Genomic DNA, 48179 nt, shown 5'->3' with positions numbered 1-48179 from the left:
CTTCATATCCGCGGACTTAGTTACTTGCGTTTCTTTAGCTGCCAATGTTCGTGGCAAAGCAATTCCGCTTTGGGCTCGTAGCGGTCATTCGCGGCAGTTGGTACGAACGACCACTCTGCGGACTTTGCGGCCATTGGCCCGCTTTCACCGGAGGACCGCAAACAGTGCAAACCGGACATTAAATAGGAAGGTCTCAAAATTTTGGCTACGCAAAGTTGCCCACGGTCTAAAGCGATGGCCTGCTCTGGGTGCGCCCAACCCAATTCGCGATTACGGCCGCTTCTAGCGCGTTGGTCGAACTGAGCCGCCCAATTTTAGTGGTCCAAATTGAAAGTTAGTGCATGATTGGCCTTTGATCTATCAGGACGAAGACTTCCGGGGCGGATTTTCACACGACGAAACTTTGACAAATAGATGAATCGCAATAATTTCATGTGAGTTGTTGGTTCTCTGCCGTTTTCCACTGACAACCGTCGTTGAACATGAGGCGGTCAAACTTTTATGCGAGTAAAGCAAGCGCTATTCGTGGGTTAAATCACTCAAAAAAGTGAAACGTTGATTTAGACCTAAAAACGACGACAGAGATTACTGAGGATGATCGCAAGGATCATCCAAAGTTTAGTGTCCTATCGACTAGTTGTTCGGTGTGATTAAACGGCGCCCCGAGAGGCCGATGTATCCAAAAGTATAAGAGGCCATTCGGAATAGGTCGTAGTGTGTTCAGTTCTGCACTGTATCAAAACCTTTAGAAACGCGCAGTTTCAAAACTTTAATACTTTTTACCCGGAGAAGGAGATAAACATGATTAAACCTCACCAAGTTGCCACGCCATTGGCTGCTTTCTTTTGTACTTTCGCGATCTCCGCGACGGCTCAGGATTTCGATCCGACGTCTTTGTCGACCTATGGCAGCAAGCCCAACATCATTATGATCGTTTCTGACGATACTGGGTATTGGGACCTTGGTGCCTATCATGGGGGCGCCGCGCGCGGCATGGACACGCCCAATCTTGATCAAATGGCCAAGCAAGGGATGATGTTCACAGATTTCTACGCTCAATCCTCTTGCACGCCGGGGCGTGCCGCGATGCAGACCGGGCGTTTCCCGAACCGCTCGGGCATGACGACGGTTGCTTTTCAGGGTCAGGGTGGTGGACTACCGGCGGCAGAATGGACGATTGCGTCTGTTTTGAAGCAGGCTGATTACAACACTTACTTCATGGGAAAATGGCACCTCGGGGAAGCAGATTATGCCATGCCGACAGCCCATGGCTACGACAAGATGGAAAACACATTTCTCTATCACCTGAATGCGTACACCTATGCGCTGGACGACTGGAATGTGCAGATGTCCGATGATCAGAGAGCATTTTACAAAGAGAACACCACCGGCGTTTTTGAAGGCGTGGCCGGAGATCCTGCCAAGGAAGTGCTGACTATCGAAGACATGACGACTGCTGATTTGGCCGCGCTGGACAAGGTTGGTGCGGAAAAAGCGGTGGCAGAACTGGAGCGTCTTGCTGGCCTGGACCAGCCATTCTTCATGTCTATCAACTGGGCTGCGAACCACCAGCCTAACCTGCCGTCGCCTGATTTTGTGGGCAAGTCGGCGGTAAAGAACAAGTATGGCGACAAGGTGGTAGAGCTTGATTTCCACACCGGTCAGATCCTCGACAAGGTGGAAGATCTCGGAATTGGGGAAAATACCCTGATCATTTACACTGTTGATAATGGCGCATGGCAGGATGTGCATCCTGATGCCGGCATGACACCGTTTCGTGGCACCAAAGGGACTGACCGTGAAGGGGCATACCGCGTACCTTTCTTCGCAAAGTGGACCGGTAAGATCGAGCCGAACACGAAGTCGAGCGACATCACCGGCGGCACCGATCTGATGGCCACCTTTGCCAACCTCGCCGGCGTTCCGTTGCCGACCGAAGACCGGGAAGGGCAGCCGACGATTTTTGACAGCATTGATATGGCTCCGGTCCTGTTTGGAGAGGCCGACCCACAGCGCAACACCTGGGCGTATTTTACCGAGAATGAACTCACTCCAGGCGCGGTGCGCGTCAATGAATGGAAGGCCGTCTTCAACATGCGCGGCGACAACGGTGCGCGTGCCGGATCCGAAGCTCCTGCTGCCGAATTGGGATGGCGTGGGGCCGAAATGTACGTTGCTACCGTTCCGCAGGTGTTCAACCTTTGGGAAGACCCTATGGAGCGCTACGACATCTTCATGACCACCGGGCGTGAGAACACTTGGACGATGCCGACACTGATGGGCGAGGTTGAGCGGGTTGTGAGAACCTACATCGACTATCCCCCACGTCCGGTGCAGAGCGAATCCTACTCCGGCCCAATTACGCTCAGCGAGTACCACCGCTTCACGACGGTGCGTGACCAGTTGAAAAAGGACGGCTTCAATTTGAGCCTGCCAACCGGCAACTGACGCAAATGGTCGGGGCGTCGTTATGCGGCGCCTCGACACATCGAAAATGTGAAACGGAGTAAGTGCTTCTTCACAGTTTCTCTAGGCTGGAGTGAGTTTTTTTGGATGCTATTGGCGAATGCCACGGACTTTCGCTCAGCGCCCGCAATCCCCTTAACTTGTGATTCTAAAAGGTGATCTACATGTCAAAGCACTGGTTGATCAAAGCAGCCTTTGGATCCGCTTGTCTGGTAATCGCCAGCACACAAGCCTTCTCTGACCCCCTGAAGTCTTGGAACGGCGGTGCGACGAAATCTGAGATAATCAACTTCGTGAAGACTGTATCGGATGAGAGGTGCTGTCAGACTAATTCGAACTAGTCTCAGTTTGCCGCGGAAATCGCGAACTTATCCGGAACAAAGTTGACGCCTCTCGCTAAGAGCGGCGGCGCGGGTCAGCTTGAAGGTGTCTCGACTGGCTAACGATCTTTCCTAGTTGAAGTGATTGGAGACGGAGGAGTGAACGGCGACGAGCTTCTGCAAACTTCGCATCCGCCTTAACCGCTGCATCGTATGTCGCGAACGGCTGTTTTGTCCGCAAAGCAGACATTCACTGAATTCTACCGAATGGCCGCATCGAGCCTCACTTTGACCGGTGCTGCGCGATGCCCGAATGACGGCGATGCGCAGTTTACTGACTTTACAAAGTCGACCCAGTGCTCTGAATCTGATATTCACAAATCGTCGGAAATTGGCGATGTGAGCCCTTATGCGAAGTTTGCAGAAATTCGCCTCCGTCCATTCCTCCGTTTACAACCACTTCAACTAGGGGCGATCCCTTCCCAGCCGAGACACCTTCAAGTTGTCACGGCACCGCCGCTCTTGCCGAGTGGCGCGAACTTGGCGCGTTACAAGCGACATCTCTGTTGGCCTAGCTGAGACTTGTTCGAACCGGCCTCACAGTATCCATCGATATGCTTATTGATCCTTGTCAAGATTGGCGCGGGCAAGAAGTGGTACTGTCAATGGTAATTCAGGGGGGGCTCATGGAAGAGTTGATTGAAATCGGAAGATCATTCGTCCAGGCCATGCGTGAGCGCAGGGGCCTTGCAAGTGTTGATGAAATGTATGCCGAAAACGCACAGTCGATAGAGGCAGTCGTGCCTCCGGTTCGACAATTCCGCGTTTCAAAGGGGCGAGAAGCCATCAAGGGAAAAAGAGAGGATTGGTTGGCATCGCATGAAATCCAAGAACTAGAAGTGGATGGCCCCTACGTCCACCCACCCAACCGCTTTGGAGTCCGCTTCAGAGCCGAAGTCGTTCAGAAGGCCACGGGTGAGCGTATGACCCTGCGCGAGATCGCGGTGTATTCGGTCGCGGAAGGCAAGATTGTGCTGGAAGAGTTTTTCATGTTGCCGAAGTAAGAAGAGCGAATAACAACATCGGCTATTTGCTGGTTCAATCAATGCGCACGGCTTTCGGGCGAAGTGAAATTCCGGGCGGAGGTCGGGAATGCAACACAGAACAGTGGCATATTATGTAGGAGTTGATGCTGACGACGCGTCGATTTTGGAATGCGCTGAAACTGCCCATATCCAGAACGACCACTTGAATTGCGTATTGATCGCGGCCTTACCTAACCTGCCTTACCTGAAGTATGGATCAAACAGGTTCGTTGAGGCGGGTCTGCCCTCAAACTGGTTGGACGTTCTTCACGCGAAAAATGCCGCCCTGAAGTCTCGCGCCATTGAAGTTGAAACGCTTCTTGCTGGGCAGGGCGTATCTGCAAATGTAACTGGCTTCATGGGACTTGGAGCAGAGTTACAGAAACTTGTAGCAGAACAAGCCAAATGCTCTGATATCGCTTTTCTAGACGCTGATTTGCGAAAAGACCCCGATTTATTTCACAAGATCACGTGCGGAGTATTGTTTCATTCGCCGGTTGCTCTGATGATAAATGGAGATCCGTTTGCCCAACGCGACTGCGTTTTTTTGGCATGGAATGACAGCTTGCCTGCGTCCAGGGCGACGCATTTAGCTTTACCCATTCTTCTGGCGGCCAAGGAAGTTGTAATTGGATGTTTTGATTTGCCGTCGCCTGAGGACGTAGAAGGTAGTGTGCATGGAACTGACCTAGCTGAATGGCTCGGCCATCACGGTTGCAACGTGACCGTGTCGCAGTTCCAGTGCGGGGGAAATTCAGTTGCACATTGCATTCAAGAACGAGCAAGAGAAGCGGGGGCCGATCTCATTGTTATGGGCGCTTATGGGCATTCCCATTTGCGAGAGTCAGTTTTTGGGGGCACGACGCAAGCAATGTTGGAGCAGACAAGTTTCCCAGTGCTTTTCGGACACTGATGAAGTGAGCCGATAACTGTGACTTTCTGGGAGTCATAGCAATCAAAGTTCATCGGTAAATAATTGAGAGACTTTTTTAAGAGTTTGCTTGAGGTTGAAGCGTGTTTGCCTGCCCGTTTTCGCCAAGGAACTCTATCACAATTAACGTGAGTTCATCCCAGTCAGTAAACTCCCTTGCCCCTTCTCGTGGATCGATTTTTCGACCGAGCAAGACGACGTGCTGAAGAATCTCCCTCTCAAAATACCCGTAGTTTTCGGGCCTCACCGCGCCTGCGATCAAAGCCGTCGCATTTGGTTCAAAACCTGTTCGAAGAAGCATTTCGTCAAGATAGTCGCGTGCTTCTTCTCGACCTGACGCGAAAGCAGCTTTTAGACCGACGGAAAGCACGAGGGACTTTCGCTTCATTAAGGCATCTCTATTTGAAGCGACAAATGCTTCGAATGACTTGGGGTGCTTACGCTCGTGGACAGGGGCCAGGAGAATAACCTTGACCACATCGTCAAGTGAAACGTGGCTGTGCATTTCATCGGTATTGATCAGCTTTGCGTCGAAACCGGCATTCTTCGCGAGATCGGTGATGAAGCGCGCAATCTTTGCTGTTTGGCCTTCGACCGTGGTGAAGGCGATGAGTAAGGTCATTCCGATCCTCCCAAAAATCGGTCTGAATAGATTGCTTATTATGAATAAGTGACGTGCGTTGCCCTTGATCTCTATCAAAGGCGTTTCATAGGGGCATATCTGGATCGTTGCGGTATGCTCATGCTGTCCACGCGGAGCATGTTTTTAAGGAAGTTCGTGACGGCATCCATCTCCAAGAAAACCTGCCTTTTCGGCCGGCAGCCTTGAAGCTAGCCAACCCCTGGCGGTCTAGCTTTCTACCTTAAGCAAAAGGCCAAGACAGCGACGAAGATTGAAATACTGATCAACCACACTGCGAGTTTCACTTGTTGGCGTGCGGGCAGGTTTCTGAGCAGTCTAATCATAGTCAAACCTTTCAGACAAAATCCGGTGTGACGCGGTGCCCCGCTCAATCAGATGATCTTCGACGGTGTCCATCATGGCAGGGGGGCCGCAGAGAACAAAAAGCCAGCTTTCAAATTGATCAGAAGACAAATTGCGGTCCAACAGATGACCGTCGATCAAGCCTGTCTCTCCGGACCAATCCTCTGGCGGCTCGGATAGAACAAATACTGTTTCTTCTTTGGACAACTCCTGGCGAAAAGCAATCTGCTCCTCCACCCGGTTGCCATAGATAAGCTTGAGATCGTACTGTGTTCCACTCAACCGTACCTGACGCACAATGCTCAACATGGGCGCGATCCCGACACCACCTGCGATCAGAACAATGCCTTTCTCAGTTCGGTGGCTGATCGACAGATTTCCGTGCGGGGCATCCAGATAGGCCGTGGTTTGCGGAGCGATCTGTCCGAGGCCGCATGTGAAATCCCCAAGTTCCTTTATCACGAATGAAACTTCGGGGCCTTCGGCTGGTGCCGAACTAATCGAGAATGGGTTCTCATGCAGCGAAAAAACACTGTTGCCGACGTTTAGCCAAGCAAATTGCCCTGCTTCGAAGTTTAGTCCGTTGTGACCATCTGGCACGACGCGCAACTCCCATTGCTTCGGTGTTAGTCGAGACACAGACGTGACGCGCCACGGTCTTTTCCTCTGACGTAAAGGGCGAACGAGATAGACATACAGCAAAGTTCCAACTGCAATACTGGTTAGGGCAAGCCAGAGATAGGTTAGTAGCGGATGCCCACCGTAGCGCCCAGCATAGACCGTGTGATGCAAAAGCAGGCATGCGATCACCAAGGCTCCCAGCCCGTGTAAGAGGCGCCATGTTTCGTATTTGTAATCAAGGGATTTGCGGGCAATTGCCGAGACGACCAGAATGAACAGTAAAAAATATGCGCCGATACCCGATAACAGCGCAGAAATGTCAGTTGAAATCGTAAGTTGGTTTGTTTCATCCCACGGGCGGCGTCCGCCAGAAGGCGTACCCTGATACAGAAGCGGGTGTATCAGCGTTAAGCCGAGTGCTGTACGCGCCATCAACTGATGCACCCGCATGGTCACATCCATACCTAAGCCGGAAGAGATGAACCTGAACCGCCCGGACAGCAGGAACTCGACTAAGATTATTGAAAACGCAAGCATCCCAAGCCCAGACGCGAGCTCTTGATGAAATGATCGCGGTGGCCATCCCAAAGACCAAGAAAAACCCAAGGGAGCCAAGATCAGCAAAACGTAAATCAACGCCAGATAAGGCCATTTCATACGGTTTTGCTCCGCTGTGTTAAAGGTGGGCAATTCGGGCTCATTTAGAATAAACGCTAAGCTGACCTGGGGTTCCGATCAAGACTACTAAGGTTGGTGGTAACTCCAGCACGACGTGGCAAGTTTGTTGGACAACGGTTCCCGTTTCTGTTCGTTCAGCCGCTGCGTTCGGTCTGGCTGATGCTGAGGTTGCATGCTTGCGCAAGATCAAGGTCCTTGACCGCTTTTCCTGTCATAATGTTGCGCGCGTGAAATCAGACCAAAGGAGGAGGCTCAAAAATGCTAGAAGACAAAAAGTCCCCGCAACTTTTCACTGGAACGCATCCGCTCTCCGACAACTTTCGGCGTGAAATGGAAACTCTGATGTCGCGTTTTTTCGGGGGAGGACCACCTTTCCTACCAATGGAAACGGCTGCGCAACGCACGGGTTTTCCGTCTCTTGACATGACAGGTGCGATTTCACCGGCAATCGATGTCCAAGAAACGGATTCTGCGATTGCCTTGACGGCTGAATTGCCAGGGCTCGGAGAGGATGATGTGGAAATTGAAATCAAGGATCGCAGGCTAATCCTACGCGGTCAGAAGAAGATTGCGCATGATGAAACGGGCGATCTGCGTGTCAGCGAAAGAAGCTATGGCAGTTTTTCCAGAGGCATGTCGCTGCCAGACACTGTGGAAATCGACAAGATTTCCGCAACATTCGACAAAGGCGTTCTACATATCGAAATGCCGAAGACTGAGCCTCAGTATCCAAGCCGTAAGATCAAGGTATCGTCGAAATAGACGGTCTGTTGGCTCGATACGGGGCTTGAAAATGCCAAAGCAGAGGGCCGATCATGGATCGGCCTTCTTTGAGCTGCGGCCTGATAGATGTTTTTTGATTGAATCCGGGCGGACATCGCAAGTGTTTGTATAAATGCGTTTTATGTACATTCGCACCAAGCCATGGGTTTGGTGTTGCAGCGTGGTAGAATGCCCTCACGCGTTTGGAAAGGGGGTCATAATGCGAAATCCAGAAGCGAGTAGCATTACATCCTCCGGGAATGGTGGTGAAGGTAAGGTGCGGGCATTTCTGGAGAGCCTGACAGGTCCATCGCGCGGAAACGTGAACTGGCTTGTCGATAAAACCCTAACTGTTTCAGTTGACGATGAAAGGGTGCTAAGCCTTCGTCCTAGGGATGACCTGCCTCCCCATGATAACGATATTGCCACCCTACAATGGGCTGACGAAGGTTACACAGTAACCGCGTCAGCAGGGCGCAATGTATGGGTAAACGGGCAAAATGCTTCATCAGTGTCTTTGAGGCACGGCGACATGATCGAGTTCGGCGAAAAGGGCCCTATGTCTCGATACAGGTTGTGCGATCACTCATTTCCCGCACACCACACAGTCGAAGATATTCTCAGTGACGCATATGCTTACACCCGAACGAGCCGTCGACCCTTCGCCAAAAAGATGTCTGGTGCCCTGCGCGATAGTGGGCGGCGGCTTGCGTCTCAGACCACGATACTTTTCAGGATCACAGTACTTGCAACGCTTCTTGTGATCGCGGGGTTTGGTTACCTACTTTACCAAAACGACCGGCGCTTGGCGGATAGTATCGGACAGGAGTCCCGCAAGATCGAAGCGGTCGCGGTTATGCTCGCTCAGACGCGAGAAGATGCACTTACGCCTGATGACTTGGCTTCGTTGCGTGACGCTTTTGAGAACCAGGTTTTGTCGACTGAGCAGCGTCTTGGAACCTTGGAGCAACGGGCGGGGGCACCCACGCGGGTGATAGCTGCCTCCACTCGATCTGTAGCTTTCCTTCAGGGAGCTTATGGATTGCGCCACGTGGAAAGCGGGAAGATATTACGGCACGTTTTGGGACCGAACGGAGAAAACCTGAAAACCCCGTTTGGCCAGCCTTGGATCGAACCGGACGGGACCGGCGAACCTGCAGAATTTCAGTTCACCGGAACCGCGTTTTTGATTGCTGGGGTGCCGTTGATGGCCACCAACCGCCATGTCGCTTTGCCCTGGACCTCGGGGAGTCGAGAAAAAGCGCTGAACGACGCTGGTCTCAAGCCTGAAATGTTGAGGCTGCTGGCTTATTTGCCTGATCAGACGGAACCAATAGAGGCGCGTTTGGTCCGGTTCAGCGAAGCGGCAGACTTGGCGATTTTGGCAGTAGAGCCTAGCCGCGTTCACGACCTCGGCATTCCGTTGGCGGATGCCACGTCGCGCGTAGGTGAAGAGCTTTATCTGTTGGGGTATCCAACGGGTTTGAGGGCATTGATCGCGCAGGCTGGTCCGGGCTTTTTAGAGGAACTGGAAGCAGAAGGGACGTTGAATTTTTGGTCGATAGCGTCCCGGCTTTCAGCACAAAGCAAGATACACCCGCTAGCAAGCCGGGGGATAGTTGCGCGGACAAGCGGGAGCGCTATAGTTTATGACGCCGAGACCACGGCCGGTGGGAGTGGAGGGCCAGCATTGAATCGGCGGGGCGAGGTCGTTGCCGTAAATGCTGCGATCCTGCCCGAGTTTGGCGGTTCAAACATCGGCGTCCCGGTCTCACATCTCAGAGCTCTGCTAGGAGAGGTCGAAAGCCAGTGATCATTCGCTCGTTCGGAAGCGCGAGTTTTGAACAAAGAACACTGTGGCCAGTGGAACAATCATCGAGATCACGGCCACGGAGATCAGCAAGTACCCAAGTTGGCTGTAGTCTGCGGTAGACGTGACTTCACCGGTCTCTGGATTTGTGACGGCGCGAGTGACGACGTATGTTTGGTTGAGGTATTTGGTGCTAAGGCTGCTGGCCGACAAAGCCATGTTTGTGAACGATGCCATCACCGCGAAGAAGGTCGCTTTCAACTGAACAGGGGCATTGCGTGCGATCCAAGCCAACATCGGGACCATGGCGATCTGTCCAAGCGGCGACTCAACAGCAGTATCAAGAATGGCAATGAACCTTGCGTCGACAACTCCGCCGGTATGCGCCGCCGTCCATTCGTGCACACCGTAGTAGAGGGCAAGGTTAGGCAGGGCGAGAACGCCCGCCGCAATCGTTAGCAACACCACCACATGCGCAATCGAGCGGGTGGCCATAAATGGTCGAAGGACGATTAACCCGAGCAGGGCCAGCATCGAAGTTAACAAAGCCAGAATTGCCAGGAATTGCTCATCGAACCCCAGTTCATCGATTTCAAACCAAGTCAGGCCTGGTCCCGGCAGAGGAACGGCACGAAATACAAAAATGACTGTCGCTGTCCCGATCAAGGCTTGGGCTTGGGCTGGTTCCAACTCCTTCAGCAGACGCGACATGAGGTAAAGGATCACCGTCAGGGAAACCGCAAAAACGGTCTCTTGCGCGAATTCGAAATCTGCGGTTCCCAGCACGATGCTGAGCACAACGAATGCAAGGCCGCCGAGCAATATGGACCATTTGACTTCGGTGGCTTCATCCGGCGTATGTGGCGGGTGGCCGCACTTAATAAGCTGACGCTGGATAAAGCTGTGAAGAACGACTCCACTAACGGACAACACCGGGATGGTCAGAGCTATCAGATATACTTGGCCATAAAGCGCAAGGCGTTCGGATTCTTGCAGTTCTTCGGTTCCAGAGAATATCCAGATGTTTACAGCCGCAACCGCCGCAAACCCGGAAATGATCGAAACTCTGCCCAAGGCCTGCATCGTTGTGTGCTGTGCACGAGTTTCTTCCGGCAAAAATGGTGCGCCGCTCTGGTCAACCTTTGGCACCGCCTCAACCGTCATGGCGTCGGCAACAACGTCCTGAATTGCATAGCCCGAAGGCGCCAAGAGCAAGGCAACAACATACCAGTCTTCCAGCGGCATGAAACTGGACATCAGCGCAGGTGCGGTCACGAGCCCGTACATGGCGAGCAAAGACAACGTGATCAAGGACGCGCCGAACAAGATCAGCAGGGACTTCCAGCGCCAAAACAGGTCCACGACATGACCAAGCGGCGTTTTGAGTATCCACGGGATACCAGCCCAAAATGCTAGCCCTGCAACGAAAGAGGCGGATAAATCGAGGTAGTCTTTTAGGAAAAAAGCACCGACGACCGAGGTCAGGCCGGACACGCCGGCCGCAAAATAGACCATCAATGGCGGCAGATAGGACCATTGCAGCTGCTGAACCAGATCCACAAACGTTCTATGCCACCAGGCTGAAAGTTTTGATCCTATGGAAGTTTGGTCAGTCGTCATATGCCGTGGCAGTTCGTTGAGGCCTTTGGGTCGTTTTGTCTAGTTAGAGAAATCCAGATCCGAAAAGCAATGCACTGGTGATCACCCCAAGGATCGGTACCACAATAGGAACTCGGAAATGCTTGGCGGCCTCGTCCGGCTGCATCTTCAGCTGGATCAGCGAAATGTTGACGAGCACAAAGACGCCCAGAACGATCTGAGACGTGCGCTCTGCCAGGGTACCAATCGGTATAGTTTGGGTCAGCAGAACGATGATTGCGACGACCAGCAAAGTAGCAACTACTGGTGTCTGCGTTGATTTAGGGACTATCGCCAGAACCTTCGGCAAATGGTCACGGTCAGCTAGTCCGTAGATCACCCGCGAGGCCATAATCATCTGAATCAGTACTCCATTGACTGTCGCCACAATCGCGACTGCGGAAAAGCCCTTTTTGATGACCTCGGGCGCGTTTGAAAACACGAGCGCGAGGGGTGCTGCGGACGTCGAAAGAACATCGATCGGCACAACAAGTAGAACCGTCATTGAGGTTCCTAGATACAACACGGTCGCCAGAACGAGCGTTAGCAAAATCGCTTTTGGGATGGTGCGCACGGGGTCTTTAACCTCTTCCGCGACATTAGCCATGTCCTCGAAGCCAACAAATGCAAAGAAAGCGAGAAGTGATGCTGCGAAAATGCCTCTCCACGCGTCGAGTTCCAGCGGCGGAAGCATCGAACTGATCCCGTATCCCTGCGGATCCTGGATCGACATGCCCCAGCCAATCACAAAGAGAAGACCTGCGATCTCAATGATCGTGATGACAGCCGCAATAAAGACAGACTCAGTGATCCCCCAAAGCGCGATTAGACCCATGATCAAAACAACACTGATAGTCAAAATAGGGATCGCAAAACCGGTCAAAGCGTGAAGGTATGATGCTGCGCCAATTGCAACGGCAGAAGCGGAGATAACGCCCGAGGCTGCCACCGCAAGCCCAACGAAAACCGCCATCCAGTTTTTCCGAAATCCCGCCTCAACATAGGCTGCTTCACCTGCGCTGACAGGAAATCGAGTTGTGAGTTCTGCATACGAAAGCGCGGTGAGTGATACGACGAGCGCGGCTACAACGAACGACAACGCCGCAAACGGTCCGGCAATGTCTGCTGTTGCGCCGACTAAAACGTAAATGCCCGCTCCGACCGTTACTCCAAGGCCATAAAGCGTGAGCAACGGGGTCGTAAGGGCCCGTCTGAGTTTCTGTTCGTTTGGATCAACAGAGTTCATAAGCGATTTCCACAAACTGCCCATTCAGAACGTCGTCAGAGGCGTCCGTCTCGTTTTTGTCCGCGATTGGCGCAGCGGCTTAATCCGATGGTCAAAGCTGCATCGAATGCCTTGTGTCTCAACGCCTGGGCGCATTGGGCGCCAATCAAGTAACACGGGGGCTCGCCACCACTCCTGCCGAGCCCCCTTGGGTGGAACTTCCACTCCTTAAGAATTCCGTTCACCTTTGTGTTTGCTTGGGGACAGACCGGTGAACGTAGAACACGCTAAAACATTCGTATTTCACTATGTGATTCTTGTTGGTGCTTTGATCTATGTCAATCAACTCGCGGTTGGCGGTCTGCGAGGCTGAATCCCAACCAACTGTCGTTTGCCTTCGGACTTAAAGGCAAAGCAAACATGTGAGGCGGTTTGAGATTTAGGGTAGAAAGCTATTCTTGATGCTCTGGAACCTGTTACCAACCTTGGGCTCGACTGGTTGCATCGCGTGTCGCATCACCTCTGGCGAATTCGTTGGCATTTGAACGCTTTGGAAGGAGTGCCGCCAGGGCGCAAGGGGGAGTGAGGTCAATGACGAAGTGGCGTAGTTGGAGGCCGCCGGGATTGGACTTGGCGCGTGCTCAAGCGCCATTCGACCGAAAAACCAATCTTTGTGCTGAAGCGTTCAACATGAGCGAGGTCAAAGAAGTTTCTTAAGGATGCGGTTTAAATAGATCTGCATCCGGGGCAGTAAATTGGAGGAGCATATGCAGATTGTTCGCGGAATTTTACTGGCACTGTTCGTCACGGGACCCGTTCTGGCGCAGGACGTCAGCGTCGATGAGGGGCGTGATTTGTACCGGACGTATTGCTGGCAATGTCACGGTTTCGAAGCGACCGGAGACGGGCCAATGGCGGAAATGCTGGCTATTCGAACACCTGACCTCACCAAATTGGCAGGCGAAAACGACGGTGTGTTTCCGATAGATCGTATAGCTGAACAGATTGATGGTCGTTCACAATTGCTCGCCCATGGTGGCGAAATGCCAATCTTTGGCGCAGTGTTTGAGACAGACCAACAAATCGCGGTGGCTTTGCCCAATGGGCAACGAATAATGGTAGGTTTGCCGTTGGCGAATTTGCTCGCCTTTCTTGAATCGATCCAGTCTGAATAGTCATGGACCAATTGGTTCATCCGTGTCAGCCGTTCGTCTGATTGACATGAGAGTCAGCGGCGGCCCCAACACCTCGAAGGCAACTGTACTGGCTAGGGTAAAGGCCATGATCGACGCGGCCCAATCCGGAAATTGCTCTCCGGCGACAAGAGCCATTCCGACCGCAACACCGGCCTGTGGTAACAAAGCGGGGCCGAACCAACCGGTCTGACGGCGAGGCAGGCCGCCAAGTCTCGCTCCGCAGTAACCTCCGACAAGGCGGGCCACGGCGCGCAAGAATAGGAAAAGAGCACCAGCCCAGCCCATCAAGCCGAAGGCTTCAATATCCAGCGTGGCGCCAGCCAGTAGGAAGAACAAAATCATGAACGGCCACTGAATGTGCTCGATCTCATGAAAAGCACGGTCGTGATGGCGGGCAAGATTCCCAATAACTGCGCCCGCAACCATGCCTGCTACCAAGAATGAAACCTCCAGCCAAAGCGCGAGGCCCGCTGTCAGAAAGACGATACCCATTGCTTCTGCCTGCATTGGCTCTCCCGGCTTCAAGCGACCGGTGAGGTAAGCGGATGGCACGCCTAGCGCGGAACCCAACAAAATAGCCCCTCCGAAATCCCACATCGCTGTGGTCGTGATGGTGGCCCAACCGTCCGAATGACCGGCCAGAACCAATGCGACGCTGAAAGCGATCAGACCCCAAGCGTCATCAATTGCGACTATGCCCTTTAATGTCTCGGTGAAGCTGTTGGACACCCCAGATTGTTTGATCACGTCTGTCATGGCGGCCGGAGCAGTAGCCGTAGAAATTGCCGCCAGCACCAACGCCAACCCGAAGGGTACGCCAATTGCGGTCAATCCAGCAGACACAATAACAAGGGTTGCAACCACGATTGAAATCGAAATCGTCAGAATGGCTCTGCCATGCCGAACCAAGTTCTCGCGGGTTAAAGAACCTCCAAGAAGAAACGCGACCATCGTTAAAGCCACAATGGAAATCTCGTCGAACCGCATTGCAACGTCGAGTGGGATCAAACCCATTCCGGCGTTCCCGGCGATCAGACCGAGGAAAAGTAAGGTAGTAACACGAGGAAGATGCGTGGCCCGGCCTAATTGATCGGCTGCCAATCCGGCAAGGAAGAGGACACCAAGGCTAATGAGAAAGCCGGCAATGTGCATAGAAATCCAAGCGTTAGGTTCTTGTCTAAACTACTCTAATTCCAACTCTGCCACTTAGGAACCGTTGTCGGAGAGAATGCGATTGTCCCGTCGCAGCTTAGGCCGAAAATCCGCAAAATATGGGATATTGATCTGTATTAAGGCGAAAGCGCGCCGCAGGTGGCACAGTAACACATACAGGAAATGAGGAGGAACTTTCGATGTCGAGAAAGAAAACTAGCACAAACAGCCCGACCTCACTGTTGGATGTTTTTAAGCAAATGCAGCCACCCATGTCTGGCAATCCGGCCTTCGGAGCCCAGATCGAACAATTTTGGGACGCGCAGGAAAAATTTCTCGAAGAAACAGAGGCCTTTGCACAGCATTGGTTCGAACGGCGTCATGAGGCGGTCCGGACGGCTCTACAAGCTGCACGCAATGTGTCGTCCGCGAACCCGTCCGATCCATCGAAAGCCTTTCAGAGCATGGCGGAATGGCAGCGCCATTCAGCTGAGCGGTTGGTTGCTGACGCGCAGGAATGGTTCGAAACTGTGTCCCGTTGTGCATCTTATGTCGCAGAAACAGAAGCTGAAGCTGTTGAGAAAACAGTTGGTGATGTTGCAGCCGCTACAAAGAGCGCGGGGAAATCTTCAAAGTCTGAGCCTGTGTAGGTTTCCTGCTGCCGAAATACCAAACTGAAATCATCTGCGCAGTAGATAGGAGGTCAAATGTACAAGAATATCCTGATCCCGGTTGCTCTGGACAAAGAACATGACACTCAAGCGTCGTTTAAGGCTGCGCGCCAATTGGCTGATGCCGACGCTGTTTTCACCGTTGTGCACGTCCAAGAACCTATTCCGGCATATGTGGGTTCTCAGATTCCAAGTGAAGTGCTTGCACATACGCGGCATGAGATATTGGAGAACCTACAAAAGACTGCCTCTGAAATTTCAGACGCGAAGGTACAGCTCATCTCCGGACATGCGGGTAGGGCAATTGTCGACTTCGCAAACCAGAGCGACGCCGATTGCATCGTCTTAGCTTCGCATAAGCCCGGATTCGAGGACATATTTCTAGGTTCCACTGCGAACAGAGTCGTGCATCATGCCAAGTGTTCGGTTCACGTAATTCGGTGATCCAAAGCTAGCGATGCGAGATCTCTATGGGGTCTTGTCAGAAGAACTTGGGTAGAGCGCTGCAGGGCGGTTGCGTGTCTTTTGCCATTAGCAGACCTGCCTCTTTCAAGTACTTTAAAACCAGTCTCGAAATCATCCGCCTTGCGGTGATGTTGTACATCCGTTTCACGCTCATTCTGACGTCAGCAAAGCACATCAAACTGCAATTGGTGCAAGTACCGCGAATCCACACTTCGTCCGCAACGTAGACGTTTCAGCAAGTTGCAGCCAACGTCCGAGTTGCGGGCTAAGCCGCCGTTCGCTGCTGCGCGGCACGTTTCGTTTGAACGAACGACGAATTTACGGACAAAACCACCGTTCAGTTTTTAGGTGGTTCGTAGGGATCAGGCGTTCCCGGTGGGATTGGAGGGTATTCCTCGAACGTTGCAGTGTGTTCCTGCAATTGAGGCAACGCCTTTTCGACCGCCCAAGTGTGTGGAAAGAGTACGCTTTCACGCTCGTGTGGATCATTAAGAAGGTTGTAGACCCTTGGTGTGTCGAAAGACTCCGTTGCACCAAAAGCCGTCGTATTCTCTTTGAAAAGAACTTTCCAATCCTTCCATTTTACGCCGAATATCTGCTCGCCCATGTAGACGATCACGCCTTCTCGGTTTGAGTTTGGTTGGTCACCAAGAAAGAACTTTGACTGGTCGACACCATCAAAGGCCCTGTCATCAGGCACCTTGCCCCCTGCGAAAGCCGCAAGTGTCGGATAGAGATCCATTGAGTGGACAACATCGTTGCTTTCAGAACCGGTAGGGATCTTTCCCGGCCACTTGATTGCAAAGGGTACACGCATACTTCCTTCGAGGCTGGTGAACAGAGTACCGCGCCAAGGCCCGGCCGTACCATGTACCGCAGGAACTGGCGAGACGTTTGCGTTCCCAACCGGAAGAGCTTCGGGGCCGTTGTCAGCAGTAAATATCACCACGGTGTCGTCGGAAACGCCTGCCGCCTCAATCGCATCAACAATACGTCCGATATAGCTATCTGTTTGAAGCAGAATGTCGGCCCAGACGCCGTTTCCAGTGGCGCCTTCGAACTCCTCGGACGCGATGTTTGGATAGTGGGTCTGAGTATAAGCAAGATAGATGAAAAACGGCGCGTCTTCGGCACTCTTCGCTTCGATAAACTCGATGGCCTTCTTTGTCAGGTCGCCATCTATTTTGCCGCGATAGTCCAGATCGTAGTCTTGAGCGATGGTTGCTGGCTCGCCTGCAACACCCTGCATCACAACTGACTCTTCCATGTTGGCATCGGCAAAACCCGGAAGCGTGCGCCAGACTGTAACGTCAGTGGTCTCAACGCCGTAAAACTCATCGAAGCCTTGATTCGTTGGATAGCGCCCTTCGGTCCATCCAAGGTGCCACTTACCGTACATGGCCGTGTTGTATCCTACCTCCTTCAGCATCTCGGCCATCGTGATTTCCCATTGGGTCAGACCGTAAACGCCACCTCCCAGTGGGACCGTGTGGTTGCCGCTTCGGATACCGTATCGTCCTGTCATGGTCGCTGCTCGGGACGGCGTGCACTGGCTTTCCACGTTGAAGTTCGTGAGTCGTAGTCCCTCCGCAGCGAGGGCGTCCATCTCGGGAGTCACTGTACCACGGATTATGCCGCCTCCATTAAACCCAGGTTCGCCCCAACCAAAATTATCAAGAAATATGAATACGATGTTGGGTTTGTCTTGAGCTGAAGCGCCCGTGGCAAATAGAAGATACAAGGACAGCAGGAATGTTCGCGATAACCACTTCATAACAACGTCTCCAATCAAGATCACGGACTCAAGACTGACGAACCAAGTCACCAGTCGTCAATAACGTCGTCTCGTTGCGGTGTTTTCGCACAGCGGATGAGCGTCAAATTTACGGACGAAGCTGCGGTCCGGGATTAGTCAAACCTCCCCCGGGATCACTTATGCTCAACTAAGAAAACCTTTGTTTTCCTTGACGAACCACCGGCTCAGATGTTGCCATGGTTTGGCATTCAGTTCGGCTGGGAGGTTCAAATGAAGTTTTTTCTGAAGACATCGACAGCAATAGTTTCCGCAGCATTCATAGCAAGCTCTTCAGATGCTCAAGACGCCGCACAAGGCGGGCAAGTTGGCGAGATGACCATATCAGTTGATGATATGCGTGAACCAGCGCCTGCTGATTTTTCGCCTTATGCAGGTCGAGATTTTCCTACACGCCCGCTGTGGGGTGACACTCACCTGCACACGTCAAACTCGCTCGATGCCCGCGGATTTGGTGTCATTCTGAGCCCAGACGATGCCTATAGGTTTGCACGTGGTGAGGAAGTCACGACATCGCATGGCCTCCGCGTGCAGTTATCACGTCCCCTCGACTGGCTTGTCGTATCTGATCACTCGGATGCCATGGGGGCTATGAATGAGATCGTTGCGGGGAACTCCACACTGATGCGTGACCCAACCCTTCGAGACTGGAACGAACGCCTCAACGCCGGCGGGGACGTCGCTCTGGGCGCAACCATGGAAGTTATTGAAACATTTGCAGGTATCACCGGGGATGCTCTTCCCGAGGCTGTTTCAGATCGCAGGTTTGTACAATCCGTGTGGGACGAGTTCACGCAAACTGCGGATCATCACAACGCGCCCGGCACATTCACTGCGTTCATCGGATACGAGTGGACGTCCACCGAAGCTGGAAACAACCTCCATCGTAACGTGATCTACCGGGATGATGCCATTCGCGCTCGGCAAATGCTGCCCTTCACAACCGCGGAAACCTTCAATCCAGAACGGCTATGGGACTGGATGGAAACATATGAGCAAGAGACTGGCGGTCGTGTACTGGCCCTTGCCCACAACGGCAACGTTTCCAACGGCCTGATGTTTCCGGTTGAGACAAACCCTGAAACGGGTGAACCGTTGACGGCGGATTACGCAGAGCGGCGTGCCAAGTGGGAGCCGATGTATGAGATCACCCAAATCAAAGGTGACGGAGAAACGCACCCGTTTTTAAGCCCAAACGATGAATTCGCAGACTATGAAACTTGGGATAAATCCAACCTCGGCCCAACGCCCAAGGAAGACTGGATGCTCCAATACGAGTATGCCCGTGAGGCCTTGAAGAACGGTCTTAAACTAGAGGATCAGCTGGGTACTAATCCGTATAAATTTGGCGTGGTGGGCTCTACCGACAGCCATACGGCTTTGGCAACAGCGGAAGAAGACAATTTCTTTGGCAAACACTCTGGCGTCGAACCAGAACCCGGCCGTTGGCAACATGTCGTTGGCGAGTTCGATGCCTTGAGGATTCTCGGGTGGGAAATGGCAGCCTCTGGCTACGCAGCAGTTTGGGCTGAAGACAACACACGCGAAGCCATATTCGACGCCATGGAACGGAAAGAAGTTTACGGGACAACCGGAAGTCGCATTGCGCTCCGTTTCTTTGGCGCCTGGGACTTTACGGAAGAAGATGCAAGATCCCGTTTGCCCGCCGAAATAGGATATGAAAAAGGCGTTCCGATGGGTGGAGACCTCTCACAAGCACCTGAGAGCGCAGACGCCCCAACTTTCCTCATCGCTGCCCTGAAAGACCCATTTTCCGGCAATCTCGATCGTATCCAGATTGTGAAAGGTTGGTTAAATGCCAGCGGTGAAACTGAAGAGCGGGTTTATGACGTGGCTTGGTCAGGAGACCGAGAACCTGATGCGGATGGAATTCTACCATCGGTGGGGAATACCGTGGATGTCGCTACAGGCACATTTACCAACTCCATAGGGTCTCCAGAGCTGATCACCGTTTGGACAGACCCTGAGTTCGATCCTTCAGCGCGGGCTTTCTACTATGCCCGTGTCTTGGAAATTCCCACGCCGAGGTGGACTATCTACGACTCCGTTCGGTTCGGAGACGAACTTCCCGCGGAGGTTCCGACTTCAACGCAGGAACGCGCGTACACTTCGCCAATTTGGTATACGCCCGAGAACTGAAATATACCTAATCCAATGTCGTAGCGGAAAAGCCCGGCAGTTCCTGTCGCAGCAACACTGGGTTAATGCGTTCATGCGAATGTCCGCTTAGGGCTCTAAGCAGACGTTCGTCGAAATTTCGTGAAGGACCGCATCGCGGGACAAAGCAACCGTTCGCTGCTGTTTAAGCCAAACTACGGCTCCGCGGCCTTTTCGGCCTGGCATTGCTGTTAGCCAGCAGAATGAACAAACAGCAGCGAAATCGACCCCACAAGGATCAGGCTCAGCGCCCATATTACGTCCAGATTGAACCACCCTTTCGAAAGGAATCTCGAGTTCCAAACTTGTTTTGCAGAAATTCCCTGTAAATTTCCGGTTATCAGGGAAATCCCGCCTAAAGCGACCCCGCCAAAATGCGCCACTGAGACTAGGGCCGGAATTGCGCCCTGAGTGTACGGTCTGCTCTGTCTCTGATTGAAAGCGCATGCGCCAACTCGCGGGAATTGCGGTACAATTCCGGGTCAGAAAACACAACTGAAGTGAGACAGGTATGAGTGGCGGTGCTGTCAGACTAATTCGAACCAGTCTCAGCTAGGCCAGTGACGCTGTCCTTTATCCCGCACCAAGTTGACGCCACTCGCTAAGAGCGGCGGCGCGGGTCAGCTTGAAGGTGTCTCGACTGGCTAGCGATCTTTCCTGGTTGAAGTGGTTGTAGACAGAGGAATGGACGGCGGCGAATTTCTGTAGACTTCGCATGTGCCTGAAACGCTGCATCGCACGTTCTCTTCGTCGGAACGGCAAATGCGAATTCTCGACGCGGTTGTTGAGCCAACGGCCCGTTTGTTGTTTTTCGAGAGCACCCAAATCTCTGAGCGCCGCCTTGTAAGATGCGAAACGGTCCGTGACGATCTCTTCGGCGCAACCGTGCCGCTTCACCAATTTCCTGAGGAATTTCAGTGCTGCAGCCTTGTTTCGACGTTTGGTGACAACGGCTTCCAGCACCTCGCCCTCGTGATCAACTGCACGCCAGAGATAGCGGCGTTTGCCATTCACCTTCACAAAGACTTCGTCCACGTGCCACTTCCATTTCAAGAACGCGCACAGCTGCTGCACCCGCTTCCGCCTGATCTCAGCAGCAAACATCGGGCCGAACCTATTCCACCAGTATCGGACAGTTTCGTGGCTCACGTCGATGCCTCGCTCGTGCAGTAAATCTTCGACATTCCGAAGCGAGAGTGGAAACCGAATATACAGCATCACCGCAAGGCGGATAATCTCAGGGCTGGTTTTGAAGTATTTGAATGAGGCAGGTCTGGCCATGAACAAAAGCTACGCAACCGCCCTACCCCTCTCAAGCAAAGTTCTTCTGACAAGACCCAACACGGTTTCTGTGGAGTGAAATCCACTGGTTTTATTTGCGCGGCGCTACGGGAGTAGCAATCTTATTGAATTCGGGGCATAATTTGGCATTGAGTTTTTTTGCTCTCAGGAAGCACCGCTTAGACACCGCTCAGGGCCAATGTGAATTACTTGAGTAATATTGGCCTAGTGGGATGGCAAAACATACCGTCGATCACATGTTTGGTCAGATTTGGAGGGCTAAAAACAATGGCAACCAAAGCCGAATTTTGTATGGCAGCAGCATAAGCCAGAGCTGCCACGGACGCACTAAAGAAAATGGCGCGTGATCCTTTAGGTGCGTTTGACCCTGGGTTGGCCACAACGGTTGCCAAGGCAGTGATCAAGAACCTGAATAAATGAGAGGAAAAGGCCGGCTACATGGATTGTAAAACACTCCTCATCCTCAATCGAAAATCTGCGGCCCGACCTGACGTACGTTCGGCTGTCAGACCTCTGGAAAAGGAGCTTGGTCTGGAGATTGCTATCCCATGGTCAGGTAAACAGTTGCGAAAAACGATACACAAGCACTTGGCCAAGGGGGTGACGCGCTTTGTTGCAGGAGGTGGTGACGGGACACTCAACGCGGTTACAAGCGCCCTATTGCGATGCGATGCGGGACCAACCATTGTTTTGGGGCTTATGCCTTTGGGCACTGCTAACGACTTTGCCAGGTCTTATGGTGATGACGGATCGGATCTTTCTGCATCATTGGTGCAGGCCGCAACCGGAAGAGCCCGGTCGATAGATATTGGTTCCATCAACGGTCGCCCATTCGTGAATGTCGCCAGTGGCGGTTTTGGGGCCATGATTACCGCGACAACTCCCAAAGAAGTTAAGAGGCGGCTAGGAGGGTTAGCCTACACCCTTACCGGATTGGCGCGAGTTTCTGAGCTGAAACCAACGCAGGCCATGATTGCTTTGGATGGGTCAGAGCATAACTGGGCGTCGGTTTCTGCGCTGGTAATTGGCAACAACCGCTTTGCCGGTGGTGGGTTCGAAGTAACTCCAGAGGCTGACATGTTCGACGGGTTGCTCGATCTGGGTGTTTTGACCACGGACGAGTGGCCACCTGCAAACCTGTCTTTTGGGCATTTCCCCGACCTGAGTGACCCGATTGCGGGGCTCGTAAAACGTAGCCGTTTCAAACATGCGGTGTTGGAAACAGAAACACCGTTCCACTTAAACCTTGACGGTGAACCGATGGTGGACACGAGGTTCGAAATTTCGGTTCTACCAGGTAGACTAAGCTTTGCGCTACCTTCAACTGGGTCTTGATCTCTAAAGAATTGGAGCGAACAGGCGGGCAATCGGGGCGCCAATCCGGATATGCGGGGGCTGTTCAGCAAGCAATTTGTCTAGCCTAAACGACCGTTCGAAATCCTTTTCCAGCATCGCGGCTGTAGCCCCGGCGGCGCGTGTATCGAAGAAAACGGCCATTGCTTCAAAATTCAGCCGGAATGAGCGGTTATCCATGTTCGTTGTCCCTATCGCGGCCAAAGTATCATCAACAACCAATACTTTTTGATGCATGAAACCGGAACTATATCTCAAGACCTGTACTCCGGCCTCGCGGATTTCATCAAAAAAGGCAAAAGCGGCAAGCCAAGGAATCTTATGGTCAATGACGTCCGGAACCAGGATGCGGACATCCACTCCTTGCAACGCAGCGTGTTTTAAAGCTGTGAGCACATCGGTATCGGGTACGAAGTACGGCGAAGCGATCCAAATCCGACGTTTGGCATTCGCGATTGCCGTGAAAAAGAACAAGGCACCGGTTTCCATTTCGTCCCCGGGACCGGTTGGGACGATTAATCCGGACATGTTCTCTTCCATGTGACCAGCTTCCCAGTTCATCTCCGAAATCAGGATTTCTTCAGTTGCCCAATGCCAATCCTCTACAAACACCAGTTGCAACTGCGAGGCGATCGGGCCACGGATTTCGACATGTGTGTCGCGCCAATCACCGAATTTTGGGTCGCGCCCCATATATTCGTCTCCAACATTCAATCCGCCGGTAAAGCCGACCGTTCCGTCGACGATCACCGTCTTGCGGTGATTGCGTAAATTGAGTTGAAATCGGTTTTTAGCTCCGCGCATCTGCGCGGGTTCAACTACTTGCACACCGGCTGAACGGAGATCATTAAGATAGGAGTTTGGAAGTTTAACGCTCCCAACTGGATCGCACATGAACCGAACTGCAACTGCACGTTTTGCTGCGGTGATCAGATGGTCCCGCAGTTTCCGACCCAGATCATCATCATGAACAATATAAAACTGCACCAGAATGTAATCTTGGGCTGCGTCAATAGCGGCAAAGATTGCATCGAACGTTTCCTGCCCGTTTAATAGGATTCGCATGTTGTTGCCCCGGACCACGGGGAGTTCAGATATCCTTTCCAACGCTTCGGACGGAAACTCTGTAGGCACGTCGGGCGCATTGACCTCGCGAAACGTCTTGATTCCGTCAATTACCTCCTCGCTATCGCGGCGCGCAGTTAAGTATCGGTCGAACTTGTGATGTCCCAAAAAAAGGTAAAGCGGAACGCCAAGATACGGGGCAGTAATCAGAAAAACGACCCAACCCACTGCACCCTGAGAGGTTCGCGCCGATGAGATCGCCCTCCATGCAAACCAAATGGCAGTGGCTTCGAGGGCTATCAGGAGCAAGACCAGAATTGTGGACACCATGTGGGCCTCTTTGGTTCACGGTTGCTGAAAGGGCGTTCCAACACCCGGTGGAGATCCACCAGATTAACCGATACTCGCAGGAAAGGATCGCCTAGGGCAAGCGCGTAGAAACGCAGTTCTTGTTGAGCTCGGGTTGCAATTCGATAGAGAATTCTCATTCGTATGCCGCTTTGACAAATTAGGAGCAATTTATCCCGATACTCCAGAAAAAGCTGGAAGATTCTCCCAGAGTTTCCGATGCTGTCCTCCTGCAAACTTCGGGTGTCGTTTGAGAAGTTTCCGACCTACATGATCCAAAAGAGAGGCCAGTTCAGCAATTGGAAGAAACTCAATCTCCGTCGATGAGCGCAGTTGTCGAAATGCAGGAACGTTTCAGCCACTGGCAGGCCGAACTAAATCAAAGCAGCGTAATTCTCTCTTTGATCTTTCTCTTGGCCGTTGTCATCGGCAGGCGGCCACTTGCAAGATGGCTTATGGCAATGTTTCGGGCACTTCTCAGACGTTTGTCCATTGAACTTTCGGAAAAGGTAGCTGACGAACTGATGCGGACCACATCAGTTTTGATTGTGACCTTTGCTGTTTTTGTGGTTCTGGAAACATTGAATGTTCCAAACATGCCTGGTGACATTTTTAGACGCGTTATGGCCTCAATCGCTGTGATCGCAGTATTCTCAGGGTGGTACAACCTGAGCGGGTCTTTTGTATCCCTTCTTCAGAGCGACCGGTTTGGAGAAGTCAGGATGGAGGCCGGATGGATGGAGCGCGTTGCCCGTTTTGGCATCTTGCTGTTTGCCATTACGTCACTGCTAGAAGTTTGGAGGGTCGACATCAGCGGTGCGCTGACCGGTGTTGGAGTACTGGGCGCAGGATTGGCTATCGCGACGCAGGACCTGATCCGCAATCTTGTGGCAGGCATGAATAACATGAGTGAAAAGCGCTTCGCTATTGGGGACTCGATTCAAATCGACGGTTCGTTTGTCGGGACAGTCGAATCCATTGACCTGCGTTCCACCCTAATCCGTGGGTTCGATCAGATCCCACGGCATGTTCCGAACTCCGAGTTATCCAACGCAGTTGTCCTAAACTATTCACACCGCCGACATCGAAGGGTCATGCTTAGCATACCGTTGCTTCTAGACAGTACCGAGGCTCAGGTCCTTCAGGTGCGTGATACGTTGCGGGAACATTTGTCGGCCTGTGGAGATTTCGAATTGTCTGAGGAGGCACCGAAACATGTCTATGTCGAAGGGTTGTCAGAAAGCGCCGTAACCATCATTTTTTACGCGTGGACGACTACCCCTGAATACGACAATTTCCTCCGTGTGAATGAAAGTCTTTCGCTCAAAATCCTTGAGACGGTGCGCGCGGCAGGAACAGAACTGGCCTATCCAACACAATCGATCAATCTGCGCGGGTCAGCCATTCCGTGACCTCCTGATGATACCGATCAGTATTTCCAAAGCGACTAGCTCCGGTTATCTAAGTTTTGCTCAAATTCCTGACGGATTGCTTGTGTTTCGGTATCTAGTTCGGATTTGGATACCGTCAGCTTAGATTTTCGACGTGCAGCTTCAGAGGCTTCGCCCTGTGCTACTTCCCTTACTGGATTGTCTTTTTGACTACCGCCGGACAAGTTACCATCGCCCGACATCAATATTGCGAGTGACTTCGTCGATGGGATGTTGGCTAACACGATCATAGTACAGACGGTAATCGGCACGCTTAGTAGAGCCCCGGGGATACCCCAGATTGCGGTCCAGAACGTCAGTGCGAGGATGACCATCAAAGGCGACAAGTTTAGTGATTTTCCGGTTAGCGACGGTTCCAGAATATTCCCGATGATGAACTGAACCGCCCCACAGCCCACCAAAATAATTAGAAAAGGCGTGTTAGTATCAAACTGCACAAGAGCAACGAGCGAGGGCAACGCTACCCCGATGATTGAACCAATCGTTGGAATGAAGTTCAGTACGAATGCCAGGATGGCCCAGGTTTCGGCAAAATCCAATCCCACGGGCTTCATGATCGCGTAGCTACCGACACCCGTTAGGAAACTAACGAGTGTTTTGATTCCTACATATCGCTGCACGCTTTCTGAAATGCGTGTCAGCACGCGGTGTAAGTTTTGTGCGGATTCCGCATCTGGCGCTGCCAGTGCGACTTTCAATCTCATGGGCCCCTGTTCCAGCATCATGAAAGGAATATAAAGAAGGATCAGAAAGAAGGCGCTCAAAAAGCTTCCGGCTGAACCGATTGCTCCGCCAGCGAAGCCGGTGAAGTCCATCTCTAAGATCGCTTGTTGCGCTGCCTGGTAGTTCTTGTCTCCAACAAGAGTGACCACTCTGGCCAAGATTTCAGAGAACCTTGCTTCATATCTAGGCAACGCATCGGCAACCGCGCCCGCTTGACTGGTCAGAATTGACAGTAATCCGAGCAATCCCAACACTAAAAGAGCAGCGCTAATGACATGGGCCAACCATCTAGGGATCCGTGTCCCGAGAATTTCAACCTGACATAACCTGTCGACTGCGGAAGTCAGAAGAATGAAAACCAAGGAAGCAATCGACAATGGAACTAGAACATCAGCCGCCAGGACCAGTCCTGCGATAGTAAAAAAGGCGATCACGACAACCCGGTGCCAAAACGCCAGACTAAAAACGTGTGTTTGCTGTTGATCTGGCACCGGCTGGGCTACTTCCTGTCTATTACCCTACGGATTTCCGAACCTTGTCATAAACTGCTTTCATTTTCAAACCAAGTTCCCGCGCAGCTTCGCCGACTTCATCCGCCGACTGATTAAATTGTGATGTAGACAGGAACCTATCCCACTCCGAAACAAGTGAATCCCACTCGTCTTCCGCCTCCATTGTTCCAAGGTTCAACTGAAGTTTAATTTCATCTCTCTTTTGTTGTAGCTCGGCCATCATGGCCTTCAGATCTGGCATTTCTTTCACCTTTTGTACCACGTAATTGCCGAGAGACGGCTCTCGGGTTTACCTGCAACGCCAATTTTAAACGGTGCTGGTTGGATGTTTAAACATCTTACTAAAAAGAATTAGGTCAACGCTTCTTTGGCCAGTGACATTGACGCATCTAGCTTGGCCTTTCGTTCTTTGTAGTCTGCCTGAATTTCAGCTTTACGCTTTTCAAACTTGTTCCTTGTATTTTCTTTGGCCACCGCAATTTGCTCGTCAATCGCCTCGAGCCTTGCAGCTGTTTGGCTGTTCAGTTCGGTGATACGTTGCGAGATTTTTTCTTTGGCTATACTTGCCTTTGCCTTGGTTACGTCGATTTTGTCGTGGATTGCTTGTTTGGTTTCTTCGTTAGATTGCTTCCACTCGTCTTTTAGCTCTGCAATTTCCCGATTAAGTTCCGCCATTTCAGCAGCGTATTCTTCATCGATTGCATCGGCGCGTGGCTTGCGGAAAACCACTCCTCCAGCCTCGCTCATTTTGACATCCAATGGCGATGTCCAAACTTCGTCAACTGAGGCCACCAAGCAAGATTTACCAGGAATAAGTTCGATGCTGATTTCGTCAAGCATCGTAGAATCTATTCCCGCAACCCAAAGATCTCTGTAGACACCAAACAATCCACCTGTCATCGATCCGACAGCCATTCCTGAGGCGGCCACTGATGCTGCAGCCGCAGATCCGGCGACTGCAGCTCCCGATGCGACTGCCACCGGGCCGGCCAAAACACCAACCATTCCGCCGAGAACGAGGCCCAGTGCCGTTCCCAACGGCCCTTCATCTTCCACCTTCTTAACTTCAACTTTGCCTTCGAGATCTTTCCCGATGACTGCAGCGGCATACACTGCGAGATTTCCTTGGGAATGTAGCGCGCGCAGTGCGGTTTCACCCTTGAATGCAGCAGCATCATCCTCGAAAACGACGGCAATAAATTTTTCCATTTTGGTACTCCTGATGGTTGATTTTAGGCGGGAATTTCTTGGTGGACAGGAACTTTTCTAAACACTAAATGCTCATTGAAACTGCATGTTAAGTGCCGCGTAAATTTGCCATTTGGGCAGGCCGATTCCTTTGTCGAAAACCGAGTACTGCGGTTCGACAAAAAAGTTGTAAACGGTATTGCCGCGTTTGGTGACCTTGCCTAGGCGAATGCCCAATGGGACAGAATAGCTGTCATTAACAAAATTGTAGGTCCAGATCGGGGCGCCGCCCGTGTAGTACCCATTGCCCAGTTGGTAAAAAACAAAGGGTTGAAAGGCACCCAAATTGGCACGTGGGCGCCCATTTGTATCCCCAACGCCTCCACGCCATGTCAGAAGATATCCATACTGAAAGACGGGCGAAGTTGCATTGAAATAAACGTTGGCTAACCCAAGCTGCCATTGATCGGCTCCCAAGCGGTCGTCGGAGGCTGTTGGCACGACCACTTGCGGACCAAGCGCAAAACTAATTCCGGGGTTACCCGTATTAAACTGATAGGCCGCAAAAACATCAAAATCTCCGACGCCACTCAAAGTTTGGCCATCTGTTCCCACCGGTAACGAGTTGAATGGCAACGAGGCTCGGATCAGCCAATTTGAGCTGCCTAAAGTGACCGGCTTTGCATAGCGCAGAACAAATTGATTTCCGGTCGCATTAGCTGGTCCTGTAAAGTCACCGATATAGTAGTTTTGGATATTGAACGCTGTAATATCAGCCAGAGGATTGTTGGCTTGCGCTGCATCAGATTGCGCATAGGCCGGAGTGCTGGCGACGCACAGAATGGAAAGTTGGGCTAAGCGCTTAAAGAAGGATTTCATGGGGCTGCCTTTGTCTCGGGCATCGCTTCTGGCAAAGGTACACCCACCGCTCCGGAAGGGGGCTTAGTGCCCAGAAGAGACGCAATCGTAGGCGCGACATCCACAGTTTCGACGCGTCGTGCGACGGTTTGTGGAACAATATTTGAACCTGTAAAAATCAGGGGAACGTGTGTGTCGTATGTCCAGGGAGAGCCATGAGCAGACGCAACGTGCAACCCGTCAAAATCAGCCACAAACCAATGCGGTTCGAACACCAAATAGATATCTCCCGACCTATCTGGATTAAAGTTAGCCAAGACGGCATCGCTAATCTTGGTTTTTGCAAACGACCCGCGTCGCAAATCTGAACTCCCAACCGCATAGGCAATGCCGGGGAGCTTTTGAAGTTCCTCAGCAACAGCTCGCTCGACGACCAAAGGATCTAAAGAACGTTTGGAAATAAGATCTTGGTTCAAATAGACGTAGGGGTTGGAAAAGTTCTGAACCAGATCAGCGGATTCACCAAAATCCATTTGAAGACGCACAAATCCTGGTTCTGTATCGACGCGTTCAAAGCTGAACAAACCAGCTTCAATGCCTAGGGTCGCCAGAAACTCCGGGTGTTCCGGTGCGCCGTGATCTGCCGACAAAACGATCAATGTATTTTCCAGACCAACTACGGCATCCACATGTGTGAAAAGGTCAGCGATTTGCCTGTCGAGATGCGCGAAATTGTCTTCGGCTTCTAAGCTTGAAGGGCCGAATATATGGCCGACATAATCTGTAGATGACAAGCTGACTGACAGATAATCAGTAACGTCATCTTGCCCTAGTTGTTCTGCGTCCAACAGGGCCTTGGCAAAATCTACAGCTATTTCATCCCCAGCCGGGCTGAGGGTTAAAAGCGTTGTGAAGTATTTCCCGTCTGCCGCCCCCCAGTTATGCGGAAATGTTCGGCCAAACCCAAGTATATCGGCTTCCCACGGTTGGTCGTCGCGGTCTGCAAAGGCATACTTCCCAACGTCTCCCAGAAGAGTCCAAGATCGATTGGCATATGATGCGACAAGGCCTTTTGAGTTCCAATCCTCAATCCAACCTGGATAGGCGTCGCGATAGAACGTGCTTGTAACAAACCGGCCTTCTGACTTTGAGAACCAGTAGGCGTCACCAGCGTGACCTGCCATTGCAATTGCACCGCGATCCTTGACCGACACACCAAACACTTTTGAAGTCGGCCCAAAGTGCAGGCCAATTTCATCGGAGATAGTTGAACTGATGATATTGCGGGGAGACCGACCGTCAGTTGTGGCTGCTCGTTGGGTCGGATCGATTTCGTTCTCCGCATCGACTCCGGTAGCCCCGACCAAAGGAAAGTCCGGATCCTGCACGTTATAGAAAGGCTTGCCAGTTTTTCGATCAAACCACAGGTTGGCTACCATACCATGGATAGCAGGGTCCGTGCCGGTCGCGAGCGTCGTGTGCCCGACAATTGTTTCAGTGTTGGCATGGCGGTGATGAGCATTTGTAAAATTGACGCCATGATCCAACAAATAGCGAAAGCCGCCCTCTCCTATGTGGATACTGAATCTGTCGATTAGGTCTCCACGCAACTGATCAACAGTTATTTGAAGAACCAGTCGAGGCTTGCCTTGAGCGCTTGAGACAGACGGAAAGACCAAGCTGCCTCCAACAACCAACCATTTGATTAGCAGGGGAAAAGTTTTCGGCTCGATCACGTATTTCGTCCTTTTTATAACAGTAGAATTTGTGTTTACCCAACGTTTGCCGCAGTTTTGGGTCGTTTTTTCAGACCGCGACCGACACGTCGTTCCTTAGGCCATTGGCAATGCGGATATATCCTGCGCCCTCACCGATCAGCGATACGCCTGCAACGATCCCCAACAGCATCACGCTCACCTCGGGGTACTTCGCTAACAGATATCCCGATGCCAGTACGGACACACAACCAACGGAAATGACCCAGCCAGAACCTTGATCCGGTCGCGCCATTACGCCCACTGCAATCCGCACCAAGCCATTCACAAAAATTGCAACAATCAAGACCAACGTAAGCGCCATGAGCCCTTCAAGAGGGCGAAATATCAGCAACAACCCGGCAATCAGATTGAAGCCCCCCAAGATGGAATAGATGAGCCTTGCATTCCAGCCATCTTTGGTTGTGAAAACCTGCACTAGCACCACGAAGCCACCTACAGCGAAAACAAATCCCACAGCAAATTCAATGGCCAATGATACCAAAAAAGGTGCAAAAATTGCGAATACACCCCCGATAGCCAACACAATCCCGAGTCCAAGAAACCAGCCCCAGTATTTTTGCAGATCGTTGTCTGAGTTTCCCATACTCATTGTATCTTTCCCTTGGTCGATTGCATTTTCAAACACTGGCGACTGCTTTTGCGTTTAGGCGCCCTCAAGCAGGTCAAAGCCTGTCGAGTGCGACCTTCCGTTTAGTTTCGAGCGTAGTGAAAGCGCGGCAGGCTTTTCAGATTTTCCTTGGTCGCATTGGGCAAAACCAGATCGCCATCCGCGTTGATCTCGAAGGCGACCGCTGGCAGCGCGATCAACTTTTCACCGATGTTCAGGAAGCCGGCGACGTTGACGATCACAAAGGTCGTATCACCATCCGGCAAGACGAGCGCATCATGGACATATCCCACAAAGTCGCCACCATCATTGTAAACATCACCGCGTAAAAGCTCGACTACGCTCCAACCGGAAGCGACTAAGGCGACATCAAGATTGTTGTACTCGACAACAACACCGCCAGCCACATGAGGTGTGGACTGTGCGAGCGCATACATTGGGTCTCCAATTGCGAAAGCACACAAGAGAGCCGTTGTTCTCAGAACTTTTTTCATATTACTGATCCCGTCTCGACAATGTGAAAATTGAATTCAGGTCGCCGGGTGATCAAGCAGCCCGCCCCCAAAACAAACTGGTCAGTTTCTGGACAAAGCGGCACGAAGCTCTTTTTCATCACTGACAGACAATGATGTCTCGATAACCTCGCCCTTCATGCCCTCCAATTCGCCCAACAACTTCGTAGGTCGGTTTGACCACCCGATTACGGCCAGAGCCGATGAGTCAGGGCCCATCTTTGAGCCGACGCGAGCTGCCAATGCGTCCTCTTCGTCTGCTTGATCCAGCATTCCTGCAAGTGTCCCAGAGCCAGCACCAACAGCCGAACCTGCAATAAACCCGGCAGCAGGGTTACCGACCATGGCACCGATCAAAGTGCCGGTCAGTGCTCCAAGAGAAGTGCCTCCGACGAAACCCGTTGCTGTAAGAGTATCGGAATTCCGGGTCCGCACTACGCCGTTCTTATCGCGGGTCATTACCACGACCTCGTCGAGATCGACTTCCCAATCCAGACTCATTTTTTGCAGACGCAAAAGTGCTTCGTCTGCTGTATGACGGCCCTCGAAAACAATAATGACCAAATCACTCATCGTATCTCTCCCTAGTTAAAAATTGTTTTTTACAGCGCAATGACACACAAAAGAATGTACGTCCTGACGCGATACCCTGACGATGTTTCATTTTTGAACTCCATGCGCGGTTCTCTCTCAACACCGCGCATGAATTAAGTTTACCGAGCTCGAAACTACTTACTTCCGTTGTTTGCCGTCATCAGTTCCATGACCTGATCGATTGAAAAGCTGGCTGGCTTCTGACGCGGTGGGAACTCCTGGAATGTAGCCAGGAACTGGCCTACATACTTTTGTGCAGGCACCAGGAAATAGATCCGATCAATCATCCAGTCGTAGTAAGTATTGGATGTTAGATGCGCCTGTTCGAATGGATCACGCCGAAGGTTGGTGATCAAAGGGACGCGAAGTGGGGTCCAAGGTTCGATCCACGCACGCAATGTCGAAACAGCTTTTTGCTCAAGGAAAATCAGTTTCCAATCGTCATAGCGCAAGGCTGTTAATTCTCCGGTATCCGCGAAATAGAAAATCTCATGCCGCGGGCCGTCTTTTGTTTCACCAGTAAGAACGGGCAAGAAGTTGTAGCCATCCAGATGCACTTTATATTCGCGACCAATGGCTTGAACGCCACCTGCTTTCAAATCTTCCTTGATGGTCTCATTGCCCGCTGCTGCCAACAACGTCGGCAACCAATCCATGTGGTGCATGATTTCGTTTGAGACGGAGTCAGGTTCTATTTTCCCAGGCCAACGCACGAGCGAGGGCACGCGCCATCCACCTTCCCAGTTGGTGTTCTTTTCACTGTAGAACGGGTTGGTGCCAGCATCTGGCCATGTATTCTTGTGGGGGCCATTGTCAGTCGAATAATGAACAATGGTGTTGTCAGCAATGCCCAGTTCGTCAAGCACATCCAATAGCTGACCGACGTGCATGTCATGTTCCACCATGCCATCGCCATACTCATCTTGTCCCGAGATCCCGAACAATTCGTCTTTCACATGTGTACGGAAGTGCATCCGTGTGCCGTTCCACCAAACGTAGAAAGGTTTGCCTTGTTCGTGCGCATTTTTGATAAAGTCGACGGCAGCTGCAACGGTTTCATCGTCGACTGTCTCCATCCGTTTTTTGGTCAACGGCCCCGTGTCTTCAACAAGCCCATCAGCCGAAGACTTGATAACGCCACGAGGGCCAAATGCCTGGCGGAAGGTCTGGCCGTCCGCCAAAACCGCGTCGCCGGGATAGTCGCGATTTTCTGGCTCTTCTTCCGCATTCAAATGGTACAGGTTTCCGAAAAACTCATCAAAACCGTGGTTTGTGGGAAGCATGCTGTCCTGATCACCAAGGTGATTTTTCCCAAACTGACCGGTCATGTATCCTAAAGGCTTCAGAAGGCCCGCAATCGTGGGATCTTCTTCCTTCATACCCAAGTCTGCGCCCGGGAGGCCTACCTTGGACAAGCCGGTTCTATAGACAGACTGTCCCATAATGTAAGAAGCCCGACCAGCTGTACAGGACTGCTCCCCATAGTAGTCGGTGAACATCATGCCTTCATCAGCAACCCGGTCGATATTGGGCGTTTCGTAGCCCATTAATCCCCTAGTGTAAGCGGATATGTTGGATTGCCCAATATCGTCTCCCCAAATCACTAGAATGTTTGGTTTGTCTTGTGCAGAAACTGGTGTGCCAACCACGAGGACAGCGACCGACAAAGCACCCAATATCGCTGACTTTGTTATGCCCAAATTTTGTTTCATGTGCTCTCCTGAAAAATTCGAAACCAACGCATCAATCGACAGACTGGTGACATCGCGATCAAAGTTCATTCCCACGATGACCCCATTGGTTAGCGGTGTTTGCCCTACAATCTGTCGGCAAATACGAATCAAGGCTGCAAAAGCAACATTCATATTCACAAAAAACGTGTGTTAGCCTGCTAACGACGGGAAGCATTCATATATAAGAAGTTATATGAAGAGATTCGCTAAACACGCCAAAGCACATAATGAATCACTGTCCGAGCACAGTGTATGAGTGAAAAGGTCAACGAATTCACGATTAGAGCGGGCTCATTCCATGGTCCAATCTCCTTGCTTACTGACAACGCTCGGATGTTTCAAAAAACGCTGCATTCTTTCAACCTGCCAACGGAGCCAGAGGAGATTGTTGACGTTTCCAACTACCTAAAGGGCATGAAGGAAATAACTCGGTTCGCTGGCGATGATGATTTCTTTGCCCGAGCAGGCTATGTTCAGAAAGTGGAAGATTTGGGCGTTTTTGGTCGCGCAATCGTTTCCGCTGATACCTTGTGGGACGCTTTGCAGATCGCCAAGTCTGCGCTGTTGTACTATCAGAGCGATTCAGAGTTAGTAATCAGAACCTACAAAAAGCGTTGCCATATCTGGTATTTCAATCCTTTTGACGCTTTTGAAGGAGCCAAAGATGTTCAATACACAATAACTCTATTGGCCAACGTTGTCTGCCTTGCAAACAATCGCACCGATCCGGACATTGATGTTTCCTACCCTAATGGCTGTTCGACGCACGTTCTGTTCAACTCCGCTATAAGTCGCGTTAGGGCTTCCACCCAAGGGTACATTTCGTTCGACGAAGAAGCACTCAAGTCGCAGATGTCCAAAATAGATGCACTGAGAGCCGAAGTGTTTTCGCGCTATTTGGCCGATGAATCCATAAAGGCTTGCGAAAAACCACTGACGAAGGACATTGTCGCCGGCCTAGTTCGTGCTTCATTCGGAGTTGCGCCATGGTCTCTAGTCAACACCTGTGGAGCACTGCAATTACACGAGCGGACGCTTCAACTTCGTTTGAAGTCTGAAGGAACTTCTTTTCGTGAAATCGTTCAGACTGAGCGGCACCTTGCATCAAAGCGCCTCCTAGTGGCTGGAAAAGACATAGTTGAAACTGCCGAAATACTTGGCTTCGAGCATCGGCAGAGTTTTTCAGAGGCATTCTCAAGGTGGGAAGGCCTTTCTCCGTCGGCCTTCACAAGTAGGGTTTAGGTACTGTCAGACGGGTGGTGCTGTCAGACTAATTCGAACTAGTCTCAGTTTGCCGCGGAAATCGCGAACTTATCCGGAACAAAGTTGAGGCCACTCGCTAAGAGCGGCGGCGCGGGTCAGCTTGAAGGTGTCTCGACTGGCTAGCGATCTTTCCTGGTTGAAGTGGTTGTAAACGGAGGAATGGACGGAGGCGAATTTCTGCAAGCTTCGCATACGCCTGAAACGCAGCATGGCCCGTTCTCTTCGTCGAAACGGCAGGTGCGAGTTCTCGTCGCGGTTGTTGAGCCACCTGCCCGTCCTTTGTTTTTCGAGTGCACCCAGTTCTTTGAGCGCGGCTCTGTATGAGGCGAAGCGATCCGTCACGACGGTTTCAGCTTTGCCGTGTCGCTTCATTAACTTCTTGAGGAGTTTCAGTGCTGCAGCCTTGTTTCGGCGTTTGGTGACAACGGCTTCCAGCACCTCGCCTTCATGATCAACAGCCCGCCAAAGATAGTGCCGCTTGCCATTCACCTTCACGAAAACCTCGTCCACGTGCCACTTCCATATGGAGAATGCGCGCAGCTGCTGAACACGCTTCCGTCTGATCTCAGCAGCAAACATCGGGCCAAACCTGTTCCACCAATATCGGACAGTTTCGTGGCTCACGTCGATGCCTCTCTCGTGCAGTAAATCTTCGACATTCCGAAGCGAGAGTGGAAACCGAATATACAGCATCACCGCAAGGCGGATAATCTCAGGGCTGGTTTTGAAGTATTTGAATGAGGCAGGTCTGGTCATGAACAAAAGCTACGCAACCGCCCTACCGCTCTCAAGCAAAGTTCTTCTGACAAGACCGTACTGGAGTAGATTTCAACGTTTTGGGATTAGCAGAGGGCGTCGCACCTCTTAAACACACCTCAATCTGCATTTCAGGCAGTGCGAAAAGCAATCATTGTCAAGTCATCCAAGCGTTCTTCCTTCGTACTATAGTCTTGAAAAGCGCTGTGAATAGCCGACAATAGCTCTTCCGAACACGACCACTCTTCCTGTTCAAATACAGATACAACTCTCTGAAAACCAAAAGCTAAACGTTTTTCTCCACCTAATTGGTCAATCAAGCCGTCAGTTGAAACAAAAAAATCTGTGATTTGATCCAATTGAACTTCGTGTTCGAAAAATTTTGGGCCAATTGGAGTATCCACATACCCAATGCTCAGCTTGTCACCTCGGATTCGGTCAATGCCGGTATTGGATTTGACCAAAAGAGACATATGCGCACCTGCAAACGTCGCTATCCCTTTTGCTGAATCGATCTGGCATATCGCAGCGTCCATGCCGTCGTTGGAAGCCCCGTTTGCAGTATCCTGATTTAGAAGTGCACGCGTCAAATCGCTCAACTTGGACAGTGCCAGCGACGGGCTAAGCATTTCATTTTCGAAGTAGAGCCGCTCAAGAGAAGCGATTGCTAACATAGTCATGAAACCCCCAGGAACGCCATGACCTGTACAATCAATTACGGCGAGCGTCGAAATTGGGCCATCCGACTTAATCCAGTAGATATCTCCTCCAACCAAATCGCGAGGTTCCCATTTAACAGCAAAATCGGCAAATGCGGCATCACACTGACTTGTCGTGGGTAACAAACCCTGTTGAATTCGCGTGGCATAATTTACGCTTGCGACGATCTTATGGTGCGCCTCTCGGATTTCGTTGACTCGTTCAACCTCTCGATCCAGCATTGAATTATAGCTTTGAACTACTTTGCCAATCTCATCTTCCGACTCGTATGGGACAATCTGAGGGTCATCGTATCGCTCAAATCTTTCGATGGCCTTCAACATTTGGCCGAGAGGTCTGTTGATGAGCCATAAAAATGCAGCAGCGCCTGCTAAGATCAGTGCAAATCCGCCGAGAATTCCAAGAAGGACCACAACGCCTACTTCTGTCCTTAGCTCATTGTTCAAGATCTCCTGATCAATTCGGGCCAACATCGTGGTCGGCCCTGCTGCCGTGGGAACAGTAACGACGATGTCTAAGCCAGGTTTTTTTATTTTGTCGCATCCTATAGCAGGCCAGGAAACCAGAGTTTCTGAGCTTTGTTCTAAACTCTGTTCAGCGCAGATAACGTAAGGAAAACCCGAATAGACCGCCAGCAGGCTCGTTGCTTGCGCAAGATTTCCTGCTTCAACCAATTCAGCCAACGGGCGCGCGATACGATTGGAAATCGTTGCAACTTCCGCCGCAACCTGATCTGTTTGAGCTTGCCTTTTGAATTCATAGTAAAAGAGAAGCACAATGGCGTTTAGCACACCTCCGAGCAGGAGGGTCGCCAGAATATGCTTCAGGAATATTCGGCGCTTCAAGAATGTCCAGAGTTTATGCACTAAATGCCTCTATAGTGTCCGGCATTTAGTTCCCGATGTTCTTCATCGCGGCCTGAAGAGCGTCACGATTATTGACGATCATCTGTACAACTTTGTAGTCCCCGGAAACTTCCCGAACTAGAAAGTCTGCGGTCACGGTGTCGCCACCTTCGGTTATCATTTCAGAGCAGACGAAATAGTCACTTCCCGCAAGAATAACCATTGGATGAACATTTGCAGGATAAACGGTTTCAAACGCGTTGGTGGTCGTGTCCAGATAAGTGTAAGAACCGTCGACCATCACTCCATCAACATGTGAAATCATGGCGGATTGGAGCTTTGCCTTGACTTCAGTTGGAATGTCGGCCGCTGCTGCCGGGTTGGACGATATTACTACGGCGACCATACACAATAGCCTAATCATGCTAACCTCCCCACTAATAACACTGCACAATTGATACACTAAAAATGCATAAATGTGTATCTTATGATATTAAGGCCTGAATTGAACTTGGTTCCACCCAAGCATGACCAAGGGGAACAAATGCTTGCAAGCGAAGTCTACGAACTGCGCGCGAACCTGCGCCGACAAGGCGTTGTCTTTGCATACAGTGGTTATGTAACTGAAGGTATCCTCAGCGGTGTTGGCGATGCGTTAAAGCAGAAATTAGTGTCTGAAGACGCTGACACCAAAACTCTCCGAAGTGTTTTCGCTGTTTTTGTCGAGCAAATGCAGAACATCATCAGATATTCTGTTGAACGACTACCGACCGACGGTGAGACTGAGGTGCTGGACATAAGTTACGGCATTGTGACCATCGGAAACGAGGCCGGCGGCTATGTCGTTCATGCGGGCAATCTGATCCTTTTAAGTGACGTAGACAACATGCGAAGACGGCTTTCAGAACTACGCGCCATGAATCGTGAGGAACTTAGGGCCGCATACAAAGACCAACTCCGGTCAGAAACTGACGCTGTCGGCAATAGTGCAGGCATCGGGTTAATTGAAATTGCGCGTCGAGCGTCAAAGCCAATCGAATTTGATTTTATGCGGATTGACGATCAGCACGCATTCTTCGCACTCAAAGCGACGGTTTAAGAGGGTACGGATGCAAAATATTGATATCCCGGCAACAAACCGCACTCCGGCCGTCGCGTTCGATTTTGACGTTGGCCACCTCAAACTGATTGGGGAGTCCTACCCTGAGGATGTTACGACCTTCTACAACCCGTTGTTTGATGCTTTGAAAAGTTGGTTGTCGGATGGCTCAATATCCAAATGTCGATTTGAATTTGAACTCATCTATTTCAATTCGTCCAGCGCCAAGGCCATCATGATGATCATGGAGCTTTTGGATTCCGCTGCTGAGGCGGGGAAAAGCGTTGACGTCTATTGGTTTCACGACCCCGAAGACGAGACCATGGAAGAACTTGGGGAGGAGTTTGGGGAGGACCTGAAACATGCCAAATTCACACTGGAAAAGTTGTTGGATCGATGACAATCGACGATCTCTTTGTTCGCGAGAATGAGGCTTTGGAAGTCGCGGAAGCAGCTTTAAACAGTGGACAATTTCCGAATGATGAAACGCGCAAGTCAATTGAAAACCTTGTCGGAGAATACAGAAAGCTGCTCAGAACCACGCGGCGCATGATGCGATTGAGTGATCGCAACGAGCGGGAATTGAATGCATTAGCCGAAAAACAGCGCATCGCCGCCGAAGAGGTTACCCAAAAAAACCAAGAGCTTGAGGCATTGTCAGGAAAGCTTGCCAAATACTTATCGCCTCAAGTCTACAACTCGATCTTTTCCGGTCGCCAAGAAGTTAAACTCGCGAGTAAGCGAAAAAAGCTGACAGTGTTTTTCTCGGACGTCGCCGGCTTCACAGAGCTTACGGATCAGATGGAGTCGGAAGACTTAACAGAACTCCTGAACAGCTACCTGACCGAAATGGCGGAAGTCGCTCTGAACCACGGTGCGACGATAGATAAGTTTATCGGCGACGCAATCCTTGTCTTCTTTGGAGACCCGGAGACTAAAGGTGTGCGGGAAGATGCTTTGGCATGCGTGAGAATGGCAATTGCAATGCGAGACAAGTTGGCAGAGTTGCAGGCAAAATGGAGGCGTCAAGGAATTAGACAACAGTTACAATGCCGTATTGGTATCAATACCGGCTTTTGTACTGTCGGAAACTTTGGGAGTGACGACCGTATGGACTACACCATTATTGGTGGGGCTGTAAACGTAGCTTCTAGGTTGGAGCATCAAGCCGACGAGGGTGCGATTTATATCTCGTACGAAACTTGGGCGCACGTAAACCACGAAGTAGAAACAGAAAAAGTCGGCGCCATCCAGGTAAAGGGTGTGGCTCAACCTGTCATGACCTACCGTGTCTTAGGTCAAAAGAATTCGAGACCGCGCGTAGAAAAAGTTGTATACGAAAACCCGAATTTTCGAATGATGTTAGACCCGAGCTCAATGACATCAGAAGAACGCGCCGCGAGCTTAGAAATACTCAAGTTGGCGCTTGCTACACTCCGCAAAAACGAACACTGAAGTCGGGCAGCCAGTGTTTGAAAGTGTTTGAAGTGTTTTGGCAACATCTCTGGAAGGTGCTGTCAGACGAATTCTAACCAGTCTCAGTTTGCTGCGGAAACCGCGAACCTATCCGGAACAGAGTTGACGCCACTCGCTAAGTGCGGCGGCGCGGGTCAGCTTGAAGGTGTCTCGGCTGGCTAGCGATCTTTCCTGGTTGAAGTGGTTGTATACGGAGGAATGGACGGAAGCGAATTTCTGTAAACTTCGCATGCGCCTGAAACGTTGCATAGCGCGTTCGCGTCGTCGAAACGGCAGGTGCGAATTCTCAACCCGGTTGTTAAGCCACCTTCCCGTCTGTTGTTTTTCGAGCGCGCCCAGCTCTCTGAGCGCAGCCTTGTAGGATGCGAAGCGATCTGTGACTACTTCTTCAGCTTTGCCGTGGCGTTTCACTAATTTCTTAAGAAATTTCAACGCTGCAGCTTTGTTTCGGCGTTTGGTAACAACCACTTCCAGCACTTCACCTTCGTGATCGACGGCACGCCAGAGATAGTGGCGTTTGCCATTCACCTTCACAAAGACCTCGTCCACGTGCCACTTCCATTTTGAAAAGGCTCGGAGTTGCTGAACACGCTTTCGTCTGATCTCGGCAGCAAACATTGGGCCAAACCTGTTCCACCAATATCGGACAGTTTCGTGGCTCACGTCGATGCCTCGCTCATGCAGCAGATCTTCGACATTCCGAAGCGAGAGTGGAAACCGAATATACAGCATCACCGCCAGGCGGATGATCTCAGGACTGGTTTTGAAGTACTTGAAGGTGGCAGGTCTGGTCATGGGCAAAAGCTACGCAACTGCCCTGCCCCGCTCAAGCAAAGTTCTTCTGACAAGACCTTTCTCCCTTGGGAATAGCTCCCAATCATCTTTCAAAGCGTTTTTGGAAATAGCCGGCCCAATATGCGTTCTTGCAGTTTTGCTTGCCTATAGCCTTCATAAGGCTTCTGCCGCGAGCTACGCATCGATCCTCATGTGAAACAATTTAGCTTCGACCGAGATGCCAGGTTCTTTGCTTAAAGATGTTGCAACAACTACTGGTCTTAAAGCGGGCATTCGCTTCAATTGCCACAAAGTCTGACCGCTAAAAACACAATTCATGACCAGACTGCTCCAGAGGTCTTCAAATTCAGACCGACGTGAACACAGGCTAGGGCATGATTGTTCGTTGGTTCATTAAATGAAGTCTCCAAAGAAAATGTAACAAATGCAACAACAGTATGAGTTCAGTGAAATTGAAGGAACACCGCGTGAAGATCTATTCTGTATTCGTTTGGATGCTGGCCCTGACCTTGATGGTTGGCGTCATCGATGTGGCTTCCGCCAAAGAAAAAGGCGGGAAGTCAAAAGACAAGAAAGTTCAGTTGGATGGCAAGCCGGATAAGGGTCAGAAAGCTGTGCCGCCAGGGCAAATAAAGCGCTATACAAGAGGAGCCAAACTTCCTGCCGACTTGGATTACTCGGACATCGGCGACCTTTCCAACTGGAAATTGAAACCTCCAGGAAAAGGAAATCGTTACATACGCGTCAACGATGAAATTTTGGAAGTTTCTGATGATCTTTCGACTGTCGTCGACGCCGTTGGCATCGTTGGTGACCTTGCTAAGTAAAACGGCTGAATCATAACCCCTGGACTCAACGCGGTCAGCTGATTGATTTGGTCAGATGTCGGCTTTTGGACGGATAGCAGACCCAACGTTGCAAAGCGCCAACGTCCGCCTTGCGGACTTTTCTGCCGGTCGTTGTCGCAGCGAAATCTACCACTGCTCCACGACCATATCTTGGGGTCTGACGCGGCGCCGCAGCACGTTTTCCCGAAACCGGACATTCAAAGGCGTGAAACGGGCTGATATCCAAACCGGCCATTCGCTGCGCCCACGTCCGATGTCTCACATGCGGACAATGTAGCCTTTGGTTCGCATTGGCTCGGAGACGGCTTCTGACAAATAGCGGACAATCAAAAACCATAGACTTGATGCTCACGTATTATGTCAACGCTGCAAGAGCCCGCTCGACAGTCCAGAGGGCGCCCACCAAAGCGATGACAAAACTCACGGGTACCACGATGAGCGATCTGTACCACGGTTCCTTGCGCCAAAGTCCAACAGCCAGAAAGGCCGCCGCTATGACAACCAACTGGCCAATCTCAACGCCTACATTGAATCCAATTAGCCGGGTCAACCAATGGCCGCCTGATGGGCTAATCTCCTCTAGAACTGACGCAAAACCGAACCCATGGAGCAAACCAAAGAAGAAAATTAGAGTGAAGCGGGCACCGCCTGGTTTGTTGCGCAATATGTTTTCAACAGCGGCATATACAATGGACAAGGCAATCAAAGGTTCAAAGAGCCCTGTTGGCAAATCAACGAAGCCTAGCCAGCCGAGGGTCAGTGTCACCGAGTGCGCGACGGTAAAAGCTGTGACCAGCCAGATCAGGTCGCGGACCGTTTGCGCAAATAGGAACAGGCAGAGTACGAACAAGATGTGATCCAGCCCATATGGGACGATGTGAATGATCCCCTGCCACGTGAAATACAAGAAGTCGGCCACTGCTGAGCTCAGTGTTGTTTCTTGGGTCTCAACAAGGTTCAGTGTCTGGCTGGTTCGTCCAGCCTGCAGCAGCGTGACACTTGGGACCGTCACTTCAAGCCGCATATCCCCAAGTAAAGGCGACAGTTTGATACTTACTGCGCTGGCACCTGGCGTAGCGTCACCATAACCGACGAAAACTAAGCGGTATTCGGTGCTTTCCGGCGGTCTGTCGAGAATAGCCCGGATATCGCGCGGAGATGGAAAGGACATTGCCCGCAAATCTGCCGTTTCACCGTCGAACCGTATGAGCGTCTCTTCGGAGATTGCCGCGCGTATTTCTGACAGCGCGCTTTCGATTGTGCCGAGATCCAGCTCACGCACCTGCTCAACAAGAAATTGGTCTGATCCGTTTAAGGCTAAGTGGCGCTCAAAAACCTCGATCAAGTCCGCGCTGACCGCGATCCGAAAGCTGTCGCCCTCGATGGTCAACTGCGCATCGCCCAATTCGAACGTGTGTGCCAGAGCAGACTGTGTCAAAAGCACAAGCCAAAACGCGAAGGCCAGTCGGGTGAATACTACCCCGACCGGCCTTAACAAACGAGGGAAGGTCATTTCTCGCTTTGCCTATCGATTATCCCCAAACTTGCTCGAATATGCGCGTGAAGTTGCCTCCCATCACCTTCCTGACGTCCTCGTCAGAATATCCTCGCAACCACATTTCATCGATAATGGCTGCATAGATTTTCGCGGCTTCCCCGATGCCAGTTGTAGCCAATTTGTTTACAGCCGCACTAAGTCCGCCATCGTCGAATTGTTCCGGATTTGATTTGCCAAACTCATAAATCTTAGACCAGTCAAAGCCGTCGTCGGAACTTAGTCCAACGTTGTCGATGCTGGTCAAATCCCGCATGTAGTCGATTCGATCGACAACGTCTTGAGGACGGGTAAGTTCTGTCTGTGGGCTGATCATGATGAAGGGCAACATGCAAAGACTAACCACACCACCGGTATCGGCAACCGCTTGAATCCGCTCATCGGAACTGGTCCGCAGGCGAATTTCTCCTTCAGGGTATCCGGAGTAAAGCGCGTGCACAGAAGAGTGCGTTTCAATCACGGGCAAATCAGGGCGCATTTTTTTCGCATATTCGATGGTACTCAGCGCGGTGGGTTCGCTAGCATGGGACGTGTCAACGAGTACTCTATACTTTTGCATCGCATCAACGACTGTCATGCCATAGGCCGAGATCGGTCCGGGGTTCAGGACAAAATTCCCATCTCCTGCACGCTGACGCTCGTTGTAGGCCAAGCCCATTGTGCCGAGGCCCATCGACTTTGCCAACGGCATGTAGACGTCCGGCTGATTGTTAAGAATTTCCGCTGACTGCGAGTTCCAGAAAAAGCCATACTTTCCCGCGTCCTGGGCTCGCTGGATGTCGCCTGCTGTACGCACTACCATGAATCGATCATCCGCAGCGATTTTGCGTAGATTGTAGCTTGTTTCACGCGCAAAAGTGTCAAAGTCGTTGATGCCTTGCGCGGTTGTAACACCCGTTGCCGTTATGCCTGCGTCGAGTGCTCTGGTGTAATATTCGTCCCACATTTCTGGGCGTGTGGCGGTTTGCTCAAAGTTCGCGTTCAGCGAGTCGATGGCAACAATGTCCCTTAGGAATTGGGCTGCCTTGTCACTGGACTCCCAAACTGGACTAAATTCACTGGCCCATGTCATTTTTCCGCAGGTAGCTGACAGGGCAGCTGCTGCGCCAGCAGTTTTCAAAAATGCGCGTCTGTTATGCATGGTGAAGTTCTCCCAGTTTCGATTGTTTCGATTTTCTAAAGACTTACCTTGTGGCGAGGTGTATTCCCGCCGCACGACACTCAATCGAGCTTGTTCCTATCGATCACGCCGTCTTTCATGATCAGAGGCCAACATTACTCCGCCGGTGTCGTAAACTCCGGCACCCGTTTCAGCGCCTCAACCATGTCGGCGCTCGTCATCAATTCAATGAAGGTGTAGTTCTTCAGAACGCCCTGGCTGAGGCGGGCCGCGTACATTGCCTGCACCATACTAGGATCGTCCGGCACCCGCACGGTGACGTAGTTCCGGCCGTCGGCCATGCCCCAGAAATAGCTGATCATCTCACCGCCCATTGCCTCGAGCGCGGCCCCCATACCCTCGCCCCGGTCGGTGGGGTTTTCGATCATGATCTGCCAAGCTTCGGGAGACGGCTCTCCGATCCCCAGATAGTATCGGCTGCGAGTTTCTTCGGCGCTCACAGCGGTCGCGACTACCAGCGCACTTGCAAATGCGGACAATAGAAGTCGTTTCATAGGCTCATCCTTTTCGCTCAACAGCCGACAAAGGGAGGCACCTCCGCCGGTCCAAGAGTCATTCCAGCGTGTTCTTGTAGATCACGCCGTCTTTCATGATCAGATCGAAGTTGTTCTCGTAGTCGGTCATGATCATCGCGTCCTCGACCGGGTTGCCATCGACCAGTAGAATGTCGGCATACGCACCTTCTGCAATCACACCGAGCTGGCCTTCGGGATAGGGGTTGAGTTTGCCTGACAGAGCCAACAACTCACCGGCTTTAGACGTTGCTTGCATAAGAACTTCGTAGGACGACCATTGTTCGAGACGGTACTTGAACTCATCGTTCTGTTTTGTGAGAGCGACAGGATCCCCAATAATGTCGGTTGAAAAGGCGACTTTTTCGATCCCGAATTCTTTCAGCAACCGCATCTGGTTTCTCGCCCCGCCCTGAACCTCGAGGAACTTGGGCGCAGCCAACGGACCAAGCGCTTTGGTGACTGTTTCGGCATCCAGCCCCAGCAGCGAGAAGAATGGCGCAACCCAAACATCCGCGTCCTTGATCGCCTGCGCCGACACCTCGGTCATCAATTGTGCATGATCGATGCTCTGCACACCTGCCTCGATGGACCGCAGAATGCCCTCGTCATTGTAGACGTGCACAAGAACGTAAGTATCCCAATCTGCCGCAGCCTTGACTGCAGCTTCCAGTTCTTCCGGTAAGAATTGAACGGTGTGCAATGGGTCTACGCTGGAAGACACACCTCCGCCGGCCATGACCTTGATTTGCGATGCGCCCAGACGCAGCGCTTCCCGCGTCGCCCGCAGAACTTCTGGAACACCGTCAGCAAGAAACTCGACGTGCTGGTTGAAGAATGAGGGCGAGGCACCTTCGAAGTTTGGGTGCGGTTCCGTGTAGTGCCGATGCTCGCCATGCCCGGAGGTTTGTGAGATCACAGGGCCGGACGGATAGATTCGCGGGCCGACAGCCTTGCCCCGGTCGATGGCTTTCTGAAGCCCAATCGCCGGTCCACCCGCATCGCGCACGGACGTGAAGCCGCGCAACAGCATCTTTTCCGCCTCGATCGTGGAAACTGCGCCCCAGTACATCCAATCAAAATTGTCCCTGAGGTCCGCAACCGGCTCCGTGATCGCCATGTGCACATGCGCATCAATCAAACCCGGCATTAGGGTGCGACCCCCACCGTCGATGACCTCGGCATTTGCAACCGAAAGAGGTTCGGGTGAGACTTTTGCGATCAGGTTATCGACAACCAGAACATTGGCGTTTTCTATTCGGGCCTCATTTATTCCGTCAAAGACATGCACGTTGGTGAACAGGGTTTGAACAGGTCCATCCTGCGCAAATGAGGCGGACGCCGAGAAGGCAACCACACTTGCGGCCGCCAATAACCGTTTTGATGCATTCATGTTCCTCTCTCCCTTAGACAAATTAGTTTGTGCGCGGGGTGCCGAGGTTCCTTCACCCCACGCGACACTCAGTCGAGTGTGTTCTTGTAGATCACGCCGTCTTTCATGATCAGATCGATGTTATTTGTGTAGTCGACCAGTAGTCCGGCATCTTCCACCGGATTGCCTTCAACCAGAAGTAAGTCTGCATAAGCACCGGCTTCGATCACGCCCAGCGGTCCGTCCGTGTATGGATTTCGAGGACCTGACATTGCCACCAGTTTCGCGGTGTTTGACGTGGCCTGGACCAGGATCTCATGCGACGTGAACCATTGCTTTCTGAGTTCAAATTCTTCGTTCTGCCGGGCCAAGGCCTCGGGCGAGCCGAAGACGTCCGTTCCGAAGGTGATCGTCACGCCGCTTTCTTTTGCCAGACGCATTGACCTGTCGAGCCCTTCGACGACCGGGCGTGATTTTTCAACGGTTTCGGGCGGGAGCGACGCCACGCTCTCGGGAGTTGGCGTAAAGGCCACGGCCTGAGGGTTGTAGATCACACTCGCGTCCCGCATCGCGATCATGGTGTCCAGTTCCGAGATCAACGTCCCATGGTCGATACTGCGAACGCCGGCCTCCACAGCGCGCAGAACGGAGCGGTCCGTATAGGCATGCGCCAAGACGTAGGTGTTCCAGTCCTCGGCCGCATCGACGGCGGCTCTGATTTCATCGAAGGTGAATTGCGCCGTGTCCAGAGGATCAAAGGCGGAGGCGACCCCGCCACCTACGCTGATCTTGATCTGCGTCGCCCCCCGGCGCAACGTTTCTCGGGTGTATGCGAGAACTTCGCTCCGGCCGTCTGCCATGAAACCAAACTCACTTTCAAAGGCATTGCGGCTGCTTCTGTCACGCGTATGGCTTTCGTTGAACGACCGGAAATCCGTGTGGCCGGATGTCTGACTGATGAAGTGACCGCTGGGATAGATCCGCGGGCCCGGAAGAATACCCTCGTCAACTGCTCTGGCGATGCCGTAGGCTGGGCCCCCTGTATCTCGCAGCGTGGTAAAACCGCGCAGGAGCATTTTCTCCGCCTCGCGGCCCACGACAGCACTGAGATATCCCCAGTGCCAGCCGTTCACCGCCTGATTGGGGGCCGCTGGCATCATGATATGGTTGTGGCCATCGATCAGTCCGGGCATCAGCGTGCGCCCACCACCATCGATGATTTGCGCATTGGCGACGGCAAGCGGCTTAGTCGAGACCTCGGCGATCAGGTTATCGACGACCAAAACATTTGCGTTCTCGATCCGCGCCTCGTTCACCCCGTCAAAGACATGAACATTTGTGAAAAGGATCGGGAAACTTTCTTCCTGTGAAGCGGCATGAGTTGGAAACAGATGGCTCGCAGCCAATACTGCGGGCACAAGTATGCGCATCAGGCATCCGTTCATTAGGGCTCCAATCTTCAAGAATCGCAAAAGGCGCAACTAGGAGTCATTATAGAATTCGAATAACTTGATGCCTGACAGATTGCCGGTTCGAGAAAAATAGATTTGGGAAACTGTAAGGTTTCATAACTTTATTGTGGGAATTTCCTACACTCGGGAATATTGCGAATTTCTGGAGAAGAGATGACAAAAAGACTTGGTAATAACACGGATCAGTCACTGCCACTCGTCAGGGCTTCAGTTGCGGGTCCGGTTGTCGCAGCGCTTCGCAGCGTGGGGGTCGAACCCGCGTTTGT

Annotated in this window: 42 protein-coding genes and 1 pseudogene; 16 read left to right on the top strand and 27 right to left on the bottom strand. The window is 51.8% G+C overall.

Annotation, left to right across the window (positions count from 1 at the left end):
- Nucleotides 1–714 precede the first annotated feature (714 nt).
- Nucleotides 715–2448, top strand: a complete 1734-nt coding sequence (locus tag AC2FIO_RS22255) for an arylsulfatase (RefSeq protein WP_496700035.1) — start codon at nucleotides 715–717, stop codon at nucleotides 2446–2448.
- Nucleotides 2449–2834: 386 nt separating this feature from the next.
- Here the strand turns inward: AC2FIO_RS22255 and AC2FIO_RS22250 are convergent.
- Nucleotides 2835–3011 (bottom strand): annotated as a pseudogene (locus tag AC2FIO_RS22250) (IS6 family transposase); the annotation flags it as partial.
- A gap of 461 nt (nucleotides 3012–3472) precedes the next feature.
- Here AC2FIO_RS22250 and AC2FIO_RS22245 point away from each other — a divergent pair.
- Both AC2FIO_RS22245 and AC2FIO_RS22240 read left to right on the top strand, forming a co-directional pair.
- Nucleotides 3473–3850 carry a nuclear transport factor 2 family protein gene (locus tag AC2FIO_RS22245; RefSeq protein WP_282121556.1) on the top strand — a complete coding sequence of 126 codons (378 nt, stop codon included), beginning with the start codon at nucleotides 3473–3475 and terminating at the stop codon, nucleotides 3848–3850.
- Nucleotides 3851–3938: 88 nt separating this feature from the next.
- Nucleotides 3939–4784, top strand: coding sequence for a universal stress protein (locus AC2FIO_RS22240; protein ID WP_496700033.1), 846 nt, complete (start codon nucleotides 3939–3941; stop codon nucleotides 4782–4784).
- A gap of 76 nt (nucleotides 4785–4860) precedes the next feature.
- On the opposite strand, the gene AC2FIO_RS22235 is transcribed toward AC2FIO_RS22240, so the two are convergent.
- Nucleotides 4861–5424 (bottom strand): flavodoxin domain-containing protein, encoded by a 564-nt coding sequence (locus AC2FIO_RS22235; protein WP_282121558.1) that lies wholly within the window; start codon nucleotides 5422–5424, stop codon nucleotides 4861–4863.
- A gap of 336 nt (nucleotides 5425–5760) precedes the next feature.
- Nucleotides 5761–7065 (bottom strand): ferredoxin reductase family protein, encoded by a 1305-nt coding sequence (locus AC2FIO_RS22230; protein WP_058278570.1) that lies wholly within the window; start codon nucleotides 7063–7065, stop codon nucleotides 5761–5763.
- Nucleotides 7066–7428: 363 nt separating this feature from the next.
- Between AC2FIO_RS22230 and AC2FIO_RS22225 the strand changes: the two genes are divergently transcribed.
- Complete coding sequence (locus AC2FIO_RS22225; RefSeq protein ID WP_496700030.1) at nucleotides 7429–7848, top strand: Hsp20/alpha crystallin family protein; 420 nt, start codon at nucleotides 7429–7431, stop codon at nucleotides 7846–7848.
- 220 nt (nucleotides 7849–8068) lie between these two features.
- Nucleotides 8069–9661 (top strand): trypsin-like peptidase domain-containing protein, encoded by a 1593-nt coding sequence (locus AC2FIO_RS22220; RefSeq protein WP_496700028.1) that lies wholly within the window; start codon nucleotides 8069–8071, stop codon nucleotides 9659–9661.
- Here AC2FIO_RS22220 and AC2FIO_RS22215 read toward each other — a convergent pair whose 3' ends face one another.
- Nucleotides 9662–11218 (bottom strand): MFS transporter, encoded by a 1557-nt coding sequence (locus AC2FIO_RS22215; protein WP_496700026.1) that lies wholly within the window; start codon nucleotides 11216–11218, stop codon nucleotides 9662–9664. It lies immediately after the preceding gene.
- Between the two features lie 103 nt (nucleotides 11219–11321).
- Nucleotides 11322–12542, bottom strand: a complete 1221-nt coding sequence (locus AC2FIO_RS22210; RefSeq protein ID WP_496700024.1) for an APC family permease — start codon at nucleotides 12540–12542, stop codon at nucleotides 11322–11324.
- A 746-nt stretch (nucleotides 12543–13288) separates the two neighbouring features.
- Between AC2FIO_RS22210 and AC2FIO_RS22205 the strand changes: the two genes are divergently transcribed.
- Nucleotides 13289–13696, top strand: a complete 408-nt coding sequence (locus AC2FIO_RS22205; protein ID WP_496700022.1) for a c-type cytochrome — start codon at nucleotides 13289–13291, stop codon at nucleotides 13694–13696.
- Here the strand turns inward: AC2FIO_RS22205 and AC2FIO_RS22200 are convergent, their stop codons facing one another.
- A complete protein-coding gene (locus tag AC2FIO_RS22200) occupies nucleotides 13697–14869 on the bottom strand; it encodes a cation:proton antiporter (protein ID WP_496700020.1) in 1173 nt (390 codons plus the stop codon).
- Between the two features lie 272 nt (nucleotides 14870–15141).
- Here AC2FIO_RS22200 and AC2FIO_RS22195 point away from each other — a divergent pair, with 272 nt between their 5' ends.
- Together AC2FIO_RS22195 and AC2FIO_RS22190 are read left to right on the top strand one after the other, a co-directional pair.
- Entirely contained in the window at nucleotides 15142–15519 is a 378-nt protein-coding gene (locus AC2FIO_RS22195) for a phasin family protein (protein WP_496700018.1), read from the top strand.
- Between the two features lie 57 nt (nucleotides 15520–15576).
- A complete protein-coding gene (locus AC2FIO_RS22190; RefSeq protein WP_282121552.1) occupies nucleotides 15577–15984 on the top strand; it encodes a universal stress protein in 408 nt (135 codons plus the stop codon).
- Between the two features lie 358 nt (nucleotides 15985–16342).
- On the opposite strand, the gene AC2FIO_RS22185 is transcribed toward AC2FIO_RS22190, so the two are convergent.
- Nucleotides 16343–17779: an arylsulfatase gene (locus tag AC2FIO_RS22185; protein ID WP_496700016.1), complete on the bottom strand. Its 1437-nt coding sequence runs from the start codon at nucleotides 17777–17779 to the stop codon at nucleotides 16343–16345.
- A gap of 252 nt (nucleotides 17780–18031) precedes the next feature.
- On the opposite strand from AC2FIO_RS22185, the gene AC2FIO_RS22180 reads away from it, so the two are divergent.
- The gene (locus AC2FIO_RS22180; RefSeq protein ID WP_496700014.1) at nucleotides 18032–19978 is read left to right on the top strand and encodes a DUF3604 domain-containing protein; all 1947 of its coding nucleotides are present in this window, start codon (nucleotides 18032–18034) and stop codon (nucleotides 19976–19978) included.
- Between the two features lie 591 nt (nucleotides 19979–20569).
- Here the strand turns inward: AC2FIO_RS22180 and AC2FIO_RS22175 are convergent.
- Nucleotides 20570–21277 (bottom strand): IS6 family transposase, encoded by a 708-nt coding sequence (locus AC2FIO_RS22175; RefSeq protein ID WP_496700012.1) that lies wholly within the window; start codon nucleotides 21275–21277, stop codon nucleotides 20570–20572.
- A gap of 459 nt (nucleotides 21278–21736) precedes the next feature.
- Here AC2FIO_RS22175 and AC2FIO_RS22170 point away from each other — a divergent pair, with 459 nt between their 5' ends.
- Nucleotides 21737–22633, top strand: a complete 897-nt coding sequence (locus AC2FIO_RS22170; RefSeq protein WP_282169259.1) for a YegS/Rv2252/BmrU family lipid kinase — start codon at nucleotides 21737–21739, stop codon at nucleotides 22631–22633.
- Nucleotides 22634–22636: 3 nt separating this feature from the next.
- On the opposite strand, the gene cls is transcribed toward AC2FIO_RS22170, so the two are convergent.
- Complete coding sequence (gene cls / locus AC2FIO_RS22165; RefSeq protein WP_472723355.1) at nucleotides 22637–24046, bottom strand: cardiolipin synthase; 1410 nt, start codon at nucleotides 24044–24046, stop codon at nucleotides 22637–22639.
- Between the two features lie 542 nt (nucleotides 24047–24588).
- On the opposite strand from cls, the gene AC2FIO_RS22160 reads away from it, so the two are divergent.
- Entirely contained in the window at nucleotides 24589–25476 is an 888-nt protein-coding gene (locus tag AC2FIO_RS22160; protein ID WP_282119855.1) for a mechanosensitive ion channel family protein, read from the top strand.
- A gap of 35 nt (nucleotides 25477–25511) precedes the next feature.
- On the opposite strand, the gene AC2FIO_RS22155 is transcribed toward AC2FIO_RS22160, so the two are convergent.
- The 9 genes from AC2FIO_RS22155 to AC2FIO_RS22115 form a co-directional block, all read right to left on the bottom strand.
- The gene (locus AC2FIO_RS22155) at nucleotides 25512–26729 is read right to left on the bottom strand and encodes an AI-2E family transporter (RefSeq protein ID WP_496700009.1); all 1218 of its coding nucleotides are present in this window, start codon (nucleotides 26727–26729) and stop codon (nucleotides 25512–25514) included.
- A gap of 22 nt (nucleotides 26730–26751) precedes the next feature.
- A complete protein-coding gene (locus AC2FIO_RS22150) occupies nucleotides 26752–26991 on the bottom strand; it encodes a hypothetical protein (RefSeq protein ID WP_271946087.1) in 240 nt (79 codons plus the stop codon).
- 110 nt (nucleotides 26992–27101) lie between these two features.
- Nucleotides 27102–27959, bottom strand: a complete 858-nt coding sequence (locus tag AC2FIO_RS22145) for a DUF1269 domain-containing protein (RefSeq protein WP_496700007.1) — start codon at nucleotides 27957–27959, stop codon at nucleotides 27102–27104.
- A gap of 72 nt (nucleotides 27960–28031) precedes the next feature.
- Complete coding sequence (locus tag AC2FIO_RS22140; protein ID WP_496700005.1) at nucleotides 28032–28817, bottom strand: transporter family protein; 786 nt, start codon at nucleotides 28815–28817, stop codon at nucleotides 28032–28034.
- Complete coding sequence (locus AC2FIO_RS22135; RefSeq protein ID WP_496700003.1) at nucleotides 28814–30532, bottom strand: alkaline phosphatase family protein; 1719 nt, start codon at nucleotides 30530–30532, stop codon at nucleotides 28814–28816. Before AC2FIO_RS22135 ends, AC2FIO_RS22140 begins: the two co-directional genes overlap by 4 nt.
- Before the next feature lie 70 nt (nucleotides 30533–30602).
- The gene (locus AC2FIO_RS22130; protein WP_496700001.1) at nucleotides 30603–31199 is read right to left on the bottom strand and encodes an HdeD family acid-resistance protein; all 597 of its coding nucleotides are present in this window, start codon (nucleotides 31197–31199) and stop codon (nucleotides 30603–30605) included.
- Nucleotides 31200–31264: 65 nt separating this feature from the next.
- On the bottom strand, nucleotides 31265–31618 hold the full coding sequence (locus AC2FIO_RS22125) for a PRC-barrel domain-containing protein (RefSeq protein WP_496699999.1): 354 nt from the start codon (nucleotides 31616–31618) through the stop codon (nucleotides 31265–31267).
- 138 nt (nucleotides 31619–31756) lie between these two features.
- Complete coding sequence (locus AC2FIO_RS22120) at nucleotides 31757–32266, bottom strand: DUF1269 domain-containing protein (protein WP_496699997.1); 510 nt, start codon at nucleotides 32264–32266, stop codon at nucleotides 31757–31759.
- 155 nt (nucleotides 32267–32421) lie between these two features.
- Nucleotides 32422–33999 (bottom strand): arylsulfatase, encoded by a 1578-nt coding sequence (locus tag AC2FIO_RS22115; RefSeq protein WP_496700040.1) that lies wholly within the window; start codon nucleotides 33997–33999, stop codon nucleotides 32422–32424.
- Between the two features lie 273 nt (nucleotides 34000–34272).
- Between AC2FIO_RS22115 and AC2FIO_RS22110 the strand changes: the two genes are divergently transcribed.
- Nucleotides 34273–35262, top strand: a complete 990-nt coding sequence (locus AC2FIO_RS22110) for an AraC family transcriptional regulator (protein ID WP_496699995.1) — start codon at nucleotides 34273–34275, stop codon at nucleotides 35260–35262.
- Nucleotides 35263–35331: 69 nt separating this feature from the next.
- Here AC2FIO_RS22110 and AC2FIO_RS22105 read toward each other — a convergent pair whose 3' ends face one another.
- The 3 genes from AC2FIO_RS22105 to AC2FIO_RS22095 form a co-directional block, all read right to left on the bottom strand.
- Complete coding sequence (locus AC2FIO_RS22105) at nucleotides 35332–36039, bottom strand: IS6 family transposase (protein WP_496699993.1); 708 nt, start codon at nucleotides 36037–36039, stop codon at nucleotides 35332–35334.
- Nucleotides 36040–36170: 131 nt separating this feature from the next.
- Nucleotides 36171–37625 carry a SpoIIE family protein phosphatase gene (locus AC2FIO_RS22100; protein WP_496699991.1) on the bottom strand — a complete coding sequence of 485 codons (1455 nt, stop codon included), beginning with the start codon at nucleotides 37623–37625 and terminating at the stop codon, nucleotides 36171–36173.
- Between the two features lie 25 nt (nucleotides 37626–37650).
- Complete coding sequence (locus AC2FIO_RS22095) at nucleotides 37651–38028, bottom strand: hypothetical protein (protein ID WP_496699989.1); 378 nt, start codon at nucleotides 38026–38028, stop codon at nucleotides 37651–37653.
- A 63-nt stretch (nucleotides 38029–38091) separates the two neighbouring features.
- Here AC2FIO_RS22095 and AC2FIO_RS22090 point away from each other — a divergent pair, with 63 nt between their 5' ends.
- Genes AC2FIO_RS22090 through AC2FIO_RS22080 form a run of 3 tightly spaced genes read left to right on the top strand, consistent with a single transcriptional unit; the run spans nucleotide 38092 to nucleotide 40158 of the window.
- Nucleotides 38092–38703 (top strand): SiaB family protein kinase, encoded by a 612-nt coding sequence (locus AC2FIO_RS22090; protein WP_496700038.1) that lies wholly within the window; start codon nucleotides 38092–38094, stop codon nucleotides 38701–38703.
- A gap of 10 nt (nucleotides 38704–38713) precedes the next feature.
- Nucleotides 38714–39103, top strand: coding sequence for a DUF1987 domain-containing protein (locus AC2FIO_RS22085; RefSeq protein WP_282151851.1), 390 nt, complete (start codon nucleotides 38714–38716; stop codon nucleotides 39101–39103).
- Nucleotides 39100–40158, top strand: a complete 1059-nt coding sequence (locus AC2FIO_RS22080) for an adenylate/guanylate cyclase domain-containing protein (protein ID WP_496699987.1) — start codon at nucleotides 39100–39102, stop codon at nucleotides 40156–40158. Before AC2FIO_RS22085 ends, AC2FIO_RS22080 begins: the two co-directional genes overlap by 4 nt.
- A gap of 108 nt (nucleotides 40159–40266) precedes the next feature.
- Here AC2FIO_RS22080 and AC2FIO_RS22075 read toward each other — a convergent pair whose 3' ends face one another.
- Entirely contained in the window at nucleotides 40267–40974 is a 708-nt protein-coding gene (locus AC2FIO_RS22075; protein ID WP_496699986.1) for an IS6 family transposase, read from the bottom strand.
- A 467-nt stretch (nucleotides 40975–41441) separates the two neighbouring features.
- Here AC2FIO_RS22075 and AC2FIO_RS22070 point away from each other — a divergent pair, with 467 nt between their 5' ends.
- The gene (locus AC2FIO_RS22070) at nucleotides 41442–41801 is read left to right on the top strand and encodes a hypothetical protein (RefSeq protein WP_145974847.1); all 360 of its coding nucleotides are present in this window, start codon (nucleotides 41442–41444) and stop codon (nucleotides 41799–41801) included.
- Between the two features lie 376 nt (nucleotides 41802–42177).
- Here AC2FIO_RS22070 and AC2FIO_RS22065 read toward each other — a convergent pair whose 3' ends face one another.
- The 5 genes from AC2FIO_RS22065 to AC2FIO_RS22045 form a co-directional block, all read right to left on the bottom strand.
- Entirely contained in the window at nucleotides 42178–43266 is a 1089-nt protein-coding gene (locus tag AC2FIO_RS22065) for a HupE/UreJ family protein (RefSeq protein ID WP_496699985.1), read from the bottom strand.
- A gap of 88 nt (nucleotides 43267–43354) precedes the next feature.
- Complete coding sequence (locus AC2FIO_RS22060) at nucleotides 43355–44593, bottom strand: dipeptidase (protein WP_496700036.1); 1239 nt, start codon at nucleotides 44591–44593, stop codon at nucleotides 43355–43357.
- Nucleotides 44594–44652: 59 nt separating this feature from the next.
- The gene (locus AC2FIO_RS22055; RefSeq protein ID WP_282121511.1) at nucleotides 44653–45051 is read right to left on the bottom strand and encodes a GYD domain-containing protein; all 399 of its coding nucleotides are present in this window, start codon (nucleotides 45049–45051) and stop codon (nucleotides 44653–44655) included.
- Between the two features lie 58 nt (nucleotides 45052–45109).
- Nucleotides 45110–46462, bottom strand: a complete 1353-nt coding sequence (locus AC2FIO_RS22050) for a metal-dependent hydrolase family protein (RefSeq protein WP_496699984.1) — start codon at nucleotides 46460–46462, stop codon at nucleotides 45110–45112.
- A gap of 68 nt (nucleotides 46463–46530) precedes the next feature.
- A complete protein-coding gene (locus AC2FIO_RS22045) occupies nucleotides 46531–47871 on the bottom strand; it encodes a metal-dependent hydrolase family protein (RefSeq protein WP_496699983.1) in 1341 nt (446 codons plus the stop codon).
- Nucleotides 47872–48179 lie beyond the last annotated feature (308 nt).

It is taken from the genome of Ruegeria sp. CDSB086 (genome assembly GCF_059611065.1).
This window is presented reverse-complemented; position numbering and strand designations above follow the sequence as displayed.

Bases quoted from the DNA above. Each gene is read 5' to 3' on its own strand.
- AC2FIO_RS22245 (WP_282121556.1), top strand. From the start codon at position 3,473: ATGGAAGAGTTGATTGAAATCGGAAGATCATTCGTCCAGGCCATGCGT.
- AC2FIO_RS22240 (WP_496700033.1), top strand. From the start codon at position 3,939: ATGCAACACAGAACAGTGGCATATTATGTAGGAGTTGATGCTGACGAC.
- AC2FIO_RS22235 (WP_282121558.1), bottom strand. From the start codon at position 5,424: ATGACCTTACTCATCGCCTTCACCACGGTCGAAGGCCAAACAGCAAAG.
- AC2FIO_RS22230 (WP_058278570.1), bottom strand. From the start codon at position 7,065: ATGAAATGGCCTTATCTGGCGTTGATTTACGTTTTGCTGATCTTGGCT.
- AC2FIO_RS22225 (WP_496700030.1), top strand. From the start codon at position 7,429: ATGTCGCGTTTTTTCGGGGGAGGACCACCTTTCCTACCAATGGAAACG.
- AC2FIO_RS22220 (WP_496700028.1), top strand. From the start codon at position 8,069: ATGCGAAATCCAGAAGCGAGTAGCATTACATCCTCCGGGAATGGTGGT.
- AC2FIO_RS22210 (WP_496700024.1), bottom strand. From the start codon at position 12,542: ATGAACTCTGTTGATCCAAACGAACAGAAACTCAGACGGGCCCTTACG.
- AC2FIO_RS22205 (WP_496700022.1), top strand. From the start codon at position 13,289: ATGCAGATTGTTCGCGGAATTTTACTGGCACTGTTCGTCACGGGACCC.
- AC2FIO_RS22200 (WP_496700020.1), bottom strand. From the start codon at position 14,869: ATGCACATTGCCGGCTTTCTCATTAGCCTTGGTGTCCTCTTCCTTGCC.
- AC2FIO_RS22195 (WP_496700018.1), top strand. From the start codon at position 15,142: ATGTCTGGCAATCCGGCCTTCGGAGCCCAGATCGAACAATTTTGGGAC.
- AC2FIO_RS22190 (WP_282121552.1), top strand. From the start codon at position 15,577: ATGTACAAGAATATCCTGATCCCGGTTGCTCTGGACAAAGAACATGAC.
- AC2FIO_RS22185 (WP_496700016.1), bottom strand. From the start codon at position 17,779: ATGAAGTGGTTATCGCGAACATTCCTGCTGTCCTTGTATCTTCTATTT.
- AC2FIO_RS22180 (WP_496700014.1), top strand. From the start codon at position 18,032: ATGAAGTTTTTTCTGAAGACATCGACAGCAATAGTTTCCGCAGCATTC.
- AC2FIO_RS22175 (WP_496700012.1), bottom strand. From the start codon at position 21,277: ATGGCCAGACCTGCCTCATTCAAATACTTCAAAACCAGCCCTGAGATT.
- AC2FIO_RS22170 (WP_282169259.1), top strand. From the start codon at position 21,737: ATGGATTGTAAAACACTCCTCATCCTCAATCGAAAATCTGCGGCCCGA.
- cls (WP_472723355.1), bottom strand. From the start codon at position 24,046: ATGGTGTCCACAATTCTGGTCTTGCTCCTGATAGCCCTCGAAGCCACT.
- AC2FIO_RS22160 (WP_282119855.1), top strand. From the start codon at position 24,589: ATGCGGACCACATCAGTTTTGATTGTGACCTTTGCTGTTTTTGTGGTT.
- AC2FIO_RS22150 (WP_271946087.1), bottom strand. From the start codon at position 26,991: ATGCCAGATCTGAAGGCCATGATGGCCGAGCTACAACAAAAGAGAGAT.
- AC2FIO_RS22145 (WP_496700007.1), bottom strand. From the start codon at position 27,959: ATGGAAAAATTTATTGCCGTCGTTTTCGAGGATGATGCTGCTGCATTC.
- AC2FIO_RS22140 (WP_496700005.1), bottom strand. From the start codon at position 28,817: ATGAAATCCTTCTTTAAGCGCTTAGCCCAACTTTCCATTCTGTGCGTC.
- AC2FIO_RS22125 (WP_496699999.1), bottom strand. From the start codon at position 31,618: ATGTATGCGCTCGCACAGTCCACACCTCATGTGGCTGGCGGTGTTGTT.
- AC2FIO_RS22120 (WP_496699997.1), bottom strand. From the start codon at position 32,266: ATGAGTGATTTGGTCATTATTGTTTTCGAGGGCCGTCATACAGCAGAC.
- AC2FIO_RS22115 (WP_496700040.1), bottom strand. From the start codon at position 33,999: ATGAAACAAAATTTGGGCATAACAAAGTCAGCGATATTGGGTGCTTTG.
- AC2FIO_RS22110 (WP_496699995.1), top strand. From the start codon at position 34,273: ATGAGTGAAAAGGTCAACGAATTCACGATTAGAGCGGGCTCATTCCAT.
- AC2FIO_RS22105 (WP_496699993.1), bottom strand. From the start codon at position 36,039: ATGACCAGACCTGCCTCATTCAAATACTTCAAAACCAGCCCTGAGATT.
- AC2FIO_RS22095 (WP_496699989.1), bottom strand. From the start codon at position 38,028: ATGATTAGGCTATTGTGTATGGTCGCCGTAGTAATATCGTCCAACCCG.
- AC2FIO_RS22090 (WP_496700038.1), top strand. From the start codon at position 38,092: ATGATATTAAGGCCTGAATTGAACTTGGTTCCACCCAAGCATGACCAA.
- AC2FIO_RS22085 (WP_282151851.1), top strand. From the start codon at position 38,714: ATGCAAAATATTGATATCCCGGCAACAAACCGCACTCCGGCCGTCGCG.
- AC2FIO_RS22080 (WP_496699987.1), top strand. From the start codon at position 39,100: ATGACAATCGACGATCTCTTTGTTCGCGAGAATGAGGCTTTGGAAGTC.
- AC2FIO_RS22075 (WP_496699986.1), bottom strand. From the start codon at position 40,974: ATGACCAGACCTGCCACCTTCAAGTACTTCAAAACCAGTCCTGAGATC.
- AC2FIO_RS22055 (WP_282121511.1), bottom strand. From the start codon at position 45,051: ATGAAACGACTTCTATTGTCCGCATTTGCAAGTGCGCTGGTAGTCGCG.
- AC2FIO_RS22050 (WP_496699984.1), bottom strand. From the start codon at position 46,462: ATGAATGCATCAAAACGGTTATTGGCGGCCGCAAGTGTGGTTGCCTTC.
- AC2FIO_RS22045 (WP_496699983.1), bottom strand. From the start codon at position 47,871: ATGCGCATACTTGTGCCCGCAGTATTGGCTGCGAGCCATCTGTTTCCA.